Source organism: Sphaerobacter sp. (genome assembly GCF_019683595.1).
Lineage (GTDB): Bacteria > Chloroflexota > Chloroflexia > Thermomicrobiales > Thermomicrobiaceae > Sphaerobacter.
Genome location: NZ_JADGHZ010000001.1, coordinates 1 through 57169, shown reverse-complemented (window position 1 = coordinate 57169; position 57169 = coordinate 1). Strand labels below are relative to the sequence as shown.

At 67.5% G+C, this 57169-nt stretch carries 50 protein-coding genes, 1 other RNA gene and 1 pseudogene (1 of these 52 cut by a window edge); 31 read left to right on the top strand and 21 right to left on the bottom strand.

Going from position 1 to position 57169, the window contains the following annotated elements; all coding sequences use genetic code 11:
- From recR to IRZ30_RS00230, 6 genes are all read left to right on the top strand, one after another.
- A protein-coding gene (recR, locus tag IRZ30_RS00255; protein ID WP_294081707.1) for a recombination mediator RecR crosses the window boundary here: on the top strand, nucleotides 1–160 show its 3' portion. Its footprint begins 446 nt before the window's first position; 160 of the gene's 606 nt are visible here — the last part of the coding sequence; the start codon falls outside the window, past its left edge; it ends in the stop codon at nucleotides 158–160.
- Between the two features lie 62 nt (nucleotides 161–222).
- Nucleotides 223–1260, top strand: a complete 1038-nt coding sequence (locus IRZ30_RS00250; protein ID WP_294081705.1) for a hypothetical protein — start codon at nucleotides 223–225, stop codon at nucleotides 1258–1260.
- Between the two features lie 18 nt (nucleotides 1261–1278).
- Nucleotides 1279–3012: a R3H domain-containing nucleic acid-binding protein gene (locus IRZ30_RS00245; protein ID WP_294081703.1), complete on the top strand. Its 1734-nt coding sequence runs from the start codon at nucleotides 1279–1281 to the stop codon at nucleotides 3010–3012.
- Complete coding sequence (gene tmk / locus IRZ30_RS00240; protein ID WP_294081701.1) at nucleotides 3009–3647, top strand: dTMP kinase; 639 nt, start codon at nucleotides 3009–3011, stop codon at nucleotides 3645–3647. The genes IRZ30_RS00245 and tmk overlap by 4 nt, the downstream gene beginning before the upstream one ends.
- A 9-nt stretch (nucleotides 3648–3656) precedes the next feature.
- Nucleotides 3657–3989 carry a cyclic-di-AMP receptor gene (locus tag IRZ30_RS00235; RefSeq protein WP_294081699.1) on the top strand — a complete coding sequence of 111 codons (333 nt, stop codon included), beginning with the start codon at nucleotides 3657–3659 and terminating at the stop codon, nucleotides 3987–3989.
- 71 nt (nucleotides 3990–4060) lie between these two features.
- The gene (locus tag IRZ30_RS00230) at nucleotides 4061–4846 is read left to right on the top strand and encodes a zinc ribbon domain-containing protein (protein ID WP_294081697.1); all 786 of its coding nucleotides are present in this window, start codon (nucleotides 4061–4063) and stop codon (nucleotides 4844–4846) included.
- A gap of 46 nt (nucleotides 4847–4892) precedes the next feature.
- Here IRZ30_RS00230 and IRZ30_RS00225 read toward each other — a convergent pair whose 3' ends face one another.
- Complete coding sequence (locus IRZ30_RS00225) at nucleotides 4893–5738, bottom strand: NAD(+)/NADH kinase (RefSeq protein WP_294081695.1); 846 nt, start codon at nucleotides 5736–5738, stop codon at nucleotides 4893–4895.
- Between the two features lie 159 nt (nucleotides 5739–5897).
- Here IRZ30_RS00225 and IRZ30_RS00220 point away from each other — a divergent pair, with 159 nt between their 5' ends.
- The 4 genes from IRZ30_RS00220 (at nucleotide 5898) to IRZ30_RS00205 (ending at nucleotide 8908) form a co-directional block, all read left to right on the top strand.
- Entirely contained in the window at nucleotides 5898–6542 is a 645-nt protein-coding gene (locus tag IRZ30_RS00220) for a bifunctional 4-hydroxy-2-oxoglutarate aldolase/2-dehydro-3-deoxy-phosphogluconate aldolase (protein ID WP_294081693.1), read from the top strand.
- A complete protein-coding gene (gene recO / locus IRZ30_RS00215) occupies nucleotides 6532–7362 on the top strand; it encodes a DNA repair protein RecO (RefSeq protein WP_294081692.1) in 831 nt (276 codons plus the stop codon). The genes IRZ30_RS00220 and recO overlap by 11 nt, the downstream gene beginning before the upstream one ends.
- A 94-nt stretch (nucleotides 7363–7456) precedes the next feature.
- Nucleotides 7457–8080, top strand: coding sequence for a PH domain-containing protein (locus IRZ30_RS00210; RefSeq protein WP_294081690.1), 624 nt, complete (start codon nucleotides 7457–7459; stop codon nucleotides 8078–8080).
- Nucleotides 8081–8092: 12 nt separating this feature from the next.
- Nucleotides 8093–8908: a purine-nucleoside phosphorylase gene (locus IRZ30_RS00205; protein ID WP_294081686.1), complete on the top strand. Its 816-nt coding sequence runs from the start codon at nucleotides 8093–8095 to the stop codon at nucleotides 8906–8908.
- Between the two features lie 76 nt (nucleotides 8909–8984).
- Here the strand turns inward: IRZ30_RS00205 and ftsH are convergent, their stop codons facing one another.
- The gene (gene ftsH / locus IRZ30_RS00200; protein WP_294081684.1) at nucleotides 8985–10943 is read right to left on the bottom strand and encodes an ATP-dependent zinc metalloprotease FtsH; all 1959 of its coding nucleotides are present in this window, start codon (nucleotides 10941–10943) and stop codon (nucleotides 8985–8987) included.
- A gap of 412 nt (nucleotides 10944–11355) precedes the next feature.
- Complete coding sequence (locus IRZ30_RS00195; protein ID WP_294081682.1) at nucleotides 11356–11925, bottom strand: cupin domain-containing protein; 570 nt, start codon at nucleotides 11923–11925, stop codon at nucleotides 11356–11358.
- Between the two features lie 214 nt (nucleotides 11926–12139).
- On the opposite strand from IRZ30_RS00195, the gene IRZ30_RS00190 reads away from it, so the two are divergent.
- The 4 genes from IRZ30_RS00190 (at nucleotide 12140) to IRZ30_RS00175 (ending at nucleotide 16518) form a co-directional block, all read left to right on the top strand.
- Complete coding sequence (locus IRZ30_RS00190; RefSeq protein WP_294081680.1) at nucleotides 12140–13084, top strand: metallophosphoesterase; 945 nt, start codon at nucleotides 12140–12142, stop codon at nucleotides 13082–13084.
- 26 nt (nucleotides 13085–13110) lie between these two features.
- Nucleotides 13111–14688: an APC family permease gene (locus IRZ30_RS00185; RefSeq protein ID WP_294081677.1), complete on the top strand. Its 1578-nt coding sequence runs from the start codon at nucleotides 13111–13113 to the stop codon at nucleotides 14686–14688.
- A 354-nt stretch (nucleotides 14689–15042) separates the two neighbouring features.
- Entirely contained in the window at nucleotides 15043–15837 is a 795-nt protein-coding gene (locus tag IRZ30_RS00180) for a hypothetical protein (RefSeq protein WP_294081675.1), read from the top strand.
- 21 nt (nucleotides 15838–15858) lie between these two features.
- Entirely contained in the window at nucleotides 15859–16518 is a 660-nt protein-coding gene (locus IRZ30_RS00175) for a cyclase family protein (RefSeq protein ID WP_294081673.1), read from the top strand.
- A gap of 29 nt (nucleotides 16519–16547) precedes the next feature.
- Here IRZ30_RS00175 and IRZ30_RS00170 read toward each other — a convergent pair whose 3' ends face one another.
- Nucleotides 16548–17834, bottom strand: a complete 1287-nt coding sequence (locus tag IRZ30_RS00170; protein ID WP_294081671.1) for an ATP-binding protein — start codon at nucleotides 17832–17834, stop codon at nucleotides 16548–16550.
- 523 nt (nucleotides 17835–18357) lie between these two features.
- Here IRZ30_RS00170 and IRZ30_RS00165 point away from each other — a divergent pair.
- On the top strand, nucleotides 18358–19503 hold the full coding sequence (locus IRZ30_RS00165) for an epoxide hydrolase family protein (protein ID WP_294081670.1): 1146 nt from the start codon (nucleotides 18358–18360) through the stop codon (nucleotides 19501–19503).
- Nucleotides 19504–19673: 170 nt separating this feature from the next.
- Here IRZ30_RS00165 and IRZ30_RS00160 read toward each other — a convergent pair whose 3' ends face one another.
- From IRZ30_RS00160 to IRZ30_RS00140, 5 genes are all read right to left on the bottom strand, one after another.
- On the bottom strand, nucleotides 19674–20669 hold the full coding sequence (locus IRZ30_RS00160; RefSeq protein WP_294081669.1) for an efflux RND transporter periplasmic adaptor subunit: 996 nt from the start codon (nucleotides 20667–20669) through the stop codon (nucleotides 19674–19676).
- Complete coding sequence (locus IRZ30_RS00155) at nucleotides 20662–23004, bottom strand: ABC transporter permease (protein WP_294081667.1); 2343 nt, start codon at nucleotides 23002–23004, stop codon at nucleotides 20662–20664. Before IRZ30_RS00155 ends, IRZ30_RS00160 begins: the two co-directional genes overlap by 8 nt.
- Nucleotides 23005–23098: 94 nt before the next feature.
- A complete protein-coding gene (locus tag IRZ30_RS00150) occupies nucleotides 23099–23833 on the bottom strand; it encodes an ABC transporter ATP-binding protein (protein WP_294081666.1) in 735 nt (244 codons plus the stop codon).
- Between the two features lie 93 nt (nucleotides 23834–23926).
- Nucleotides 23927–24658: a tRNA (guanosine(37)-N1)-methyltransferase TrmD gene (gene trmD / locus IRZ30_RS00145; RefSeq protein ID WP_294081664.1), complete on the bottom strand. Its 732-nt coding sequence runs from the start codon at nucleotides 24656–24658 to the stop codon at nucleotides 23927–23929.
- A gap of 105 nt (nucleotides 24659–24763) precedes the next feature.
- The gene (locus IRZ30_RS00140) at nucleotides 24764–26062 is read right to left on the bottom strand and encodes an HD-GYP domain-containing protein (RefSeq protein WP_294081662.1); all 1299 of its coding nucleotides are present in this window, start codon (nucleotides 26060–26062) and stop codon (nucleotides 24764–24766) included.
- Nucleotides 26063–26921: 859 nt separating this feature from the next.
- Between IRZ30_RS00140 and rfbB the strand changes: the two genes are divergently transcribed.
- The 3 genes from rfbB (at nucleotide 26922) to IRZ30_RS00125 (ending at nucleotide 29075) form a co-directional block, all read left to right on the top strand.
- Nucleotides 26922–27959, top strand: coding sequence for a dTDP-glucose 4,6-dehydratase (gene rfbB, locus IRZ30_RS00135; RefSeq protein WP_294081661.1), 1038 nt, complete (start codon nucleotides 26922–26924; stop codon nucleotides 27957–27959).
- Nucleotides 27960–27964: 5 nt separating this feature from the next.
- A complete protein-coding gene (locus IRZ30_RS00130) occupies nucleotides 27965–28675 on the top strand; it encodes a SpoIIE family protein phosphatase (RefSeq protein ID WP_294081659.1) in 711 nt (236 codons plus the stop codon).
- Between the two features lie 61 nt (nucleotides 28676–28736).
- Complete coding sequence (locus IRZ30_RS00125) at nucleotides 28737–29075, top strand: hypothetical protein (protein WP_294081657.1); 339 nt, start codon at nucleotides 28737–28739, stop codon at nucleotides 29073–29075.
- 8 nt (nucleotides 29076–29083) lie between these two features.
- On the opposite strand, the gene IRZ30_RS00120 is transcribed toward IRZ30_RS00125, so the two are convergent.
- Both IRZ30_RS00120 and ggt read right to left on the bottom strand, forming a co-directional pair.
- Nucleotides 29084–30424, bottom strand: coding sequence for an Ig-like domain-containing protein (locus IRZ30_RS00120; RefSeq protein ID WP_294081655.1), 1341 nt, complete (start codon nucleotides 30422–30424; stop codon nucleotides 29084–29086).
- A gap of 139 nt (nucleotides 30425–30563) precedes the next feature.
- Nucleotides 30564–32156: a gamma-glutamyltransferase gene (gene ggt, locus IRZ30_RS00115; RefSeq protein WP_294081726.1), complete on the bottom strand. Its 1593-nt coding sequence runs from the start codon at nucleotides 32154–32156 to the stop codon at nucleotides 30564–30566.
- 127 nt (nucleotides 32157–32283) lie between these two features.
- Here ggt and IRZ30_RS00110 point away from each other — a divergent pair, with 127 nt between their 5' ends.
- The 3 genes from IRZ30_RS00110 to aroC are packed head-to-tail and all read left to right on the top strand — an operon-like array spanning nucleotide 32284 to nucleotide 36028.
- A complete protein-coding gene (locus tag IRZ30_RS00110) occupies nucleotides 32284–34023 on the top strand; it encodes an ABC transporter substrate-binding protein (protein WP_294081653.1) in 1740 nt (579 codons plus the stop codon).
- A gap of 19 nt (nucleotides 34024–34042) precedes the next feature.
- A complete protein-coding gene (locus IRZ30_RS00105) occupies nucleotides 34043–34936 on the top strand; it encodes a GNAT family N-acetyltransferase (RefSeq protein WP_294081651.1) in 894 nt (297 codons plus the stop codon).
- A 27-nt stretch (nucleotides 34937–34963) separates the two neighbouring features.
- Nucleotides 34964–36028, top strand: coding sequence for a chorismate synthase (gene aroC, locus IRZ30_RS00100; RefSeq protein WP_294081648.1), 1065 nt, complete (start codon nucleotides 34964–34966; stop codon nucleotides 36026–36028).
- A gap of 140 nt (nucleotides 36029–36168) precedes the next feature.
- Here aroC and aroA read toward each other — a convergent pair whose 3' ends face one another.
- The 3 genes from aroA to IRZ30_RS00085 form a co-directional block, all read right to left on the bottom strand.
- Nucleotides 36169–37476 carry a 3-phosphoshikimate 1-carboxyvinyltransferase gene (gene aroA, locus IRZ30_RS00095; protein ID WP_294081646.1) on the bottom strand — a complete coding sequence of 436 codons (1308 nt, stop codon included), beginning with the start codon at nucleotides 37474–37476 and terminating at the stop codon, nucleotides 36169–36171.
- Between the two features lie 14 nt (nucleotides 37477–37490).
- Complete coding sequence (locus IRZ30_RS00090; RefSeq protein WP_294081644.1) at nucleotides 37491–37946, bottom strand: dTDP-4-dehydrorhamnose 3,5-epimerase family protein; 456 nt, start codon at nucleotides 37944–37946, stop codon at nucleotides 37491–37493.
- Nucleotides 37947–38040: 94 nt separating this feature from the next.
- Nucleotides 38041–38808 carry a class I SAM-dependent methyltransferase gene (locus tag IRZ30_RS00085; protein ID WP_294081642.1) on the bottom strand — a complete coding sequence of 256 codons (768 nt, stop codon included), beginning with the start codon at nucleotides 38806–38808 and terminating at the stop codon, nucleotides 38041–38043.
- A gap of 88 nt (nucleotides 38809–38896) precedes the next feature.
- Here IRZ30_RS00085 and smpB point away from each other — a divergent pair, with 88 nt between their 5' ends.
- Entirely contained in the window at nucleotides 38897–39379 is a 483-nt protein-coding gene (smpB, locus tag IRZ30_RS00080; protein ID WP_294081640.1) for an SsrA-binding protein SmpB, read from the top strand.
- A 30-nt stretch (nucleotides 39380–39409) separates the two neighbouring features.
- Nucleotides 39410–39762, top strand: a transfer-messenger RNA (tmRNA) gene (gene ssrA, locus IRZ30_RS00075).
- Between the two features lie 216 nt (nucleotides 39763–39978).
- On the opposite strand, the gene IRZ30_RS00070 is transcribed toward ssrA, so the two are convergent.
- From IRZ30_RS00070 to IRZ30_RS00065, 3 genes and pseudogenes are all read right to left on the bottom strand, one after another.
- Nucleotides 39979–40194 carry a hypothetical protein gene (locus tag IRZ30_RS00070; RefSeq protein WP_294081638.1) on the bottom strand — a complete coding sequence of 72 codons (216 nt, stop codon included), beginning with the start codon at nucleotides 40192–40194 and terminating at the stop codon, nucleotides 39979–39981.
- A 51-nt stretch (nucleotides 40195–40245) separates the two neighbouring features.
- Nucleotides 40246–40403, bottom strand: a pseudogene (locus tag IRZ30_RS17125) (cyclase family protein); the annotation flags it as partial.
- A gap of 129 nt (nucleotides 40404–40532) precedes the next feature.
- Nucleotides 40533–41009 carry an EVE domain-containing protein gene (locus IRZ30_RS00065; protein WP_294081636.1) on the bottom strand — a complete coding sequence of 159 codons (477 nt, stop codon included), beginning with the start codon at nucleotides 41007–41009 and terminating at the stop codon, nucleotides 40533–40535.
- A 190-nt stretch (nucleotides 41010–41199) separates the two neighbouring features.
- Here IRZ30_RS00065 and IRZ30_RS00060 point away from each other — a divergent pair, with 190 nt between their 5' ends.
- From IRZ30_RS00060 to IRZ30_RS00040, 5 genes are all read left to right on the top strand, one after another.
- The gene (locus IRZ30_RS00060) at nucleotides 41200–42669 is read left to right on the top strand and encodes an FAD-linked oxidase C-terminal domain-containing protein (RefSeq protein ID WP_294081634.1); all 1470 of its coding nucleotides are present in this window, start codon (nucleotides 41200–41202) and stop codon (nucleotides 42667–42669) included.
- Nucleotides 42659–43960 (top strand): FAD-binding oxidoreductase, encoded by a 1302-nt coding sequence (locus tag IRZ30_RS00055; protein WP_294081632.1) that lies wholly within the window; start codon nucleotides 42659–42661, stop codon nucleotides 43958–43960. Before IRZ30_RS00060 ends, IRZ30_RS00055 begins: the two co-directional genes overlap by 11 nt.
- A gap of 55 nt (nucleotides 43961–44015) precedes the next feature.
- A complete protein-coding gene (locus IRZ30_RS00050; protein WP_294081630.1) occupies nucleotides 44016–45338 on the top strand; it encodes a heterodisulfide reductase-related iron-sulfur binding cluster in 1323 nt (440 codons plus the stop codon).
- A gap of 191 nt (nucleotides 45339–45529) precedes the next feature.
- On the top strand, nucleotides 45530–46807 hold the full coding sequence (locus IRZ30_RS00045) for a carboxypeptidase regulatory-like domain-containing protein (protein ID WP_294081626.1): 1278 nt from the start codon (nucleotides 45530–45532) through the stop codon (nucleotides 46805–46807).
- Nucleotides 46808–46928: 121 nt separating this feature from the next.
- Nucleotides 46929–48926, top strand: a complete 1998-nt coding sequence (locus IRZ30_RS00040) for a S9 family peptidase (RefSeq protein WP_294081624.1) — start codon at nucleotides 46929–46931, stop codon at nucleotides 48924–48926.
- Between the two features lie 123 nt (nucleotides 48927–49049).
- Here IRZ30_RS00040 and IRZ30_RS00035 read toward each other — a convergent pair whose 3' ends face one another.
- Nucleotides 49050–50291: an exonuclease SbcCD subunit D gene (locus tag IRZ30_RS00035; protein WP_294081623.1), complete on the bottom strand. Its 1242-nt coding sequence runs from the start codon at nucleotides 50289–50291 to the stop codon at nucleotides 49050–49052.
- Between the two features lie 6 nt (nucleotides 50292–50297).
- The gene (locus tag IRZ30_RS00030; protein WP_294081621.1) at nucleotides 50298–51908 is read right to left on the bottom strand and encodes an ATP-binding protein; all 1611 of its coding nucleotides are present in this window, start codon (nucleotides 51906–51908) and stop codon (nucleotides 50298–50300) included.
- A gap of 66 nt (nucleotides 51909–51974) precedes the next feature.
- Here IRZ30_RS00030 and IRZ30_RS00025 point away from each other — a divergent pair, with 66 nt between their 5' ends.
- Together IRZ30_RS00025 and IRZ30_RS00020 are read left to right on the top strand one after the other, a co-directional pair.
- A complete protein-coding gene (locus tag IRZ30_RS00025; RefSeq protein WP_294081620.1) occupies nucleotides 51975–53933 on the top strand; it encodes a GAF domain-containing protein in 1959 nt (652 codons plus the stop codon).
- 121 nt (nucleotides 53934–54054) lie between these two features.
- Nucleotides 54055–54852 (top strand): SDR family oxidoreductase, encoded by a 798-nt coding sequence (locus tag IRZ30_RS00020; RefSeq protein ID WP_294081618.1) that lies wholly within the window; start codon nucleotides 54055–54057, stop codon nucleotides 54850–54852.
- A 158-nt stretch (nucleotides 54853–55010) separates the two neighbouring features.
- Here IRZ30_RS00020 and IRZ30_RS00015 read toward each other — a convergent pair whose 3' ends face one another.
- Both IRZ30_RS00015 and IRZ30_RS00010 read right to left on the bottom strand, forming a co-directional pair.
- Nucleotides 55011–55877 carry a hypothetical protein gene (locus tag IRZ30_RS00015; protein WP_294081616.1) on the bottom strand — a complete coding sequence of 289 codons (867 nt, stop codon included), beginning with the start codon at nucleotides 55875–55877 and terminating at the stop codon, nucleotides 55011–55013.
- Between the two features lie 162 nt (nucleotides 55878–56039).
- Nucleotides 56040–56669: a hypothetical protein gene (locus IRZ30_RS00010; RefSeq protein ID WP_294081614.1), complete on the bottom strand. Its 630-nt coding sequence runs from the start codon at nucleotides 56667–56669 to the stop codon at nucleotides 56040–56042.
- A 55-nt stretch (nucleotides 56670–56724) separates the two neighbouring features.
- On the opposite strand from IRZ30_RS00010, the gene IRZ30_RS00005 reads away from it, so the two are divergent.
- Entirely contained in the window at nucleotides 56725–56931 is a 207-nt protein-coding gene (locus IRZ30_RS00005) for a hypothetical protein (RefSeq protein ID WP_294081612.1), read from the top strand.
- Nucleotides 56932–57169 lie beyond the last annotated feature (238 nt).

Below are 57169 nucleotides of genomic sequence, written 5' to 3'. Positions count from 1 at the left end.
TATTGAAGGGGATGCCACCGCCATGTACATTGCGCGGCAGTTGCTCCCGCTCGGCGTCACTGTCACCCGCCCGGCCAGTGGGCTGCCGGTAGGGGGCGACCTCGAGTACGCCGACGAAGTGACGCTCGGGCGAGCGCTTGCCGGGCGTCGCGCGCTCTGAGCCCTCCCGGCGCGGGGTGCCGGGCTCCGGCAGGAGCCGAACTGCACGGGGGTAGACGCATCATGGCCACGTTGACCGTTCGCCCCATCGGCATCCGCGATTTGACCGGTTTCCGTGCGCTACAGCGAATCCCGCTGGGTCTCGGCGACGGCGGTGCGCCGGTAGGCCCGATGGGGGCTGGGGTGCTGGCGAGCCTGCCCGTGACGCGCCGCTTCTGGCGCGGGTACATCGCCACGGCCAGCGAGGGCCTCCGCGCCGCGGTCGAGATTCAGCCGGAGCCGCGGGACTATCGCTGGGTGATCGCCGCGCTCGCGGCAGGGCCGGACTCCGTCCCGGAGCAGACCGAGTTGCTGGTCGACGTGTGGGAGGCGCTGCTGATCGCGGCGATACGCGCGGCCGGGGCATCCGGCGCCAAGCGGCTACACGCATGCGCGCCGTTGGATGGCCCGGCCCTGGAGGCGTTGCTGCGCGCGAACTTCACCATCTACGCGTACCAGACCACGCTGGTGGCACCGGGTGTCGGCCCAGGTGCGTTGAATGGGACGGCGATTCGAGAGCAGGAACCGAGTGATGCCTGGGCCCTGCAGCAGTTGTACCAGCGGGCGACCCCGCAGCCGGTCCAGTTCGCCGAGGCGTTTACGACCAACCATTGGGACGTGGGCCGGCGTGCGGCCTGGCGCGTGCGTGGCTTCCTGGTCGAACGCGATCACCAGGCGGTGGCGTACTGCCGGGTGACGTCTCGCGGGCACCAGCATGTTGTCGACGTGCTGGCGCAGCCGGGTGAGGCGGAGCTCTTGCGGGATCTGGTGCCGCGGGCGCTGGCGCGGTCCGGCGCCGGGGAACACGACGAGGTTTGGGTGGGCGTGCCCGACTATCATAGCGAGTACATTTCGCACTTGGAGGCGGTGGGATTCTCCGTCGACGGGCGCCAGGCGCGGATGGTGCGGTACACGGCGGTGCCGGTGCGCACGAGTCAGGCCCGGCCGCTGCATCTGGTGCCGGAAGTCGGGGAGCGGCTTTCGGCGCGGCTGCCTTCGTATTCCAGCACAGGCACGACGCCGCCGGCTGATGGCGTCACATCAGGGACGTTGATGGTATAGCGACGGAGTGGATTGCACTTGACAACCTGGAGGACCACATCCGCGACGAAATCGCCGGCGCCGTTCGGCGAGGAGATCACCGACAACCTGGAGGACTTGCTCGCGGTCTTACCGCCCCACGTGGTGGAGGCGCTCGAGGCGGAGAGTACGCCTGAGGAACGCAAGGAGCTCATCGAGATCGTCCTGGACCTCGGACGGCCCCCTGAGGCGCGTTATCCGGACCGTGAGGTGTACCTGTCGGACCGCGAGGTCACGCGCGAGGACATCGCCTACGTCGCGGAGCGCATCGGCCGCTTCGGCGACGACAACCGGGCCGGGATCGAGCGGACCCTGCATCGCATCTCCGCCATCCGGAGCCGCTCCGGGCAGATCGTCGGGCTGACCTGCCGGATCGGGCGGGCGGTCTACGGGACGATCGGGATCGTGCGCGATCTAGTGGAGTCGGGCGAGAGCCTGCTCCTGCTCGGTCGGCCCGGCGTCGGCAAGACGACGATGCTGCGCGAGACGGCTCGGGTGCTGGCCGACGACCTGGGCAAGCGGGTGATCATCGTCGACACGAGCAATGAGATCGCGGGCGATGGGGACATTCCCCACCCGTCGATCGGCCGCGCGCGCCGCATGCAGGTGCCGACGCCGGCCTTGCAGCACGCGGTGATGATCGAGGCCGTGGAGAACCACATGCCCGAGGTCATCGTCATCGACGAGATCGGCACCGAGCTGGAGGCGGCCGCGGCGCGGACGATCGCCGAGCGCGGTGTGCAGCTCGTCGGGACGGCGCACGGGAACACCCTCGAGAACTTGATGATGAACCCGACGCTGTCCGATCTGATCGGCGGGATCCAGTCGGTGACGCTGAGCGACGAGGAGGCGCGTCGCCGCGGGACGCAGAAGTCGATCCTGGAGCGCAAGGCGCCGCCGACCTTCACCATGATGGTCGAGATTCAGGCTCGGGACCGGGTGGCAGTGTACCGCGACGTGGCCAGCGCAGTCGACGCGATCCTGCGCGGACAGCCGCTGCGCGTCGAGGTTCGGCAGCGCGCGCCGGACGGCACGGTAACGGTCACCTACGAGCAGCCGTACCAGGCGGAACACGCCGCGGACACGGAACGGCGGCCGACCCGTCGGCGGGGACCGGAGCCGATACCTCAGGCGGGCGAAGAGCCCGCACCGGTGGTGCGCGACGTCCTGCGTGCGGGCCGGGGAACCCCGGACCGCCCCGCGCGCGTGTTTCCGTTCGGCGTGAGCCGCAACCGTCTGGAGCAGGCGATCCACCAGATGGCCGCGCCGGCGACGGTCGTTCGTGACCTGCGCGACGCGGACGTAGTGGTCACGCTCAAGAACTACTACCGGCGGCGGCCGCAGCCGCTGCGGGAGGCGGAAGCGCGAGGTATCCCGATCTACGTGCTGCGGAACAACACCATCGTCCAGATGGCGAATCTGCTCCGATCCCTCTTCGCCGAGCAACTGCAGAGCAGTGTGATGCGCCAGGACGCTGAGCGTGGCTCGGACCGGTGGGATGACGAGGAGGCGGAGGTGCCTGAGGATCGGCTGGCGGCAGCCATGTTCGAGGCCGAGTCCGCGATCCACGACGTGTTGAGCGGCGAGGTCTCCAGCGTCGACCTGCGGCCGCAGGCTTCCCACGTCCGACGGCTGCAGCACCAGCTTGCTGAACGCTACAACCTCGCCTCGCGCAGCCGCGGGCGCGAGCCCCAGCGCTACGTCGAGATCTTCCGCCGGGACGGTCTTCCGTGAGCCTGTTCGTGACGTTCGAGGGGCCGGAGGGGGCGGGCAAGTCGACCCAGATCCGACGGCTGGCGAGTGAACTGGAGGCGCGCGGCTATTCGGTCGTCACCACGCGCGAGCCTGGGGGGACCGCGATCGGCGAGGCCATCCGGCAGATTTTGCTCGCGCCCGAACACGCTGCTATGCTGCCGGAGACGGAAGCCTTGCTGAACACGGCCGCACGTGCTCAGCATGTCGCTGAAGTGATTCAGCCCGCCCTCGCGGCGGGCAAGGTCGTGCTCTGCGACCGCTTCGTCGACTCGACGCTGGTCTACCAGGGTGCGGGGCGCGGCCTGCCGGCGAATGAGTTGCTGTCACTGCAACGCTGGGCGACGCGCGGGCTGTGGCCCGACCTGACGCTGCTGTTGGATCTGCCGGTTGCGGTTGGGCAGGCCCGCCGGCGGGCCTCGGGCGAGCCCCTGAGCCGGCTCGACGCGGATGCGCTAGGATTTCACGAGCGGGTGCGCACGGGGTTCCTCGCGTTGGCGCGCGACGAGCCGGCGCGGTGGCGCATTATCGATGCGGCCCAGTCTGAGGAGGCGGTGGCGCGGGAGGTGCTGGCGGTTGTGCTTGAGCGATTGTCGCCGGCGCCGGGGCGCCAGTAGGGGATGCAGATGAAACTGATTTTCGCGGTGATTCAGGGGAAGGATGCCGACAACCTGCTGACGGCGCTCCGGGAAAACGGCTATCGCTCGACCCAGATCAACAGCGCGGGCGGATTCTTGCGAGAGAACAATGTGACGGTCCTGATCGGCGTGGAGGATCCGTACGTGCCCGATGTGTTGCGCCTTATTGAGCAGAACTGCTATACGCGGACGCAGTATGTGAACCCACTGCTGCCGATCATGGAGCCCGGAGAGTTCTACGTGCCGAACCCCGTCGAGGTGCAGGTGGGCGGCGCGACCGTCTTCGTGTTGGACGTCGAGCGCGTCGAGCGTATCCCCTAGGCGGGGAGCGACCGGCTGGTGCGGAGCCGGCCGCGCGTGACACTCCCGACCGACGGAGGGAGAGAGTTTCGATGGAAGCTATCATCGCCCGAGCTGTCCAGGTCATCGTCGCCCTCGGCGGTGCCTACCTGCTCGCGCTCTGGTTTGCCCTGGTGGTCTGGACGTTCCAGGACATCCAGCGCCGCAGCCGCAGCGTGATCGCGCAAATCTTTTCGACGCTGGTCGTCGTGCTCTTCTTCGTTCCCGGTATCCTCATCTACCTCATTCTGCGCCCGCGGGAGACGCTCGATGACACCTTCCAGCGTTCGCTGGAGGAGGAGTACCTGCTGCAGGATCTGGAGGAGCTACCGCTCTGCCCGTCCTGCCAGCGCTACGTCAACGAGGACTTCGTCTACTGCCCGTACTGCCGGACGGAACTCCGCCAGCCCTGCCCCGGTTGCGAGCGCTTGATCGATCTTCGCTGGGAAATCTGCCCCTATTGCGGCGTGGAGCAGTACCCAAGCGAGGAGCATGGCCAGGCCGCAGCGTGGGAGCGGCCGGAACCGGCCGGGGTGAACCGGCTCGTGCAGGGGGCGCGGGAGCGCTTCTCCGGCCGATGGTCGCGGCTGCCCGATGAGGCGACGATCGCGATCGATCCTCCAGTCGGTGGCACGGGCGAGCGCGCGCGGGCCACTTCGGAGATGGCGAACGTGCCGGAAGCGCCGGTCTGGCGAGGACAGAGCCGGTCGGCCGCGGACGATAACGGCAGCGACGCGTTCGACGCGCGCTGGGGTGAGCCTGAAGCCCCGGCGGTGGACCCTCTGGAGCAGACCGACGAGTTGCCGGCCGGGGTCTCCCAGCCTGGGCCGCGCAGCTAGGCCCGCAGACCGTCACCGGCACGGCGGGGTGAGAAGCGGACGGGGTTTATGCTCGCTCACGTCCCCGTCGTCCGAGGGTCGGGACGGCATCCGGCCGGATCATGAAGTTGAACTTGCTCCGGAACGCGTCGTAGAAGTTCATCCCCTCCAGGACTGCCAGCCGGAAACGGTGCGTCCCGTCGCGGACGGTCACGACATCGCCCTGCTGCAAGTCCAGTTCGGGCACACCGTCAAGGATGAGGTGCGCCTCGCGCTCGCTCGCCAGGACCAGTTCGATCAGGGTCGTCTTGGGGACGACCAGGGTCGTGCGGATCGGTGAGTGGGCGCAGATTGGCGTGACTGCGAAGCCGCCGACGCCGGCTGCCAGGACCGGGCCACCCGCGGCCATACAGTAGGCCGTGCTGCCCTGCGGCGTGGCGACGATCATGCCGTCACCGGGGTAGGTGTTCACGTAACGTTCGTCAATGTAGACCTCGACGTCGATCATCTGCATGCCGGAGCGGATAACCACGTCGTTGATGGCCCAGGCGTCGACGATGGCCTGCCCGTCTCGGTAGACCGTCGCCGCCAGCGTCGGCCCCTCCTGCACCTCGTAGCGACCGTCGACGACCTCCTGCAGGGCGGCCTGCCAGTTCTGCCGCTCGGTCATCGCCAGGAATCCCACCTTGCCGACGTTGATTCCAAGGATCGGGATGTCGGGCAGGTCGTGGGCGACGCGCATGATCAGACCGTCACCACCCAGGGCGACGATCACGTCCGGCCGGGTACCGCTCCGCAGTTCATCCTCGCTCAACACTTCGCACCCGCGCTGCTCCAGCCACGGGATCACCTCGGCGGCCAGACGCTCGGCCTCCGACTTTCCGTGCGCGGCGATCAGGCCGATCCGGGCCATGCGTCGCCCCTCTCTCATCAGTCAGTCATCCCGCGCGACCTCCACAGTGGGTCGCACTGCCCATGGTACCGCAAGAACCCGTGCCGCTTCACCGCGGCGCCGGGTACGACGCCGCGGTACACTTGGAGGGGAACTGGTGAGAACGAAGGGGTGCCGGGGATGCACTGGATCGAAGAGTCGGGCCTGATTGCAGTGATTCGGCTCGACGACCTGAGCCGCGCGGTTGAGCTGGCGACGGCGCTCGTCGAGGGCGGGATTCGGGTGTTGGAGTTCACCTACACCAACCGCCAGGCGGGGAGCGCGATCGAGCAGGTGCGTGCGGCGCTGGGAGATGTCTGCCGCGTCGGTGCGGGAAGCGTGCTCGATGCGGAGACGGCGCGCGCGGCCATGCTAGCGGGGGCCGAGTTCATCGTCACGCCGACCCTGCGTGCCGAAACCATCGAGATCTGCCGCCGCTACTCCATCCCCTCCGTCATCGGCGCCTTCACGGCGACGGAGATCCTGACGGCATGGGAGCAGGGCGCCGACTACATCAAGGTCAACCCTGCCCGCGCGGCCGGTCCCGAGTACTTCAAGGACATCCTCGGGCCGCTGCCCCAGGTGAAGCTGATCCCGTCGGGTGGGGTCACGCTGGAAACGGGGCCGCGCTTCCTGGCTAACGGCGCCGTGGCCCTGGCGGTAGGGGGCGAGCTGGTCGACAAGCGCGCGGTGGCCGCCGGTGACTGGGCGGCCGTGGCGGCGCGTGCGCGGCAGTGGGTGGAGATGGTGGCGCGTGCCCGAGCGGAGCACGGTCATGGAACCTAGCGAGGAGCGGGTGGCGGACGCGCCGGCGGGCCCGTCCAGCGCCGACCAATCCGAGACGGCGCCGCGCCGGGAGCGGGTCCGGCTCTACCGCACCGAGGCCGTGGTGCTGCGCCGCCGCGATCTCGGCGAGGCCGATCGCATCCTGACGCTCTTCACCGCACGTCATGGCAAGCTGCGGGTCGTCGCCAAAGGTGTGCGTCGCACGCAGAGTAAGCTGGCCGGCCATCTGGAGCCGTGCGCGCGAACCTCGCTGCTGCTGGCTCAGGGCCGCAACCTCGATATCATCACCCAGGCGCAGCTCGTGAAGCCCTACCGCGCGCTGCGCGAGAATGAGATCTCCATCGCCTACGCGGGATACTTCGCCGATCTCCTCGATGCGCTGACGGTCGAAGCACAGCCGAATCCGGCGGCCTACGATGCCCTGGTGTCGGCGTTCGAGATGCTGGACCGCGGCCTCGACCCGTTTGTGACTGCCCGGATCTTCGAATTGCGCCTCCTCACGGTGACCGGGTTCCGCCCGGAACTCTACCGCTGTGCCGGGTGCGGTGAAACGCTTCAGCCGGTCGTGAATGCCTTCAGCGCCGAGGCAGGCGGCGTGCTCTGCCCCGCGTGCCGGCAGGCGCAGCCGCAGGCGTTGCCGCTCTCGGTGAATGCGCTCAAGTTCCTCCGCCTGATCGACCGCGACCCGTCGGCAGCGTTCCGGCTGCGCCTGAGCGATTCCCTGCGAAGCGAGGTCGAGGATGCGCTTCGGGCGCAAATCCGTCAGGTGGTGGAGCGCGACCTCGGCTCACTCGCTGTCCTGCGCCTGCTCACCCATTGATCCCAGCCCGTGCTGCCCGCTACCATACCGGCACCGATCGCCCCGGAGGGCAATCCGACGCATCGGGAAAGGCTGTCAGCGCGAGGAGGGCACCGTGGCATACATTGACGGACTCCTGGGCGAGGGGGAACGCATCCTGATCGTCGAGCGACGGCATCCGATCTTCATCGCCGGGCGGCTGGCGCTCTTCATCCTGGCCGCGGCCGTGCTGGTCGCGCTCGGCGTCTGGCTTGGGAGCGCCGTATCGAACCTGGCCGGGATCATCGTCGGGGCGCTGGCGATCATCCCACTCGCCGTGGCGCTGTGGCGCTTCCTGGCCTGGCACCGCGAGCAGTACATCGTCACCACCGCCCGCATCGTCCAGGTGGAGGGCATCATCACGAAGCGGGTGATGGATTCCTCGTTGGACAAGGTGAACGACATCCTCCTGACCCAGAGCGCCATGGGGCGCGTGTTCAACTACGGCACGCTCGAGATCGTGACCGGGAGTGAGATCGGGGTCAACCGGCTCGACGCGCTCGCGGACCCGTTCCGCTTCAAGCGGGCGATCCTCGATGCGCGCAGCCGGATGGGGTGGGACGACGACCGCCGCGTTGCTCCGCCCGAGGATGTGACGCGCCTGCTCGTCGCGTTGAACGAGCTGCGCAACGCGGGCGTCTTGTCGGAGTCCGAGTACCTGGAGAAGCGCGCCGCCTTGCTCGGGCCGGGCGCGCGGTGAGCGGAGTGCGATGTGACCCACGCTGATCTGCATGCGCTGCTCGCTGCCAGTGGCCTTGCGCCGCGAGTGGCGCTGGTGATCGGGTCGGGGCTCGCGCCGGTGGTCGCGGAACTGGACGTGGCTGCCCGCGCGGGGATGGACGAGCTTTTCGGCCTCCGGGTGCCTGGCGTGGCCGGGCATGCGCGGGAGGTGGTCGTCGGGCGCTTCGCCGGGGTGCCGATCCTGGTCTACCTCGGCCGTTACCACCTCTACCAGGGGCTTACGGCCGCCGAGGTGGCGGCACCGATCCGCGCGCTGGAGGGAACGCCGGTGCGCTATCTGGTGCTGACCAACGCGGCGGGCGGGCTTGATCCCGCCTTCGCGGTCGGCGACCTGATGCTGATCCGCGACCACCTGTACCTCCCGGGATTGGCCGGGCAGAGCCCGCTGATTCCGCCGCGCGGCGCGGAGGTGGACTTTATCCCGATGCGGGATGCCTACGCTCCGGAGCTGCGCGAGCTGGCACACTCGGCGGCCCGCGCGGTTGGCGTCTCGTTTCGGGAGGGGGTCTACGCCATGGTCGCCGGGCCGAGCTACGAGACGGCCGCGGAACTCCGCTTCTTGCGGGCCATCGGGGCAGACGCGGTCGGGATGTCGACGGTGCCGGAGGTCGTCATGGCACGCGCGATCGCGCTGGACGTCCTGGCGATCTCGACGATCACCAACCGCGCCGTCGCCGACGAGCCGGCCACGCCGAGCCACGAGGAGGTCGTGCGCGAGGGTGCGCGCGCGGCAGAGCGCCTGAGCGCGGTCCTGGGTGCGCTGTTGCCCCGCCTCGGCGGCGAGTAGCGGCGGATACGCCGAACATGAAAACCGGGCCTCGAACGAGGCCCGGTTGTGCGTGTCGTGAACATGGTGGGGCGGATCAGGTGCGGTCGATCTGCGGCTTGGCCGCCCGCAGGGATTCGACCGCGTCGCGCGTGATGGTCGCGACGAGCCCGATCGCCCGGCCGACGCGACGCGCCGGTCCCTTGCGCCGGCCTTCGCGGACCGACGGCCGGTGCAGCGGGGTCGGCAGTGCCTGCTCCGGGGTCGGGCGCACCGGAAGCTGGCGTGGCGGGCTGATGAGAGACTCCAGCTCCTCCCCGTCGATCGTCTCGACTTCCAGCAGCCGCTGCGCGACGCGCTCCAGGTCGTCGGCGTGGGCGCGCAGTACTTCGAGCGCAACCTGGTGCGCCTGCTGCACCAGCTCCAGCGCTTCCTGCTCGGCGGTGTAGGCCGACTGCGGCGAAAGCTGCTGCAAGTCGCTGGCGGCACCGGTCGAGAGCAGGCCGAAGCGCTTGCCCATGCCGTACCGCTGGACCATCGACGTCGCGATTGTCGTCGTCTGCTCCAGGTCGTTGGACGACCCGGTGGTGATGTCGCCGAAGATCAGCTCCTCGGCTGCCAGCCCGCCCAGCAGCGCCGCCAACCGGTCGCTGAGCTGAGCGCGGGTCCAGAGGCCGCGATCCTCGTCCGGCACGATCATGGTGTAGCCCCCGGCGCGGCCGCGCGAGACGATCGAGACCTTGCGCACCGGGTCGGCGTGCGGCAGCAGGTGAGCCACCACCGCGTGGCCGGCTTCGTGGTAGGCAACCACACGCCGCTCGCGCTCGCTGAAGCGACGCGCGTTGCGCGCGGGACCGGCCAGCGTGCGGTCGAGCGCTTCGAGCAGGTCTTCCTTGGTGATCGTCTCACGGTGGTCGCGGGCAGCCAGGATCGCCGCCTCGTTGATGACGTTCGCGAGGTCGGCCCCGGTCATGCCGGTGGTTCGTGCCGCGAGCTCGTCCAGATTGACATCTTCGGCCAGCGGCTTGCCGCGCGCATGGACTTCAAGGATGGCGCGGCGGGCCTTCCGGTCGGGCAGGTCCACGACCACCTTGCGGTCGAACCGCCCGGGACGGAGCAGCGCCGGGTCGAGGATATCGACGCGGTTGGTCGCGGCGACGACGACGACCGTGGTCCGCTCCTCGAAGCCGTCCATTTCGACCAAGATCTGGTTCAGCGTCTGGTCGTATTCCGAGCTCTGTTCCATGCGGCCGCGGCGGCGACCGATGGCGTCGATCTCGTCGATGAAGATGATCGCCGGGGCGTTCTCCTTCGCCTTGCGGAACAGCTCACGCACCCGCGAGGCGCCGACACCGACGTACAACTCGACGAACTCCGAGCCGCTGACCGAGAAGAAGGAGGCCCGCGCCTCGCCCGCCAGCGCACGGGTCAAGAGCGTCTTACCGGTGCCTGGCGGTCCGGTGAGCAGGACGCCGCGCGGGATGCGGGCACCGAGCCGGCGGAAACGCTCCGGATCGCGGAGGTAGTCGACGATATCCGCGACTTCTTCCTTGACCTCCTCCGCGCCGGCGACGTCGTCGAAGGTGATAACCCGCTCACCCGGCCGAATCGGCTCGAAGCTGCCGCGGCGGGTCGTGGTGCTGCCGATGCTGCTCGGCCCGAAGCGGCGGAACAGGAAGAAGATCACCACACCCGCGGCGATCAGAGTCAGTATGCGGAGCAGGATCATGAGATCGGCGGAGATGAGGCTGTTCCCCGCCGGATAGATCTCCGGCCAGCGCTCCACCGGGATCCCCGCATTCGTGAGGAGCGTCGTCAGGGACTCCCCCGCTGGCAGTGCCACGCGGGTCTTGCTGTCGTCTGCGTAGGTAACCTCGGCCTGTTGGCCGTCGTTGGTGAGGTGGATCTCCGTAACGCGACCGTTGCGGATGTCCGTCAAGACCTGCGTGAGGTTCACCGGCTGCGGCGTGGTGCGCATGCTGATGCCCACGCCGATGAAAACGAGCACGACCAGCGCCAGGGCGCCAAGTGCCAACCCCCGTCGATACTTGTTCACGCCTATCTGTCCCTCAGGCTTCCTGCCTCAGCTTGGCGAAAGTGGTCAGGAGTGGCGGTGGAAATCGCGCTTGCCCCGTTCTGGCGAAATCCGGCCCAATCCCTGCCCACGGCCGTTCCGGCCCCCATAGTACACAGATTCACAATCGAATGCCAACCGAGTTTCTGACCGTCTCGATTCACGCGATGTGCGGCGAGAGAGTGGATGAGCTTACGCATCACGTAAGTGCGCGTGATTTACCGGCACGCGACGGGCCGCTCGTTCGCTGCCGTCTGCGCCGCTCCAAGGCAACATAAGTATCGCCCGGGTGAACCGCGATGTGTCAACCGGTTGGGACCGGGAAAAAGGGGAGGGGGCTTCCCGATATGACGCGCCGTGGCGCGTCGTTCGCCGGCACGTCACCGGGATCCGGCTACCACGGTGAGGGAACCAATACCCAGATGACATGCGCAACTTCGTGGGGGGATGGATTGCGCCAACAGTGAGGCGCGCGGGCGGAGAATGTAAGGGAGTCGCCCGCCGTGAGCCGGTAATGGGTTCCATCGACCTCGATTTCGAGGCGACCGGCGAGGACGTGCACGAATTCGGCATCCGCCGGCAGCGAATACAACCCGTCGCCGCTCCCGCCACCCGGTTCGATATGCGATTCGATCACCTGGAGCCGTCGCTCGCCGCTCGGGGTGAGCAGGAACTCGGTGACGCGGTCGCCTCCGAAGTTGATCGGCGCCCGGTTCTCTGCAGTGACGAGGTCGGTCTGTGCCGGCTGGAACAGGGCTCCGATCGGGAGGCCCACGGCGTCGCAGATGGCGAGCAAAGAGGCGACCGAAGGGGAAGCCAGATCCCGCTCGACCTGGCTGAGGAAGCCCTTGGTCAGCCCGGTGAGGCGAGCCACCTGTTCCAGCGAGAGGGATCGCTGCTGACGGGCTGCCCGCAGCCGCTGTCCGATGCGGATCCCTCCTCCGTTCGGACCTGCGGCTCTCACTTCCCGTGGAGACCCTTCGCCTGCGCTACGGTTTGGCGCCGGCCTGTCGACTCCCGAGTCGCGCTTCATCGTCGCCCCTTGACAATCACTACCGGTGTTTTATGATCGTAAACAACGTTTACCAGGACCGTCAACAGAGTGCTCCGCGATGTCGCGCTGACACGCGGCCAGTGCCGAGAGCGCGCACCCGTGCGGCCCCAGAGGAGGGTGACTCGTGCGCCTCTTCTACGCGAGTGACGTGCACGGATCCGAGCGGTTATGGCGCAAGTTCCTCAACGCCGCAGCCTTCTACGGCGCCGACGTCCTGATCATGGGCGGCGACCTGACGGGGAAGGTCATGGTCCCGTTCGTCGAGCGCAAACCGGGCGAGTGGGTCGCCCGCGTGTTCGGCAAGGACGAGAAGGCGAAGGGCGAGGCGAAGCTGGAGGAGCTGGAGCGGCGCGTGCGGCTCAACGGCTTTTACCCGCTGCGCTGCACCTTCGACGAGTACGAGCGGCTGCGCGTCGACGACGGCTACCGCGACGAGGTCTTCCGATGCCTCATGCGGGAGGAATTGCGGCGCTGGCTCGCCCTGGCCCACGAGAAGCTCGCCGGGACCGGCGTCCGCTGCTACGTGATGCCTGGCAATGATGACGAGTGGGACATCGACGATGTGCTCGGTGAGGCCGCACCGCCGGTCGTGAGCTGCGGGGAGCGCGTGGTTCACGACGATGGGTTTCAGATCCTCTCCTGTGCCTGGACGAATCCGACACCGTGGGACTCGCCGCGAGAGTTGCCCGAGCCGGACCTGCTCCAGAAGCTGGAGGATCTGGCTACGGAACTGGAGCCGGGAAAGCCGGCCATCTTCAACCTCCACTGCCCGCCGTACGACTCCGGGCTGGACCTCGCGCCGCAACTCACCGACGACCTGCGTGTCGTGACCGAGGGGGGTGAGCCGAAGCTGGTGCCGGTTGGGTCGCAGGCGGTGCGGACGTTTATCGAGCGTCATCAACCGCTCGTGAGCTTGCATGGTCACATCCATGAGTCGCGTGCCGCGGCTCGGATCGGCAGCACGCTCTGCATCAACCCGGGGAGCGCGTACAGCGAGGGCGTGCTCGACGGCGTCGTGATCGACATCGAGGGCGGTCGGGTCACCGCCTATCAACTGGTGAGTGGGTAGCCTCGACCGGGGAAAGGGGTGCGGACATGCAGGGGCAGAGCGACTTTGTCATGGGCGGTCCCGGAATCTTCCAGCGGAAGGCGACCGGCCTGGTACGAGAGGCCGGCACGCTCGACGTCCTGATTTACAACATCAACTTCGTCTCGCTTGGCCTGATGACGATGCTGGTGTTTCTGTTCTCGACCGCGTTCTATCCGGGTGCCAACCTCTACCTCACGGCGCTGCTGATGTTCCTCCTCGTTATCCCAACCAGTCTGGTCTTCGCGTTCTTCGCCAGTGCGATGCCCCGCTCCGGGGGAGACTACGTCTATGTGAGCCGGGTTCTGCACCCGGCGCTGGGCATGATGTCGAGCTGGAACAACACCGTCTGGTGGTTCCTCTACGGCGGGGTGCCGTCGGCGTTCTTCGCGCAGTTCGGCCTCGCGCCGTGCTTCTCGACGCTGGGGCAGATGGCCGGGATTGCCTGGATGCAGGATCTCGGCGCGTGGTTCGCGTCCGACTGGGGCACGTTCCTCACCGGCGCGGTCTTGATCGCGGCACTGGTGGCCGTCTTCTCCCGCAGCCTCCGGCTCTACTTCCGGATCCAGAATACGCTCTTCATCATCTCGCTCGTATCGCTTGTGCTCGTGGCGATCGTCTGGCTGACAACCTCCAGCGCCACGATCATCGACCGCCTCGGCCAGGGGCTGGGGGAGGCGACCCTCCGCGGGCTTGGCCAGGCAGCGGTCGAAGCCGGGTACGCCACCGGACCCTTCAGCATCAAGTGGACACTGCTGGCGGGCACCTGGGTCTACATCAATCTCGTCTTCAACCAGTCGTCGGCCTACATCGGCGGGGAGGTGAAGCGTGCATCGCGGCTACAACTCTGGTCGATGCCGACCGCCGCTGCCTTGACCGTGGCGGTGCTGCTGGTGCTGCTGGTGCTCGGTGATCGCGCGGTTGGGCTGGACACGATCGGGCAGCTCGCTGCGTCGCAGGGACTCACCTATACCCAGATTGCGGCCTTTGGCTCGGGCAGCACGCTCGTCGCATTCTTCATCCTCGTGCCGTTCATCTTCCAGTCGTACACCTGGCTGCCGGGCCAGATCACCAATGCGTCGCGCAACCTCCTCGCCTATGCGCTGGACGGTCTGATGCCGTCAGCGCTGGGCCGGGTGCATCCGCGGTACCACACCCCGGTGCCCGCGCTCGTCTTGGTCGGGGCCGGCTCGATCCTGGCGCTGGCGGGCTACGTCTGGATCCCGGTCTTTGCGACCCTGGTCGGCATCTTCGGCTTCATCCTCGGGTTCATGATCGTCTCCATCGCCGCGATCGCCTTTCCCTACCGGCTCCCCGACGTGTTCGAATCGTCCCCGGTCAACACCCGGGTGGCCGGGATCCCGGTGATGAGCGTGGTCGGCGCGCTGTCGCTCGTGGCACTCGCGATCATGGCCTGGGCGTTCCTGACCGACCCCAGTGCGGGGTTGAACGGGCATCCGGGGCTGATTCTGATGAACGTGCTGATCCTGCTCAGTGGCCTGGTGATCTACGCCGTGGCGCGTGGGCTGCAGCGCCGGCGCGGGGTCGATATCGCCAAGCGCTTCGCCGAGATTCCGGTGGAGTAGCACGGCGTTTGACGAATGACCGTGACCCACCGGAGCCGACTCCGGCGCCGGTTCGCTGTCATCCTCAGCGGAGCCGAGGGCGGCGGCCAGCCGCCCCCGGCGCAGCGAAGGATCTCTCCGGCACGTGGCCGCTCCGACGCGAGATCCGTCGCTCCGCCGCCCGGCTCCGTTCAAGATGACATGCGCGCGGAGCGAGCTGCAGGCGGGAATACCAGGTCAATTCGTCAAAGCTCATGCTGGGCGCAGGCGTCCCGGCTGCTGCCCCGAGCGGGCGGGATTGACACCGGCTCGCAACGCTACCTAGACTGGCGCCGCGTGGACAGTCAGGAGATGCCGCGCTCCGGAGCGTGGGGGATGCGTGATCAAGCGACCGCAGGCGTGGAAGGTTCGACCGGCGTGGTGCAGCAGCCACTCGAGGATGTGCGGCAGGAAGCTGAGCGCATTCTGGTGTCTGCCGAGGAACGGGGCATCGTCCTGCGCATCCTCGGGGGTGTGGCCGTCCTGATGCACAGCCCGAGTGCCGAGCACCGCGCGCTCCAGCGCGCCTATGGCGACCTGGACTTCATCACCCTCGGGAGTGATCGCGCGGAGCTGCCCTCGCTCTTCGTCGAACTCGGATACACGCCGGACGCCGAGTTCAACACGCTGCACGGGCACCAGCGGCTGTACTTCTGGGATAGCGCGAACCAGCGACAGGTCGATGTCTTCGTCGACACCCTGCGGATGAGCCATACGCTCGACCTGCGGCAGCGGCTGCACCTGGAGCGCCGGACGATCCCGCTGGCCGACCTGCTGCTCACGAAGCTCCAGATCTACGAGATCAATGACAAGGATGTCCGGGACATCATCGCACTGCTACGGGATCATCCGCTCGGGTCCGGCGACGAGGAGATGTTCAACCTCGATCGACTCCTGGCCATTCTGACGGCCGACTGGGGCTTCTACCGCACCACGGTCAAGAACATCGCGGTCGTGCGTGAGGCGCTCAGCGCGAACGGCCTTGCGGATGATGCGGACATCGCGAGTCGGCTGGACGAGCTGGAGCGAGCCATCGAAGCCGCTCCGAAGACGCGCGCGTGGAAGCTCCGTGCGCTGATTGGCGACCGCAAGCCGTGGTACGAGTTGCCCGAAGAGGTGCGGCGCGACTGACACCGGAGGGAGGAGTCGAGGGTGGCACTCTACGATCTGAGCCACCGGATCGTATCGGGCATGCCGCACTTCCCGGGTGACCCGGTACCGCAAGTCGCGCCCGCGACGATGGAGCCGCCTTGGCGGGTCAGTTCGCTCGCGATCGGGAGCCACACCGGCACGCACGTGGATGCGCCGAGCCACTTTCTCCCTGACGGGCGTCCCATCGGCGAGTACCCACTCGAGCGATTCATCTTGCCGGGGATGGTGGTCGATGCGACGGGCTTCGGGATGAATGAGGCGATCCCGGAGGACGTCCTGGCACCCTACCGGGAGGCGTTCAAGCCCGGCTGGTGTCTGATCCTGCGCACGGGATGGGACCGGCACTGGGATGACGAGTCGTATTATCGACACCCGTACCTCAGCGACGCGCTGGCCGCCGCGGTCGTCGCGATGGGGGCGTCGCTCTTCGGAATCGACGCGTTGAATGTCGATTCGACCGCCGACAGTGGGAACACGGTCCACGACACGCTGCTGCGGGGCGACGTGCTCATCGTCGAGAACCTCCGCGGACTGGATGCGTTGGAAGCCGGCCGCACGTACGGTTTCGGCTTCGTTCCCCTGGCGCTGGGTGATGTGGACGGCGCTCCGGTCCGCGCCCTCGCGTGGGATCTGGATCAGGCTCTCCTACCGGCGGGGTGAGGGACTGGTTCTCCGAGAAGCGATCCCGGTTAGAAGTCGACGAAGTAGGTGTTGCATGCCCGGTCGATCAGTTCCTGGCTCAGGGTCGGGGGCTGATCCAGGTATCGGGCGATGCCGACGAGCGTGCGCAAGATGTCGCGGGGGTGGCAGGAGCGCAACGGTCGCTTCGGCTTGACGTAGTACTCACGGAGCAGGTAGACGAGCCCCTGCTGATCGAACGGCACCCCGAGGTCCTCGCACTGCCGGCGGAAGATTTCGCGGAACTGGTTTACCGTCGGGTTGCCGATCCGGACCTTGTTCTGGATGCGGCGCAGAAACGCCTCGTCCACCAGGTCCTTTGGCTCCAGGTTCGTCGAGAAAACGATCAACTCGTCGAACGGGATCTCGATCTTCTTGCCGGTGTGTAGCGTCAAGAAGTCGACGCTCTTCTCCAGCGGCACGATCCAGCGGTTCAAGAGGTCCGCCGGGCGGATCTGCTGGCGGCCGAAGTCGTCGATGAGGAACATCCCATTGATCGCCTTCATCTGCAGCGGCGCCTCGTAGATTTTGGAGACCGGGTCGTAGACCAGGTCGAGGCTGGCCAGGGTCAGCTCGCCGCCGACCATGACCGTTGGGCGCTTGCAGAGGACCCAGCGGCGGTCGTAGTCGGTGCGGCCGTTGGCGGCCGGGATCGGCTCGTGGTGCTGCAGGTCGAGCATTTTGATGATGTGACCGTCCACGAGGATGGCGTGGGGGATGAGCACGTGGCCGCCCAGCATCTGCGCCACGCGCTCGGCCAACGCCGTCTTCCCGTTCCCGGACTCGCCGAAGAGGAACATCGACCGCCCGGTGTTGATCGCCTGCCCGATGGCATCGAGCACGGCGTCATCGAAGATGAGATCGGCCGTGGCGCGACGCACCTGTGCCGGTGTCACCCGTGTCGTGCGGATCGACTGCCGCTCGACCATCTCCTTGAAGGCCTGCAGCGGCACCGGCGCCGGGCCGACATACGAGTTGCGCTCTACCAGTTCCTGCGCACGGGCGCTGCCCTTCGGTGTCGTTTGGAACTGGTAGGCGAGTTCCCCAAACCCTTGAGAGCCCGTGACTTCGATCATCTCGTCGCGCTTGAGCTGCGCGAGAGCTCGCTCCACCACGTTGAAGTAGGGGAGGCACAAGAGGTCGCTCAGGGCCTGCGCGGTGATGGCGTTCTGGTAGTAGATGGCCTTGAGTGCGAGATCGCTGATGAACGAGAGGTCCAGCCCGGTCTGCTCGATGGCCGACGGCTCGCGCGTACTAAGGATTCGGGTTGTGGGACCTGGCGACGTCAGCGTCTGCATGTGGCCTGCTACCACTCCCTATCGCTGTGCCCCATGCGGGGGCGCTCCCCGCCTGTAGGGTACGGACGGCGTGGCGCGGAGGCACTAGGGCAATGGTCACGTTGGCTAGTGCCCGTCCGTCTCGCACTCGGTACGCCCGTACCTGCTCCGTCTGGCCGTTTGGCCCGAACAAGCGCACGCATACGCGATCGTCCGGACGGCACGCGGGCTCGTTCGGTCCAGTGGGGTGACCTGCGTGGTGCACGGGCTGTGCCTGATGGCGCCGGCTCACGGTTGCGTCCCCGACATCAGGCTGCTATCCTTGCGCGTCTCTAAATTGAGAGGCTGTCTAATGTCCGAGTATGGCAGGGTACCTGCTGAGCATCGTCATTGTCGGCCAACCGTGGAATGACCGCGAATTCGCGCGGTCGCGTCCAATGCGGGACCGCAATCCACCGCTGGTCGCTCGGTGTCCGTGATCGAGTGGATCGGCATCATCCAGCCGGTGCGGAGGGCGCGTGCCGGGTGGCGGAAGGAGACTCCGATGGCTCGCGCGACCGACGACACCGCTCTCCGGCCCTTCACGATCGCGATTCCCGAGGAAGATCTGGACGACCTCAAGACACGCCTGAGGCGTTCCCGTTGGACCGACGAGCTGCCTGGTGTGGGGTGGGGGTATGGCGTGCCTCGCAGCCACGTGCAACGGCTGGTTGAGTACTGGTTGGACGGGTACGACTGGCGGGCGTGGGAGGAGCGACTCAACCGGTATCCGCAGTTTGTGACGGAGATCGACGGGCAGCGTATTCACTTCCTGCACGTTCGCTCGCCCGAGCCGGACGCGTTCCCGTTGATCCTCACGCACGGCTGGCCCGGCTCTGTGGTGGAGTTCATCCGAATCATCGACCCGCTCATCAATCCCCGCGCGCACGGCGGTGACCCGCGCGACGCGTTCGACGTGGTCATCCCATCGCTGCCCGGTTTCGGCTTCTCGGGTCCGACCAGGGACACGGGATGGACCTCGGTGCGCATCTCCAGGGCCTGGGCGGAGCTGATGAAGCGCCTCGGCTATACCCGCTACGGCGCCCATGGCAACGACGCCGGCTCCATCATCTCGCCCGAGCTGGGGCGGGTCGACGGGGACCTCGTCGCCGGTGTTCACGTGACGCAGATCTTCGCGCTCCCGATGGGCGAACCGGCCGAGTTCGAGGATCTGTCGGAGGAGGACGTGGCCGCGATGCAGGTCCTCCAGTGGTTCTTCGAGAACAAGTTCGCGTTCAACCAGTTGCACTCGCAGCAGCCGCAGACGCTCGCGCACGCGCTGGCGGATTCGCCGACCGGGTTGCTGGGCTGGAACGGGCAACTGCTGGGCACGGACGTGTTGCAGAACCTCGACGACGACTTCGTCCTCACGAACGTTGCCATCTACTGGTTCACGAACACCGGCGGGTCGTCGATCCGCCTGTACTACGAGGACGCCAAAGGCAGGTCCGCGAGCGGGCCGACCACCGTGCCGATCGGCCTGGCAGCCTTCGAGGGCGACTTCAAGTCGATCCGGCGGTTCGCCGAGCGCGACCACGCCAATCTGGTGCAGTGGCACACCTACGACGTACCCGGCGGCCACTACGCCGCGTATCTGGCACCCGATCTAATGGTCGAGGACATCCGTGGCTTTTTCCGCGGGTTACGGTGATTGATCGCGGACAGAGGCGGGCGGCGGTTCGAGAGCGAGATGCTTCGACTCCGCCGTCCGCGGCGGGAGTCGAAGGATGACACCGTCGCGAGGGTTCAGGACACCGGTCATCACCGGGGACGCGGTGGGCGCTCCCGGTTGTCGCCTGACGCGGGTGCGTCAGGCCGCTGCTAGGGAATGACCACCCGCTCGCCCTCGGTCAACCCGGACGCGACCTCGACCATGCCGCCGCTTCGGAGGCCGATCCGGATCTCTCGCTCCTGCTCCTGGCCGTCCACGAGGACGGTCACGAAGGTGCGGCGTCCCACGGTGCGAAGCGCGCTCTCGGGGATCAGGAGCACGTCGGAGCGGACGGCGGTCTTGATCGAGACATCAGCGTTCATGCCCGGACGGGCTACCAGCCCCTCGGGGAGGGTGAAGCGCACGGTAGCGCGGAACGTCGTAGTTCCGCCGCTCGTCTCGGCCGTGGGCGAGATCCGTTCCAGGCGTCCCTCGATCTCGTCGCTGGGGTAGGCGTCCAGAGTGAAGGTCACCGGCGCGTCGGGTGGGACGTGCGGCAGGTCGATTTCGTCGAGGTCGACCTGGAGTTCGAGGTCGTTCAGGTCGGCGATCTGGGCCACTTCGGCGCCTGTCCCCAACGGGGCACCTTCGGCCGTCTGCACCTGGAGCACCGTCCCGGCGCGTGGGGCCAGGATCATCGCTGCGTCGCGCGCCGCGCGGGCGTCGTCGAGGGCACGCTGAGCGTCGCGAAGCTGCTGCTCGGCCGTGAGCCGGGCCGCGAGCTGCTCGGGGGACGGGTTGTCGCCGGCTCGCTGCTCGGCGAGGTTCAGCGCGGCCTCGGCGGCGTCCACCTGTTCCTCGGCGCGGCGGATCGCCTCCTCGAACGGCTTGGGGTCGAGCTGGACGAGAACGTCGCCTTCTTCCACCGCGTCGCCGGGGGAGACGGCAACGATTTGGACCTTGCCGCTGACCGGGCTGCGGACCGTGATCGAATTGCGCGGCACGAGGCGGCCGACGGTCTCAATCGTCGCCTCCAGGCTGCCTCGCTCGACGACGGCGGTTTGTGGCTCGGGGCGGGTTGCCAGCAGGAACCCGGCGACCACCGCGGCAACCACCAGCACCCCCACCACAACGAGGATGAGCCGTCGAACCGGTCGTCTATTCATAGCGCAGCACCTGTATCGGTCGAATGCGAGAAGCCAACAACCCGGGCGCGGTGCTCACCGCGGCCGTGGCGATGAGCGCGACCAGGATGGTGGCGGCGATGGTGACCGGGCCCAGGTGGAACTCCAGCCCGAAGAGCTGGGTACCGGTCAGATGCACCAGATAGCGCGCCAGCGGGTATCCCACCGCAACGCCGACCGCGCAGCCGGCAGCCGTCAGCCCGAGCGCCTCCGACATGACCAGACGCACGAGGTGACGCCCGGTGGCGCCGATCGCGCGGAGGATGCCGTACTCCCGGCGCCGCTCGGTGAGGTTGATGAGCAGGGTGTTGACAATCCCCGCCAGCCCGACCGCGCTGACGATGATCACCATGGCGTTCAGCATCACCGTCAGGATGTCAATGGCCCGCCGCGAGCTAGCCTGATCTTGATACATCGCCAGCGTCACTGGGGCGTACTGGCGGAACCTCTCCTCCAGCCGGGTCAGGCTCGCATCGACGGCGGCGGGTTGGGAGGACTGGAGTGTGAGGGCGAAGACCGTGGCCCGGCCGCCTGAGCCGATGATGCGCTGAGCATCCGCGACGTCGAGGAAGACTTTCCCGGTCGTCGCCGCTCCCAGGTAGGTGCTCTCGTCGTCCACGATACCGAGCACCTGAACGAGGCTGGATCGATCCCCGATATCCAGGGTGAGGACGTCGCCGACTGATGCGCCGATGGCGCGGGCGAGGTTGCTCGTCAGCACCGCGCCGGTTGGGTTGGCCGGGCGCAGCCAGGTTCCCGCGATGACACGCGGGGTGTAGATGTCGGTGTTGCGCGGCATGCCCCAGACGTCGGTTCGTACCGACCCAATGGACGCGGTGGCGTTCGCCCAGGGCTCGGCTTGCCGCACGTCCGGGTGTTGCTCAAGGGTGGTCGCGAACTCCGGGCGCACCGGGCGGTTGAAGAAGATCCAGCCGTCGGCGCCGTAGAGGTCGTAGAGGTGGTCGACCGTCAGGGTCACGGAGCGGCTCACTGCCTGGGTGCCGAGGAAGGCGGCCACGGCCACCGCCACGACGGTGAGGGTCACCCAGGCCCGCGCCGGTCGGCGTGCGAGGTTGCGCAGGCCCATGGTCGCCACGATGCCGACGCGGGCGAGGGAGCCGGTCAGACTCTGGGTGATGCCGCGGTGGAAGTCGGCGACGACGCCGCGCTGCGCCAGGAGTTCCGCGACCGCCTGACGAGTCGCCAGGGCGGCCGGGAGGACGGCTGCGCCGAGCGTGACGCCGATCCCGACCAGGAGCGCCAGGACCAGCTCGCGCAACGCCGGGCTGAAGCCTGGCAACACCAGGCCCGCCAGCCCGGCGAGATAGCCCGTCAATAACTGCCCACCGACCAAGCCGATGACCCAGCCGAGAACGGCGCCCGTGATGCCGATGGTGAGGGCGAAGAAGAGGTACGGGCGCATCGCCGCCCAGCGTGTGCCGCCGAGCGCTTTGATGATGCCGACCTGCCGGGTCTCCTCGACCATGATGGCGGCGATGGTGTTGGCCACCAGGAACGTGCTGAGCAGGGCCCCGACGACCGAGAACACTTCCAGCAGGAGGAGCAGCGTGCCCAGCTCGCGACTTCCGGTGAACACGTTCGGGTCGCGAACGGTGAAATTGCTCGACGTGACGCCACGCTTGTCGAGAAAGGCGCGGATCTGGTCGGCGGTCTCCGAGGCGCGCTGGGGTTCGGCCACGCGGACCAGCAGGTAGTTGTCGTAACGTCGCCCCAGGATCTGGCGCACGTCGCGAGCCGGCATGTAGGCCGTGGCCTGGTTGAGAATCGAGGCGTCGATGGTGGCCGGGGCGCGCACGAAGCCGCTGACGCGGGCGTAGTTGATCGGGGAGGCCGGCGTCGGCTGGAGCGCGACGAGGTCACCGACCTCCACATCGATCAGCTTGGTGGCGCTGGCGTCGAAGGCGATCTCGCCGGGACCGGGGAAGCGGCCGGAGACGAGTTGCACCGCGTCGAGCCGCATGTTGGTGAAATCTGCCACCCCGACCAGGCGGGTGTTGACCCAGCGGTCGCCGGTGCTGGCGCGGGTGATCTGGACCGCCTGCGTATCAACGGCGACGACGTTGTCCCGGCGCCCGATTAGGTCGACCAGCGTCGGTGAGAGCTGCGCCGCGAAGGCGGTGATGTCCGGCTGGCGGGTGTTGGCGTACGTCTCACGCTGGGCGTCGGCCAGGCTGCGCCCGGTGTAGGAGATGGCGACGACCCCGGCGACGCCCAGGAGCACGCCGAGCGTCGTCAGGAGCGTCCGGAGGGGACGCCGCTGGATATCGCGGAGTGCCTTGGTCAACAGGAGTCGCATCGACTCGCTTCCCGAGGCCACCATCACCACCGGCGGCGCGCGGCCGCGCCGACGGTAGCTTACCAGGGTTCCGGCCGGATCGCTGCGGTGGTGGTTAAGCGTCCCCGCTGGCCGCAACGTCGGGCGCCGCGGCGTGGGGAACCGTCTCGGCGACGCGGCGGTCGGCCACGATGCGACCGTCCCGCATCTCAATCACGCGCGAGCCGCAGGAGGCGATGCTGCGGTCATGGGTGACGAGCACCAGCGTCTTCCCTGACTTCCACATCTCGGCCAGCAGGGAGAGCACCCGAGCGCCCGACGCGCTGTCGAGGTTGCCGGTGGGCTCGTCGGCCAGGAGTAACGGCGGGTCGTTGGCGAGCGCGCGGGCGATCGCCACGCGCTGCTGCTCGCCGCCTGAGAGCTCGTTGGGGAGGTGGTCGGCGAGATGGCCGACGCCGACACGTTCCAGGAGCTCACGGGCGAGGTCGCGCTGTGGCCGCTGACCGACCAGCTCCATAGGCAGAAGGACATTCTCGAGCGCGGTCAGCGTGGGCATCAGTTGGAAGAACTGGAAGATGATCCCGACGTGCCGACCGCGCCAGCGCGCCAACTCCTCCTCGCTCAGGCTGCGCAGGTCCACCCCGGCCACTTCGACCGACCCGCCGCTGGCGCGGTCGATCCCGGAGAGGATGTTGAGCAGTGTGGACTTGCCGCAGCCGGAGGGGCCGAGGATCGTCACCCACTCGCCGGGCTCGACGATCAGGTCCACACCGCGGAGGGCCTGGATGGCACGTCGTCCTGCTTGATACTCCTTGGTCACACCGGTCAGGTGAATGATGGGCGCCGTCATGCCTGCAATTGTGCCCGCTCGTGCGGCAGCAGGCTAGAGCAGCGGGTTTGGCTCAGCCGTTGGGGCGCGGAGTCCGTGAGGGTGCCCGATCCGCTAGCTCTCGTCCGGGCACTGTTCGAGCAGGCGCAGGTCGGCCGGGGTGAGGTTGGCCCGTTCCAGAAGATCAGGGCGCAGCGCGCGGGTCCGGCAGAGGGACTGCTGGCGGCGCCATTCCGCGATGCGCGCGTGATGCCCGCTCAGGAGGATCTCCGGGACGGTGAGCCCGCGGTATTCGGGCGGTCTGGTGTATTGCGGGTACTCGAGCAAGCCGCTGGTGAAGGACTCCTCCTGCAGCGACTCCGGGTCGATCACGCCGGGGACGAGCCGGGCGATGACGTCGATCATGACCGCAGCGGCGAGCTCGCCGCCGGTCAGCACGTAGTCGCCGATCGAGAGCTGGCGCGTTCGGAGGATGAGATGGACACGTTCGTCAATCCCCTCGTACCGACCGCAGATGAGGGCGAGGCGCGGGTGCTGCGCCAGCTCCGCGGCGACAGCCTGGTTGAAGGGCTCGCCGGACGCTGAGAGCGCGATGATCGGGGTCGTGTCGATCTCGTCGCCGAGCACGGTCTCGACGGCGCTCACGATGGGAGGTGCCATCATGACCATCCCCGGGCCTCCGCCGTAGGGGTAGTCGTCGACCGAGCGGTGGCGATCGGTGGCCCAGTCCCGGATGTCGTGGAGGTGGACGGAGATCAGCCCGCGCTCGCGCGCACGCTTCAGGATGCTCTCGTCGAGCGGGCCATCAAAGATCCCGGGAAAGATGGTGAAGACGTCGAAGCGCACCCTGCGTCCTTCGTGCCGATGAGGCGAGTACCGTCGTCGCCGGCCGCGGCCGTGCCGTCCTTGATTATGCCGGAAGGCGGGTGAGTTGTGCCGCTCCGGGCACCGTCAGTGGTTCGCTTCGGGCGCCAGCGTCGGGCACTGGCGGACAGCAGGCGCGGCGCTCATGGCGCGCTCGAAGGCGCGGACCACCTCAGGGTCGAACTGGGTCCCGGCGCAGCGACGTAGCTCGGCCATCGCGACATGGTGAGGAAGCGCGCGGCGGTACGTTCGATCTGAGGTCATGGCGTCGTAGGTGTCGGCCACGGCGATGACCCGCGAGCCGAAGGGGATTTCCTCTCCTGCCAGGCCGTCGGGGTACCCCGTGCCGTCCCAGCGCTCGTGGTGGTGCCGGACGATGTGGGCGACCGTGCGGTACATGGTCAGGTTGCTCAGGATCGCCGCGCCTTCGGCGGCGTGCTTCTCGATCGCCCGGCGTTCCTCCGGGGTGAGCTTGTCCGGCTTCATCAAGGTCGCGTCCGGCGTGCTGACCTTGCCCAGGTCGTGAATCCGGGCGGCGGCGATGATGCGCTCGGCCTCTTCGAGGGGGACGTTATCCATGTGCTCCAGGATCGCTTCGACGTAGGCGGCGACCCGCTTGGAGTGCTCGGAGGTATAGGGATCGCGCCGATCCAGCGTATCGGCCAGCATCTCGATCGTCTTCTGCGTCTCCTCGTGGATCTGCCGATAGCTGCGGAAGGCCAGGTACGGCCCGACGAGGGGAACGGCGGCGACGATGAGGGCGAGCGGGCTCTCGCGCTCGAGGACCGGGATCAAGCTGCCGAGCGTCGGCAGCGTGATCCACTCCAGGATGACCCCGTAGGCGCTGGCGCGCCACATCTGCCAGGGTGAAGTGCCGACGGCGCGCGAGAGGATGACCGCCATGACCCCGGACTCGATCGTCGTGTAGACGGCGGCCGCGCCGATCGTCACGGTCACATTGCTCCAGGTGCCGATCGGTGAGCGGGTGGGGTCGGCCAGCGCGCTGTAGGCCCAACCGGCGACGAAGGTGGCGAGTGTGTAGTTGCTGACGTTGGTGAGCAGCTTGATGGTCGGCCGCCGGTCCACCAGCTCCACGAAGAGCCCCGCCCCGCCAGCGATCAGCGCGCCGACGATGGGGCCGAGCGACAGCGCGGCCGCGAAGCAGAGGGCAGATGAAACCGAGACGGTGATGCGAACGGACGAGAGCGGCAGTTCGATGTCGAAGAAGTCAGCGAAGATGATGAGGCCGACGAGGACGACAGCGACGAAGAACGTCTCCAAGGTCAGCGGTGGCCGCTGGGCGAGCGGGCCCAGGACGAGGAGCACCGTCACGGTGACGGCGACGAGCCCGATGACAGCGTTGCGAACCCGATCGACTGGTTGCACGGTCCCGAAGCCCGATCCCTCTCGGCCGCCCGCTGGTGGCGCACGTTCACTCCCCACGCGCCAAACCGGGCGGTTCCCTCCACGGTCTCTGGCATTATAACAGTCGATTCTCGCTGTCTCGGGCACCGAGAGGGTCACATGTCGGCGCAAGAGTACCGACCCTGCGGGGTCTGAAAGTACTGTGTTCGTACTGATTCGTTGCTACCGGTTGTCGGGCGGGGAGGGCCAGCCTGCGGGATAGCCAGTGAGGCCCCGTCGCACTGTCTCGCTGCTGGGTCACCTGGTCACCACCGGCATTCCTGTGTCGAAAAAGACGCGCGGGCAACCAGACTCGAATCGGTCGTCCGACCAGCCTTGGCTGCCCGCGCGGCAGACCCCGCGAAACGGTGTCTCGACTTCCAGCGAGAGTTCTTCCACTCCATGAGTGCGTCGGTCTTCCTTGGACGCCCTCACAGATGTGGAGTCCTTGATTGCTACTTCCAGCGGAAATTCTTCATGGCCCTTGTCTCCTTCTTCGCTGATGACGGCACACCTGGAGAGTTCGCGACTACTACTTCCAGCGGAAGTTCTTCCACTTCACGGGTGAGCTCCTTCCGTGACTCGGGCCTCCACCCGCCGGCGCCGATGACTAGAGTTGACATCCAGTCATTCCGTTCCGTTTCTGAACGCTGGCGCCTACAGGTATTACTTTCGTCCTGGTCCGAGTATAGGACTCTCGCACTCCCCTGTCAATACTTGTCTCCCGACACTCCGGTACCAATGGACTATGCCGTACCGGTGCGTTGCCCGCGGGCGGCGGGTTTGCTAGGCTCTCGCGCAGCGACACGCTCCAGCTATGTATTGGGTGGGGAGAAGGAACGTGCGACACGATCTGCGGCATGTGCTCGTCACCGGCGGCGCGGGGTTCATCGGCAGCAACTTTGTCCGCTACCTCCTGGAGCGCGGCGTGCCGCGGGTCACGGTGTACGACAAGTTGACCTACGCCGGGAACCGGGCGAACCTGGCCGACGTCGAGGGACATCCCGGTTTCCGCTTCGTTCACGCCGATATCTGCGACCGTGCCGATGTCGCGGCGGCGATGCGCGACTGCGACGCCGTGGTGAACTTCGCCGCGGAGACCCACGTCGACCGCTCGCTGCTGGATGCAGACGACTTCCTACGCACGAACGTGGTCGGGACGCATGTCCTGCTTGAGGCGGCGCGCGAACACGGGGTGCGCCACTTCGTCCACGTCAGCACGGACGAGGTCTACGGGGACGTCCCGGTCGGGGAGTCCCGCGAGGAGGATCCGCTCCGGCCGCGGAGCCCCTACTCGGCGAGCAAGGCCGGGGGGGAGATGATGGTTCTCGCGGCCGTGGCGACTCACGGGGTTCCGGCGACCATCACCCGCGGGTCGAACACGTATGGACCCTACCAGTACCCTGAAAAGTTCATCCCCCTGATGATCACCAACGCGATGGAGGGCCGGCCATTGCCGATTTACGGCGACGGACTCCAGGTGCGCGACTGGATCCACGTCCTTGACCACTGCGCGGGGATCGAGACGGTGCTGCTCCGCGGGAAGCCAGGCGAGGCGTACAACATCGGAGGGGGCAATCCTCGACGGAACCTCGACGTCGCGCGGCAGATCCTCGATCTCCTCGGGCAGCCGCACGACTTGATCCAGCACGTCGAGGATCGCCTGGGCCATGACCGGCGCTACGCCCTGGCAACCGGGAAGTTGCGCGCGCTCGGCTGGCGGCCGCAGGTGCCCTTCGAGCAGGGCCTGCGCGACACTGTCGAGTGGTACCGGCAGCGCCGGGATTGGTGGGAGCCGCTACGCGACGCGGCCTTCGCCGAGTACTACGGGCGGAACTACGGCTCACGCGCCGTCCTCAAGACGCCAGACAACCGGTGACGCCCATGCCGGTCGCGATCGAGCTGGCAGTTGCCAAGACGCACAAGTTCGGCACCCGTGAGAGCGGCGACACCGTTGAGCTGGTCGAGCGACCGGGCGGCGGATTCTCAGCCGTGCTGGTCGATGGGCAGGGGAGCGGCGCCGGTGCCAAGCGGCTGAGCCTGCTCGTCGCCGGGGCGGCGGTGCGGCTGCTCAATGAGGGCGTGCGGGACGGTGCGGCTGCTCGGGCTGCGCATGACTTCCTCTATGCGATGCGAGACGGCAAGGTGTCGGCTGCGCTGGACATCCTTTCGGTCGACCTCGCCTCGCGCTCGGTGCTAGTCACCCGCAACAGTGAGGTGCCGATGCTGCTCGGGCGGAACGGCGAGTTCGCGCAGATCTCGGAGTCCGGCGGCCGGATCGGGATCTACCGGCACACCCGTCCCCGCGTACTTGAGTATCCGGCGGAGCCGGGCCTGACGGTGATCGTGGTCAGTGATGGCATCATCGGCGCCGGTGGGCGGCGGGGCCAGCCGCTGGATTTCCTTGCGACCGGCGTCCGGGTGGTCGGTCCGGAGACGCCTGCTCAGGTAGTCGCCGACCAGTTCCTCGAAGCTGCATTGGGGGCAGACCAGGGCCGGGCCGGGGACGACATGACCGTGGTGGTATTGCGACTACGCCAGGTCGAGCGGGCTGAACCGATCCGCCGCATGGCCTTGACGGTGCCGCTTGGCTGAGCCGCTACCGCTCGTCGCCGTGGCCCGGTGCCCGGCGGCCACGATGGATCGAGGGATCGCGATGCGGATTGCGGTGGTCGGCGTCTGCGCATCGGGAAAGACAACGATCGTCGATGCATTGCGCCAGGCGGGGTACGACGCGTACGTCGTCGCGCAGGAGCACTCGATTATTCCGGACCTGTGGAGACGGTCGCGCCCTGACCATCTGGTGGTGCTGGAGGCGGACCTGGAGACGATACGCCGGCGCCGTGGTCCGGCGTGGCCCGAGTGGCTGTACCGCACGCAGCGCGATCGGCTGGCGGATGCCCGTGCCCACGCCACTGTGACGGTCGACACGGGAGCGCTCACGGTAGACGACACCGTGCGCACCATCCTTGCGGCGATTCAGTCGCGAGCGTGACCCCTCACTCACTGGCCACCGCGTCGCTGTCGCCACATTTGCTCACCCAGTGGGGTGATCTTGACCTCCATGCCGGTGCCGTCGCTGTTCGGGCGCAACTCCAACCGCGCCCGCTCGAAGTACTGCACCCGAACACCGGCCTCGTCCATCTCCTCCGTGATCGGGAATCCGAAGATCGGGATCCCTCCGTGCTGCTCCCAGAACTCTCGGAACTTTCCAGCAAGCGTGTGGCCGGTCTCAGGAAAATAGCGGACGGCGGGGTTGTTTGGGGCCTCGACCGGCTCGGTGTCGGCCGGCAGTGCCTCCCGGCCGAGCAGTCCCAAGATGACCGTGCCATCGGGTGCCTGCTCGAGGCGCGCGCGCTCGTAATACTGAACGGTGATGCCGCGATCGTCGACGAACTCCGGACTGAGAGGGCGGCCGAAAATGGTGGCGCCGTCGTGCGCTTCCCAGAAGGCTTTGAACGGGTTGCGCATGTACTGCCCCGTCTCGGCGACGAAGCGCGCCGACGCCTCGGCCGGATCGTCCACCACGGCGAACTTCATGACCTCTTCTGTGGTGGAGCCGTAGACGTCTTCCACGATGATGCGCGCTGTATACGAGCCGGGCGCGAGCGTCGGCTCGGCGAAGAGCGTCCAGGTCTTTGCGGCGCGTGCTCCCTGGGCACGCGTCGCTGATTCTGGGTCCGGCGTCAGGAACGTGGGAATGGTTTCGTCGTTGAGGCGCAGCTCGGCGCGCACAACGTCACCCTCGCTGATGACTTCGGCTGCGATGCGGATGAGGCCGTCGGGAAGGCTGTCTCCGGGGGCTGGACCGGCGAAGGTCACGGTTGGTGCGAGCCGTGGGCCTGCCGCGGTAAAGGACCAGGCGTGGCCGTTGCGCTTGCCGGCCTCGTCGATCATCTCGACCCGCACCTCGTGCTTCCCGCGCCGCAGCACGGCGGTGAAGGTGACGACCCAGACGTGGTCGTTCTGGACGATGACGGCCGGCTCCACGAGGGAGCCGTCGATCGTCATGACCACCCTTTGGATCGGCTGGGCGTTGGAATTGACCGTTGCCTTGATCGTGACCGGGCCCGGGGGTGTCTCCGAGTTGGGCCGCGGGGCGAGGTTGGAGATGACGGGCCGTGACGACAGGCTGAGGAGGTAGACCAGGAGAACCAGGACGAAGGTGACGACCAGCGCGACGATGGCGCGCGCCGCCGCGGAACCCTCCCAGCCGGTCGTGGCAGCCCGAGCGTAGCGGGGTGGACGCAGGAAGCGGGGATGGGCCGGCGTGCGCTCCGGCTCGGGGCGCACCAACGACGGAGCAGCGAGATTGCCGGGATCATCCCGCCAGGGCCGACGCATCCTGCGTACTCCCCCGTCTTGGGGTCAGAGCGGTTGGATGGTGTGGGTTGGCAGTGGGTGTGGTTGATCGCGCGTGCCAACCCACTGAGCACCGCAAGAGTACGCAAGATGGCTGCCAGGGCGCGGAAACGACCACCTCTCAGGCGCTCATCGCCGCCCCACCGAGTCGTGGATCGGCGCCGCCCTGGAGCGCGCCGGTCACCGGGTCGCGGGTTACGGCCTGGACCAGCGGGAAGGTCCAGTACGCTGCCGGGTTCGGCACGATCTGGAACCCGCGTCGGCCCAACTCCTCCTTGACCCAGGACGGAATGCGCGTCTCACAGTCGAGCCGGTGGCTCTGGGCGTCGAACCGCGGGGCGGAAACCGCCTCCACCGGTCCGAGCCCGTGGTCGATCACGTTGAGCAGCACCTGAAGCACGCCGGTGATGATTCGCGTCCCGCCTGGGGCGCCGAGGACGAGCACGGGCTCGTCTCCTTGGAGGACGATGGTGGGGCACATCCCGGTGAGCCGCGCCTTCCCCGGCGCGATCGAGTTCGGCCGGCCGGGGATGGGGTTCGCCGCGTTCATGATGTTGTTGTACGTGAAGCCCAGGCCGGGCGTCACGACGCCGCTGGAGTTCCCGAGGGAATGGGTGATCGCCGCGCAGTTGCCGTCGGCGTCGACCACCGTGATGTGCGTTGTCGACGCTGGCTCCGGATAGAGCGGGACGGTGATCGGCTCCCGGTCACGGATGCGGGCGAACCACTCCGCCGCGCGCTCCCGGGACAGGAGCCAGTCGACCGGCACGTCGACGAACCGGGGATCGGCGCCGTAGGTGTACCAGTCGTGGAATCCGGCCTGCATCGCCCGCGCGACGAAGTCGATGTACTCCACACTGTTTAGACCCAGTGACACGATGTCGCGGTGCTCCAGGATGTGGAGGATCTGCACCAGACACAGGCCGCCGCCGGCCAGGTTGTTGGTGTGGACCGTGTAGCCGCGGTAGGTCGTGGTCAGCGGCGCCTGAACCTGCACCCGGTAGCTGGCAAGATCGTCGGCCGTGACGAACGCGCCGTTCCGCTCAAGATCTTCGGCCATGCGAGCGGCGATCTCGCCGGTGTAGAAGTCCTCCGGCCCGGCCTCCGCCAGGCGGCGCAGTACCTGGGCGTAGTCCGGGTTGCGCAGCAACTCACCGGGTCGCAGCGTCTCGGTGTCGTCGCGGAAGTAGATCCTCCGGCTCGCCTCGGTCGCTTTGAGGCGCTCCCGCATCGCGATCCGACCTGGAGGTGCCGGCTGGTTCCAGAGCCGCCACAGTTCGGGGGTGACGGGGAACCCCTCCTCAGCGATGCGGATCGCCGGTGCCAGCGCATCGGCCCAGGAGATCGTGCCGAAGCGGCGCAACGTCTCGGCCATGCCCGCGACCGTGCCAGGCGTCATGATCGAGCCGTAGCCGACATCGTTGACCGCTCCCTGGACGTGGTAGCCGTAGCCCGTCCAGTCCTGCTCGATGACGATGTCCTTCCACATCTCGGGCGTGACCCGTGAGCCGGCGGTGCCGTTGAAGTCGATCACCTCGTGTCGCCCGTCCGCCGCGCGGAGGTTGGCGACGCCGAACCCGGCCACGCCACACATCTGCGGATCGATCACCATCTGGACGAATGCCGCCGTCACGGCGGCATCGAAGGCGTTGCCCCCACGCCGAAGGACCTTGACACCCTCTTCCACCGCGAGCGGTTGCGGTGCGACGACCATGCCCTTCAATGGACCGTCTCCTCTCAGCGCGTCCCGTGTGCCGTCGGATGGGCGCGATGGTAGCACGATTCGATGTTCCGCGGTGTGGCCGCTTGCTACACTGTCGCTGATGTAGCGAGGAGCGTGGATGCCGTCCGACGACACGACAACCCTCAGCCATGTGCGAGTGAGCCGGCGAGCCCTGCTGCTGGGGCTCTCGGTGCTGCTCGCGAGTTGTCGCGCATCGATCCTCGGGAGGGACAAGGCGACGCCTACGGTGCGGCCGACTGAGCCGGGTTCGGCTGGGGCGGGGACGGAATCACCGGGCACCGGTGGCGGCGAGGTGGGAACCGTCCTGGAGGCGCCACCGCCCGCGACGGTCGCCGACCCGAGCGGGGAACAGACCCTGACAATGATCGGATCGCCGGACGGGCCAGCAACGCTCGACCCGGCTCTCGTCCGGGACACCGAGTCGGCCTTCGTGACGCGGCAGATCTTTCGGGGGCTGGTTCGGCTGGATGAACAATTGCAGCCGGTCCCGGACCTCGCGCGGCGGATCGAAATCAGCCCGGATGGGCTCACCTACACGTTCTTCCTCTGGGAGGACATCACGTTCGCAAACGGCCGGCGGATCACTGCCGAGGACGTGCGCTACTCGTTGGAACGGGCGACGGATCCCGCGCTGGCAGGGGGGCACGGGGAGACGCTGCCCGCGGGGACGTACCTGGCAGACATCGCGGGCGCGGCCGACCGGCTGGCCGGACGCGCTGACTCGCTCCGCGGCGTGGAGGTGCTGGACCAGGGGACGGTGCGCATCACGCTGGAGCACCCGACCACGAACTTCCTGCTGAAGCTGGCGGCGACACCGGGCTACGTTGTGGACCGCGAGAACGCCCGCAACGATGGTAACTGGTGGAAGAAGCCGAACGGGAGCGGGCCGTTCAACCTAGCCGAGTGGCGGGAGCAGGAGCGCATCGTGCTGGAGGCGCACCCTGGCTACACGCCGAACCCGCCCACGCTGGAGCGGGTGGTCATCCTGATCGGGACCGAGGCGCTGCAACCGGTCGCGATGTACGAGCAGGGCGAGGTCGATGTGGCCGACGTTGGCCTGTTCGAGATCGATCGCTTGCAGGCGCCGAACAGCCCGCTCCGTGAGGAGTTGCACGTCCAGCCCCTTTTTGCGGTGAGCTACGTGTTGTTCAACCCGAATGTGCCACCGTTGGACAACCCGGACTTGCGGCGGGCGCTGCTCCAGGGATTCGACCGCCACAAGATCGCCACCGTCACCTACGACGGGCACGTGACACCGGTGGACGGCATCCTGCCGCCCGGGCTGCTCGGGCGTGACTGGCCCGCGGAGGTCCCGGCGTACGACCCGGAGGCGGCGCGGGCGCTGCTTGATCGCGCCGTCGGTAGCGAGCGGCCGACGGTGTCGATCTACACTACGGGAGCCCAGGCGCCGGTCGCGATGAAACAGGTGTACCAGCGGGATCTTGGGCTCCCGGTGGAGGTGCTCCAGTTGGACTTCACGGACTACATCAACGAACTGGGGACTCGCGAGATGCCGGCGACGTCGCTCACCTGGGTCGCTGACTTTCCGGACCCTGACACGTTCTTGCGGGCGCTGTTTTACTCGACCAGTCCCGACAATCCGATTGGCTACCGCAACCCGGAGGTGGACCGGCTGCTCGATGAAGCGCGCGGCGAGACCGATCCGGAGCGACGCGCTGCGCTCTTCCAGCAGGTGCAGCAGACGATCATTGACGACGCGGTGGTAGTGCCGTTGTATGCCGAGGCGTCTCTTACCCTGATCAAGCCGTACGTCCATGGCATGACGCTTACCCCACTGGGTATCCTTGGCCTGGAAACCGTCTGGATGACGTTGTAGTGCGGGGCGCGAGACGTCAATGACCGAATCGTGGCAAGCGGACGCGCGGCGAGGCCGCATCGAGGCGCCGCGCATCGTCCCGCTCAGTAGCGACGAGTCGCGCCGGCTCCGGCTCGGGTGGTCGAGCCGATTCCAGGTGCACGACCTTGAGGAGCACCTGCGGGAGTATCCGGGACTGAGCCTCTGGATCCCCAGCACGGGCGAGTACATCATCGGCGGGCCGTGGCGTCACCGGCCCGAGATCGTCGGCGTCCTTGAGCTAGCGGGCGGGGCAAACTCGGTGCCCCTCCTGGAGTCGCTGGTGCAGGTGGCGACGGAGACCGGCAAACGGCTGGTGCTGATGAGCGAGCATCTCGAGACGCGCCACCGGGCGTTCTACGACTCCGCCGGGTTCGAGCTGCTGGAAGAGATCCTCGTCTACGAGCTGTCACCGGTGCGCCGCATTGAGCCCGCGCTGGGGGACTTGCGGTTCGAGCGGGTCTTGCCGGAGGATCGAGCGCGGCGTGACGCCTTGCTGGAGCTCGACCACGCTGCGTTCCCCTGGCTATGGTGGAACAGCGAAGGTGAGTTCGAGAACTACCTGCACTCAGCAGGGGTCGAGATTTACCTGGGCCGGGACGCCAGCGGCGCGGTCGTCAGCTATGTCGGGGTGACCCGGTTCCGCGGCGGGAACTGGGGGCATTTGGACCGGATCGCCGTCGCGCCGGACCGGCAGGGCCGGGGATACGGGTGGCGCTCGCTCGACTTTGCCGTTGCGGTGCTGGCGGGGAAGGGCGCGCGCCGCATCGGCCTGAGCACCCAGGCACGAAACTCAGTGAGCCGACGGCTCTACGAGCGCTACGGGTTCCGGCGTACGATGAGTCATGACTACCGCCTGTGGGGCCGGTGGACCGGCCCACGCGGTGACATGTGACGGCACCGGTGCGGGGGAGAGAGCAGAATGGCGAGCACATATGGCCGCATGTTCCGGGTCACAACCTGGGGTGAGTCGCACGGACCGGCGCTCGGCGCGGTGATCGACGGCTGCCCGGCGGGGTTGGAGATCAGCGAGGAGCTCATCCAGCGCGATCTCGATCGCCGCCGAGTGGGGCAGAGCCAGGTCACCTCGCCGCGGCAGGAGAAGGATCGGGTGCAGATCCTCTCCGGTGTCTTCGAGGGCCGCACGACCGGGGCCCCGATCTCGCTCATCACCTACAACGCCGACGTCGACTCCAGCAAGTACGAGGCGATTCGGGATCTCTTCCGACCGGGGCACGCCGACTACACCTATTGGGCCAAGTACGGCCACCGTGACCACCGTGGCGGCGGGCGGTCGAGCGCGCGGGAGACGTGGGGCCGCGTCGCTGCCGGTGCCGTGGCGCGGGCACTGCTGCGCACCATCGGGGTCGAGGTGTACGGCTTCGTGCGGCAACTGCACACGATCAAGATGGAGACGTTCGACCGGGATGAGATCGACCGAAACCCGGTGCGCTGCCCCGACCCGGTCGCCGCGGAGAAGATGGTGCAGGCCATCCTCGAGGCGAAAGAGGCGAAAGACAGCCTCGGCGGGCTCGTAGAGGTGCGCGCGGATAACGTGCCGCCGGGACTGGGCGAGCCGACGGCTGACAAGCTCGACGCGCTGCTCGGGCAGGCGATGTTCAGTATCCCGGCCGTCAAGGGCGTCGAGATCGGCGAGGGGTTCGGCGCCTTCCTCATGACCGGCAAGCAGCACAACGATGAGTTCTACATCGAGAACGGCCGGGTGCGCACCTACTCGAACCACGCTGGCGGCATGCTCGGTGGGATCTCTAACGGTGAGCAGATCGTCGTGCGCCTCGCAGTCAAGCCGACTTCCTCGGTGTCTCAGCCGCAGCGCACGGTCGACATCCACGGCAACGAGCGCGAGATCCTGGTCGAGGGGCGGCACGATCCGTCGATCTGCCCGCGTGTCGTGCCGGTGGCCGAGGCGATGATGTGCCTGGTCTTGGCGGACCTGTATCTGTGGAATCGAATGGCGCGGGTGTGAGGCGTCATGCGTCATGCGTCATGCGTCATCCGTCCCCCTCACCCCCGGCCCCTCTCTCACCAGGGGAGAGGGGAGCAGCACGGATCACGGAACACGCAACACGCAAGTCGCATGACGGATGACATATGACGTGTGACTGCCTACCGCGCCCCCGCGGTAGCGGCGGCGAGCGTGTCCCAGAATTCGGGGAAGGTCTTGGCGACGCAGCCGGGGTCGGCGATGCGGATGCCCGGGGTGGCGCAGCCCAGGATGGCGAAGCTCATCGCCATGCGGTGGTCGTCGTACGTCTCCACCCGGCCGGGCCGGACGGCGCCGGGGTAGACCACGAGACCGTCCGGCATCTCCTCGACGCGCACGCCGAGGCGGCGCAACTCCGCGACGACGGCGGCGATCCGGTCCGTCTCCTTGGCACGGATGTGAGCCACGTTGCGGATGGCGACCGGCCCCGACGCGAGCGGCGCGATCGCGGCGAGCGTCTGCGCCGTGTCCGAGATGGCGTTCATGTCCACCTCGATGCCCGCGAGGCGCTTCGGGCCGCGCACCTCGGTGGCGTCGGCGGTCATCTCGACCGTGCAGCCCATTCGCTCTAAGACCCCGACGAAGCGCAGGTCACCCTGCTGTGACCGGCTCCCGAGGCCGGGCACGCGCACGCGTCCTCCCGTGACCGCCGCGAGGGCGAAGAAGTAGGAGGCTGCCGAAGCGTCCGGTTCGACCTGGTACTCGATGGCCCGGTAACCCTGTCCGCCGGGCACGACAAAGCGGCGGTAGCCCTCATTGGTCAACGTCGCGCCGAAGGCGGCCATCGTCGACGCGGTGAGGTCGACATAGGGTTTCGACACGAGATCACCCTCAATGTCGATGGTCAGGCCGTCCCTCGTGCAGGGACCGACCATGAGCAGCGCGCTGAGGAACTGGCTGCTCTCGCGGCCATCGAGCCGCGTGTGCCCGCCGCGGAGTCCATCCGCGCGGACCCGGACCGGCGGGCAGCCGGTTCCGTGGATCGACACGGCGTCGACGCCGAGCTGCCGAAGCGCGTCGAGGAGCGGCTGGATGGGGCGCTGGCGCATCCGTTCGACGCCGTCGAGGACGTACTCTCCGCGGCCGAGCGCGAGGAGCGCGGTCAGGAAGCGGGCGGTCGTCCCCGAGTTGCCGATGAAGAGCGATGCCGACGGCGCGGGGATCGTGCCACCGGCGCCGGCCACCGTGAAGGTGCGGTCCTCCGGCGAGGCGGAGACCCGGATCCCAAGCGCGTTGAGCGCCTCGGCCATGTAGTGCGTGTCGTCGCTGAAGAGCGCACCGCGGATGACCGAGGTGCCGTCCGCGAGGGCAGCGATCGGAAGCGCACGGTTGGTGTCGCTCTTCGACCCGGGCACCGCGACCTCGGCGTCGACCGGTGCGCGCACCGGTTGGATCTCGATCTCGTCGGGGTACCGGGGCGACTGCGCCACGCTCGCGGTCCGATCTACTTGAACTGGATATCCCAGTTGTACGGGATGTCGGGCGAGTTCCAGGGAATCCGGTATTCGTCGGGATCGTCCGGGTTGTAGGGCTCGGTCGGGAAGTTGAGTAGATAGCACGGCTCGTGACCGATGTTCTTGAAGCCGTGGAGCACCCCGGCGGGGATCTTCACGACGATGCGGTTGTCGTCGCCGATGAAGAACTCGTTCAGCTCACCGTAGGTCGGCGAGTCCTCCCGGATGTCGTAGAGCGGGACCTTGATCATTCCCTTGACGCAGGTGAAGTAGTCGGTCTGCTTCTTGTGGTAGTGCCAGCCGCGGATCACACCCGGGTAGCTCACCGAGACGTAGCACTGTCCGAACTGCTCGAAGAACGGGTCGTCGCGGCGGATCAGCTCGGTCAACGCCCCGCGCTCGTCCGCGTGCGTGATGAGCCGCTTGACCTCGACGCCGTGGATCACGACCGGTCCTCCCTCTCCTCAGGTATCGCAAGCGATGCCGCGCGGGGATTACTCGCAGCGGCGCGCGGCGCGCCGATTATAGCAAAGGGTGGCCTTACGGCCGCCGGTGGGCGACGAAGAGCATGATGGCGGAGTCGTCGTCGAAAGGGTCGAGCTCGTACGAGCCGTAGACCCCTTCCAGCACGAAGCCGGCCTGATCGAGCAGTCCCTCCATCTCAAAGCGGTGGATGTAGCGCATCGTGTAGCTGGTGACCGTCCGGCGGACCGCGCCACCGGGCTCGGTGTGGTCGTAGTAGAGGGTCGTCTCGATCCGCTGCTCGGCGGGGTAGACGCGGCGCGTGCTGAACCGGTCGACTCGCCCACCGCCGGGGAGCGGCCACTGGCCGTCCACCCGCAGGCCGTCCTCCATGGCGTGGAGGAGGGCGGGGGTGGGATGGAAAAGGTCGAGGATGAGGATGCCGTCCGGGTGAAGCACCCGGTGCACCTCCGCGAGCGCGGTCAACTGTCGCTCGCGGGTTTCGAGGTGGAGGAACGAGTTGATCGCGGCGAAGACCATGCGGAAGTGGTCGGCGGGGTAGGCGCTCAAGTCGGTCATGTCGTCGATGCGCAGCTCGACGCCGGAGATCCCGGCCTCCTCCAGCCGCGCTCGGGCACGGGCGATCATCGCGGGGGAATTGTCGATGCCGTGAACCTGGAGACCGGCTTTGGCGAGCGGCAAGAGGAGCCGACCGGTGCCGCAGCCGAGTTCGAGCACGGGGGAGCCGACGTAGTCGGCGTAGCCCAGGTAGAGTTCGACGTCGGCGTCGAACTCGTCGAACTCGAGGTCATAGAAGGGCGCGATAAGCGCGTACGCGTCTTCCATGCCCGAGATTGTACGGAGCACTCAACGCGGGCGGCAAACCGGCTTCAAACCTGGGAGAATCGGCGCCGCGATGGTAGACTGAGACGCTATGGCGAAGGCGAAGGCGCCGGCGGCGAGTGGGGGCGAGAAGGTCGTCGCCACGAACCGGAAGGCGTACCACGACTACCACATCGAAGAGGAGCTCGAGGCGGGCATCGCCCTGACCGGGACGGAGATCAAGTCAATCCGTGCCGGGCGGGTGAACCTGCGCGACGCCTACGCGCGAATCGAGAACGGCGAGCTGTGGCTGATCGGGATGCACATCTCGCCGTACGAGCATGCGGGCGGGTACTTCCAGCACGACCCGGACCGCCCGCGCAAGCTGCTGGTGCACCGCAACGAGCTCAACTACCTGAGGAACCGCGTCGAGGCGAAGGGGTACACGCTGGTGCCGCTGCGGCTGGTGCTGCGCAAGGGTCTGGCGAAGGTGGACATCGGCGTGGCACGCGGCAAGAAGACGTACGACAAGCGCGAGGCGATGGCCGAGCGGGATGCCCGTCGCGAGATGGAGCGCGCGTTGCGGCAGCGTTAGCTCGCATGGTATACTTTTCTGCGCACTGACGGGGATGTCTGGTTTCGACAGGGCCGTAGGCGCGAGGATTGCAAGCCGAGGTCGCCCCGGGACTCGTAAAAAGGGGCAAAGCCATAAACGGCAACGAGTCTTACGCTCTCGCCGCGTAATTAACTAGCGGCGACGTCCACCCCGACCCCACCCCGGCGGGTTGGGAGTGGGCGCCACAAGGCCGGGGTGCTGCTGGTCCGAGTGTCGGATAGGATCAGCCTAAGACCATCCGACTACCGCGACGAAACCCTGTCGGTGGGGGTTCGGCGCGGGATCCAAAACACCGACTAAGCTTGTAGTAGATCTTCGGCTGAAGGTTCTGGACGGGGGTTCGATTCCCCCCATCTCCACCGAGGAAAGGCCGGGCGTCGCGCCCGGCCTTCGTCATATTCAGCTCTCGGTGAGCCGCGCGAATCCACCGCCCCCACGCTGCCACTGTCGCGTCGCCCGGAGCGGCAACGGACCGCTCGCTGGTGGTTGCCCCAACGATCGGTCGGCACTCCTTGTCGGGGCGCGTCGATGTCCGCGCGGCTTACCGCTTCGCGAGCCGGAGCGATCGGCGGCAGTCGCTACTCCGCGATCTCCATGAGGTAGTCGTTGCCTTCGCGGCGGACGCGGAAGCGGCTGCCGCCGTATTGAATGACCTGGCCGTCCTGCACGTCGGACGGCAGGTTGACGATGCGCGAGCCGGCCGGGATCCGCAGCGCCCTGGGGCGCAGGTCGCGCTTCCCCGGTTCCGAAGCCCCGAAGGCCGAGTTCTCGCCGCAACGCGGGCAGTACCCCATGGAATCTCCTCTCGCTCCGGTCGTTGCTCTCCGTTCCTCATCCCGCCCTGGGAAAATGGCGAAGACACGGGTGGGGCCGCCGGAGGCACCGACATGCTGGGCGCGCCAACGACGATCGTCGCGCCCTTCGGCGGGATTGTACCCAGGTTGGCCAGGTTCTCAACGCCGTACTTCCCGGCGCCGAGCACGGTGACGTGGGTGGCGAAGTCGGCGCAGGGTACGTAGAGCCGAGACTGACGAGGTGGGATAGTTCCCAGGTGAGGAAGGATCGGGTCGATGAAGACAGGGCGCGGTTTCTCCCGACCGCGCCCTGTGTTTACGTGCATTGCGGGGATGCGTCAGTCCGCCGGGGCCGCGGCGGTGGCGGCCTCAGCCAGCGCGGCGCGGACCAGTTCGTAGTCGTGCTGGTTGATCTTGTGGACGTTGCCCTGGAAGGCGAGCGTCCAATTCTCGGCCGGCCACTTCTGGACATGCTCCATGCCGCGGGCAATCTCCTCGGCGGGGAGATACTGATCCTCGGGGAGGACGATGTCCGGCTCGATTTTGACGCGATACGGGTAGTCCTCGTCCTTCTTCTTCGGGTTGCTGCTCTTCCAGATGATGGTGTGGTCCTCGAAGTATTCCGAGGTCACGGTGGCGATCGCGGCGAACGCCTTTACGCCGGTAACGTAGTAGATGAACTTGTCGCCCGGGCGCATTTGCTCGGCCTTCTTGCGGTGGCGGCTCTTGATTCCCTGGATGGTGAACCCGTGCGCCCTAGTTGTGGCGAAGTTTTCGGGGGAACCGACGATGATCCAGTAGTTCGGTTCGGCCATGACGAATCTCTCCTCTCGTTGCGTCCTGCCCCGGATTATGCCATAGCTGTCCATGAATGGGTGCGTACGAATGCGGTGAGCCGCGGCAGCGTCCAGTGCGGGCAGGGCCGTTTCGCTACGGCGGTTGCGGTGCCTCCCGGTGTCCTGCATACTGACACTAGCGAGTGTCATCACCAGAGGAGTGTGGGCTATGGATAGGGCGGCTCTGCGCGAACGACTGGAAGCGGTCGTCGGCGCGAGTGGTGTGATCGCCGATCCGACCGACCTGCTCGTCTACGAATACGATGCGTCGGATGAGGCCATCGCCGGACGTCACCGCCCGGACTTCGTGGTGCTTCCGCAGTCGACGGCGCAGGTTGCGGAAGTCGTCCGCCTGGCGCGGGAGTATGGGCTCCCGGTCACGCCGCGCGGGGCCGGAACCGGCCTGGCGGGTGGAGCTATCGCCGCGCGCGGCGGGATCATGGTGGTCATGACCCGGATGAACCGGATCATCGAGATCAATGAACGCGACCGCTACGCCATCGTCGAGCCGGGCGTCATCAACCTCGAGCTCTCGAACACGACGACGCCGCGCGGCTACTTCTTCGCACCCGACCCCTCATCGCAGCGCGCCTGCACCATCGGTGGCAACGTCGCCAACAACTCGGGCGGACCGCATTGCCTGAAGTACGGAGTGACCTCGAACCACATCCTGGGCCTGGAGGTTGTGCTGCCGAGCGGAGAGGTGATCTGGACCGGTGGCCCGGCGCCGGAGTGGCCGGGGATTGACCTGACCGGGACGCTCGTCGGCTCGGAAGGGACGCTGGGAATCGTCACCAAGGTGATGGTGCGCCTGACCCGCAACCCGGAGGCGGTCAGCGTGCTCCTGGCGCCGTTCCCGACCATCGACACGGCATCGAATGCGGTCTCGGCCATCGTCGCGGCGGGCGTCCTGCCCGCGGCGCTGGAGATGATGGACCAGCTTTCGATTCAGGCGGTGGAGGCGGCGTTCCACGCCGGCTACCCGACCGATGCTGGTGCGGTCTTGCTCGTTGAGATCGACGGCCTCTCCGAGGCGGTCGCCGAGAGCGCCGATGCCATTGCCGACATCTGTCGCCAGCACGACGCGATGGAGGTGCGGGTGGCGGAGTCGGCCGAGGAGCGCGAGGCACTGTGGTTCGCGCGCAAGGCCGCCTTCGGCGCGATGGGCCGGCTCACCCCCAACTACTACCTCCAGGACGCGACCGTTCCCCGGACCAAGCTGCCCGAGACGCTGAGCTTCGTCGGTGAACTGAGCCGTGAGTACCGGCTGCGGATTGCTAACGTGTTCCATGCGGGGGACGGCAACCTGCACCCGCTCATCTTGTTCGACCGCTACGAAAAGGGTGCGATCGAGCGGGTACTCAACGCCGGGACGGATCTTTTGCAGTACTGTGTCGAGCGCGGCGGCACCGTCTCCGGCGAGCACGGAATCGGGCTGGAGAAGAAGGATTACCTGACGCTGATCTTCTCTCCGGATGACCTGGCAGCGATGGCAGGGCTGAAGCGCAGCTTCGATCCGCTTATGTACTTCAACCCGGAGAAGGTCTTCCCGACCTCCTTCTCCTGCGGCGAGGTGGCGGCAATCAAGGAGTCCGGCGTCCCGGTAGCCGGTGGACTGGGGCTGGAAGATGTCGTCTGAGCAGGAGCGTGACGTGCCGAACCTCGACGCGCTTCCCGCGGGGGTAGCGCGCCGTGACCCTCAGGACTATGCGGTCGATGGCGTGGTCCCGGCAGCAGCGCTTGCCCCGGCGACGGTCGAGGAGGTGAGCGCCTGCCTGGCGGCCGCCAACGACGCGGGGCTGGCGGTGATCCCCTGGGGCGGCGGCTCGCACATGGGGCTGGGCAACCTGCCGGCCGGCTACGACGTGGCCCTCGACCTGCGTGCCCTGGACGGGGTGGCGCACCACGAGCCGGACGACCTGACCATCTCGGTGCGGGCGGGCTGCACGATCGCCGAGCTTGACCGGCACCTGGCCGAGCACGGGCAGGTGCTGCCGATTGACGTCGCACGACCGGATCGAGCGACCATCGGCGGCGTTGTGGCTGCCGGGCTCGCCGGACCGCGCCGCTTTGGCTACGGCTCGCTTCGCGACCTCCTGATCGGCATCACCGTCGTGCTGCCGGCCGGCCGGATCGCCAAGGGCGGCGGCATGGTGGTGAAGAACGTGTCCGGCTTCGACATGATGCGCCTCTACTACGGTTCGCTCGGATCGCTGGCCGTGATCACCCAGGTGAACATGAAGGTGATCCCCAGGCCGCGTGCGCAGCGAAGCGTCGTCGCCCGCTTCCCCACGCTGGCGGCTGCGGTTGAGGCGGCTGAGGCGGTGCGCACATCGCAGCTCGCCCCGACGGCGATCGTGGTACTCGACGAAGGGGCCACGCGTCGCGCGGAATTGCCGGATGCGCGCTGGTCGCTCTGCCTGCGCTGCGAGGCGCCGCCGGTGGCGGTCGCCCGCCAGGCCGAGCGGATCGCGGCCGCGGTCCGCCATGGTGCGGAAGCGGCCGACATCGTGGAGAACGACGAGACCACCAGCCTCTGGCAGCGGATCGCGCTGGCGCTCGACGCGGCGCCCGCCGCGGACACGATCGGCGTGCGGGTGGGCGTGGCTCCGTCCCAGGTATCGGTCGTTGCCGAGGCTGCGATGAACGAGCTGGCGGCGCTCGACCTCGCCACGGAGATGACGCTGGACATGGGGAGCGGGCTCTGCTACATGCGGGCCTCCGGCGAGCCTGCGGTGCTGCGGCGTGCCTGGGAGGAACTGGCGCCCTTGGGCCTGCACGCGACGCTGCTGACCGCTCCGCACGGGGTCAAGACGGACACCGACGTGTTCGGCCGGCGGCCGGCCGGGTTCGACACGATGCGTGCCCTCAAGGCCGAATTTGACCCGCGCGGCACGCTAAATCGGGGGCGGTTCATCGGCCACCTCTAACACGTAGCACGAGCGACACCAGCCGAACGGGCGTACGGGACGAAGGAACGGAACGATGGCGACCACTGCACCAGCGAGCGAGTTGCGCGGATTCGCGGGGCACGATGTCCCCAGTACGGAGGTTATTCGCTCGTGCGTCCACTGCGGCCTCTGCCTCCCCTCGTGCCCGACCTATGTGATCACCCGGCGCGAGCGCTCGTCCCCACGGGGCCGAATCTGGCTGATGAAGGAGGTCAGCGAAGGCCGGCTGGACCTGCTCGACCCGCTCTTCGAGGAAGAGATGTATCTCTGCCTCAACTGCCGGGCCTGTGAGGCGGTTTGTCCCTCCGGCGTGAAGTACGGTGAGATCCTGGAGGCGTCGCGGGCGCAGATCGAGCAGGCGCGCAAGAGCACTCCCAAGGCACGGGTGCTCCGCAAAGTCGTCTTCGGCGGGGTCTTCACCGACATGCGCCGCTTCCGCGCCCTCAGCACCGGGCTGCGGCTGTACCAGCGCTCGCCGCTCCCCCGCATCGCCAAGCGCAGCGGTGTGCTCAAGCTGCTCGGCCTCGATCAGGCCCACGAGCTGATGCCGCGAGTGAGCGACCGCTTCGTCGTGCCCAAGGGGGAGACGATCCCCGCGCAAGGCCAGTGGCGCGGGCGCGTCGGCCTGTTCACCGGCTGCATTATGAGCACGGCATACGCCGAGATCCACGAGGCGACGATCCGTGTGCTGACCCGCAACGGCTTCGAGGTGACGCTGATCGACGGGCAGGGCTGCTGCGGGGCTCTGCACGTCCACCAAGGCGATCCCGACGGCGGTCGCGCACTGGCGCGGAAGAACATCGACGCGTTCGACAGCCCGTATCTCGACGCGATCATCGTCAACGCCGCCGGTTGCGGCGCGGCAATGAAGGAGTATGGGCACCTCCTCAAGGACGACCCGGAATACGCCGAGCGCGCGGCGCGCTTCGCCGAACGCGTGCAAGACGTCACCGAGTTCCTGGCGGCGAAGGGGCTGAGCGCGGAGCCCGGGCCGCTCCCGATGACCGTCACCTACCAGGAGCCGTGTCACCTGGCCCACGCGCAGCGGATCGCCAAGCAGCCGCGGCAGTTGTTGAAGGCGATCCCGGAGCTGAAAGTCGTCGAGATGCCGGAGTCGTCCCTCTGCTGCGGCAGCGCCGGGATCTACAACTTGCTCCAGCCGGACATGTCGAGCAAGCTGCTCGCGCGGAAACTCGACAACGCCCTCTCGACCGGAGCTGAGGCGATCGTGTCGGCCAACCCCGGCTGCATGCTCCAGCTCACCAGTGGGCTCCGCGCCCGCGGCGACAATCGGCCGGTGTTGCACCTGGTCGAAGTCCTCGACCGGGCCTACGCCGCGGCCGAGGCGCGCGCCTGATTTGGCGGCACCAGCTTCGAACGGTGGAACGTGCGAACCGGTTATTGGCTCGCCCAGTCGCCCCTGGGAGCGGGGTGGCTGAGCCACGCCCATCGATGCGTGCGGTCGGACGGTCCCGAAATCACCTGCTACACTTCGGCGCGGAGTCGGTCGGGGCGGGATGCCCCACGTGGAGGAGGAGTCCCACGTCCATGACGCTGCGCCGGTCACTTGTGGCTCTGCTCGTCGCCCTCGCCTTGATGATCCCGTTCACAGCACTCGCTGAAGACGCCACGCCAGGTGTATCCGAAGGGGCGGCCACGCCCGCCGCCACGCCTGGCGCCACGCCCCCCGCGACGGGGGACGGGGTCATCTCCGGCACGGTGAAGAACGGTACGCCCGGCGGCGGCAGCGTGGCCGGCCTGGAAGTGAAGCTCACCCGGTACCAGGAGATGCAGCCCACCGACGAGTACACCACGACGACCGGTGAGGACGGCTCCTACCGCTTCGAGAACCTACCGGTGAACGAGGGCGAGGGCTATATCGCGACCGTCAGGTACCAGGGCTATGACTACTACAGTTCGCTGCTGCTGCTGAGCGACCAGCCGCAGACGACTGCCGACCTGACCGTCTACGAGCCGACGGATGACCCGAGCGTCATCGAAATCGCCTCACGCGGCGTGATCATCGCCGGGGCTAACACGGAAGTGGGGGCCCTCGAAATATTCGAGATCGTCTCGCTCGACAACAGCAGCGACCGCGCGTACGTGGGACAGAACGGCACGGTGCTCCGCATCCCGCTGCCGCCCGGTGCGACGCAGATCATCCAGCAGCCGCAGTCCGGCTTCAACTTCGGCCAGCTCCGATACGAGGATGGCTACCTGATCACCACCGGCCTCATCACCCCCGGCAGCCACGATGCCATGTTCTCCTACCTCGTACCTTACCAGGGGACGAAGGCGACGCTGGAGATCGGGACCGCCCAGCCGACCGACGCGCTCAGCGTGCTGATTGAGGATGGCACCTATAACATCTCCTCGCCATCGATGCAGGATGCCGGGACGGCCAACATCGCCGGGACCGTGTACCACGTGATCTCAGCCCAGCAGCCGGTGGTCGGGGACGTCATCGCCGTCACCGTGGACGGCCTGCCGAAGCCCGGCTCTACGGACACCGACCGCGGTCCGTTGTACGCGGGCATCGCCGCGGTGGTGGGTCTGGCGGTTGCAGGCGTGCTCACGTTCCAGGCGGTTCGGGCTCGTCGCCAACCGGCCGAGGCGGCGAGCGACGCCGCACACGATCTGCCCGACGACCCCGAGAGCCTGGAAGCCGAGCGGCTGGCGCTCGCGGCGGAACTGAACAAGCTCGACGAGGAGCGGGCGAGAGGCGAGATCGACGAGGAAACGTACCAGGAGGAGCGAGCCGAGATCGTCGAGGAGCTGCGCGCCATCTCCCTCCGCATGCGCGGCCTGAAGGATTCCGGCGCCTGAGATCCTCAATGGGACGAGGAACGGAATTCGCCGTATCGTGTGAGCTCGGCAGCCGAGCACTGGGAAACCGCCTGTGCTACTATGCGCAGGCGGTTGTTTGTCGAGAGGGAGGAGGACGATTGTGGGTGCGTCGACGGGTGCGAAGCGTCGCCTGACCCCGGAGGATATCTACAACATCACGCTGGTTAGCGACGCACAGATCTCCCCCGATGGCCGATACGTCGCCTACACACAGACGATCCTCGACAAGGAGAAGAACGACTACCGATCGTCGATTTTCGTGGTGCCAGTCGATGGTGGCACGCCGCGCCGGTTCACGTCCGCCGACGCGCGGGATAGTTTCCCGCGCTGGTCGCCCGATGGGTCGCGGATCGCGTTCCTCTCGAACCGATCCGGCAAGTCTCAGGTCTGGACCATCTCGGTCGATGGTGGCGAGGCGACGCAGGTCACGGATCTTCCCGAGGGCGTGACCTTTTTTGCCTGGTCGCCGGACGGCTCGACCCTGGCCCTGGTGAGCAAGACCGAGGCAGCCCAACTCGAGAAGCGTGACGAGGATGAGGGCGAGGAGGAGAAAAGCGACGTAGTGCGGATCACCCGCATCCGCTTCCGCGCCGACGGCGTCTCGGGCTTCCTCGACGACAAGCACACGCACATCTGGTGCGTCCCGGCGGCGGGCGGCGACCCGTGGCAGGTGACGTCAGGTGATTTCAACGACGCCTGGCCCGTGTGGTCCCCCGGTGGGCACGAGATCGCCTTCGTCTCCAACCGCACGGAGGACCGCGAGTTCAACACGGTGAGCGAGATCTGGGCGGTCCCAGCCCGTGGAGGCGAGGCGCGGCCGATCGCGACGGGTAACGATGCCGACTTCGGCCGGCCCGTGTGGTCGGTCGACGGCGCGGCGATCGCCTTTGCGGGGCATCGTCAGCCGGAGTCGGGCGGCGCCATCGACTCCCAGGTGTGGGTCGCTGACGGTGGAACGATCCGGTGCCTCACCGAGGGGCTCGGGCGCACGGTTGGCGACGCCGGCATCAACGACACGTGCGCTCCGGCGAACCCCGGCCTCGCCTGGACTCCCGATGGTTGGATCTACTTCCAGGTGAGCGACAGCGGGAACACGCACGTGTACCGCGTGCCGGCTGCGGGCGGCGATCCGTCCCTCGTGGTCGGCGGCCAGCGGCGGGTGCTCGACTTCAGCGTGAGCCCGGACGGTAGCCGTATCGCCTTTGTGGCGGGCGACCCGCTCAACCCGTGCGACGTGTACGTCTGCCGCGCGAACGGCTCCGACGAGCGGCGGCTGACGGCGGTCAATGAGGAGTTCTTCAGCTCGGTCGCGCTCAGCGAGCCGGAGGAGTTCCGGGTTCCGAGCCACGCGGAAGACCGGGCGGAGATTCACGGCTGGGTGATGAAGCCGATCGGCTTCGAGCCGGGCCGGAAATACCCGATGGTGCTGGAGATCCATGGCGGGCCGCACGGGATGTACGCCAACCACTACTTCCATGAGTTCCAGCTCCTTGCGGCTCAGGGGTACGTCGTGGTGTACACCAACCCGCGGGGCAGCCAGGGATACGGCACGGAGTACGCCTCCTACACCCGCGCCGCCTGGGGTGAGAAGGACATGCCGGACCTCATGGCGGCCGTCGACTACGTCATCGAGCAGGGCTACGTCGATCCCAACCGTTTGGGCGTCACCGGCGGCTCGTACGGCGGCTACATGACCAACTGGGTGATCGGTCACACTGACCGCTTCAAGGCGGCCGTCACACAGCGCTGCGTGTCTGACCTCTACAGCTTCTTCGGCACCAGCGACATCGGGTTCCACTTCGGCGCGTACGAGTGGGGCGGGGTGCCGTGGGAGGCGCGGGAGACCTACGTGCGCCTGTCACCGATCACCTACGTCGAGAACATGAAGACGCCGCTGCTCATCATCCACAGCGAGGAGGACTACCGCTGCCCGATCGCGCAGGCCGAGCAGTTGTTCATTTCCCTGAAGAAGCTGGGGCGGGAGGTGGAGTTCGTCCGCTTCCCGAACGAGAACCACAACCTCTCGCGCAGCGGCAAACCCAAGCACCGGGTGGAGCGCCTTCAGTACATCCTGGGGTGGTTCCAGCGGTATCTGTGACGTAATACGTCATGCGTCATGCGTCAAACGTCTTCAGCGTTCGGTATTCAGCCCTTCTCCCCTCTTCCCTCGTGAGAAGGGGTCGGGGGTGAGGGGGACGTATGACGCATGACGAATCACGCCTCACTCCCCATCCCGCTCGGCCTGGATGAGGGCCTTGCCGGCTTCGAGGATGCGGCGGCGCTGGTTCTCGGTGAGGTCGCGGAGGGAGAGCCACTTTTCGAGCGCGGCCACGGGGTCGAGGGTCTCGTGGTCGCGCAACTCGATGCGAGGACGGACCTGGAGGTCGACGTCACGCACGACCTTTGCGACGTAGGCGGCGCCGCTCTGGAGGAGCATCCGGCGCACCTCGTCGATGCGCAGCAGCTCCTCCCGCTCGGGCGGCACCGCGATGAAGGCGCGGACGATCGCCCCGTCTAGATCGGCGGCGCGCTGCTCGATCTCGCGCTCGACATCGACCATCGGATCCTCATGCACCGCCTTGATCCGTAGGGTCACGAAGGGGCGTGACCGGACCGGCTGGAACGTCCATTCGACACGTCGTTCCCCGGCGGGGCCGGGCTGGATGTCGACCAGGACGAACCCCTTGTCCTCGCGTTCTTCCCCGAAGTCGATGCGCTCCAGGCTTCCGGCGTAGACGGTTGGCGGGCGCGCCGTGATCAACTGGTGCTGGTGGATATGGCCCAGCGCCACGTAGTCGAAGGCGCGCACGCGCAGCTCGTCCGTGTCGAGCACCAGATCCTCACCGAGCATGATCGACTGCTCCGACCCCAGGCGCGCACCCTCGATACTCAGGTGCGCGAGGAGCACGGCCGGTATCTCGGGATCGAGCTGGTCGACCAGGGCGCTGAGGATCAACGAGGTGGCTTCGGCCGCGGCGCGGCTCACGGCACCTGGGTCGGGGTTGCGCCGCTGCTCGGGGTCGAGCAATCGGTTACGCGAGAGCCAGGGGAGCGTGACCACCTGAAGCGGTCCGCCGCGGGTCTCCAGTCGGAGTACGTCCGGATCGCGCGCGACGTAGATGAAGGGGATGTCGAGCGTGGCATAGATGTCCATCGGCGTGGCGCGGGCGTCGATGCTGGGCAGGTCGTGGTTGCCGACGAGCAGCACGGTCGGGATCTCGGCCGCGGCCAGGCGGCGGATGCGCTTGGCGAACTCCCGCTGGATCGTCGGGCTGGGGTCGCGATGCTTGAAGGCGTCGCCAGCGAAGAGCACAGCATCGACCTGGTGCTCGATCGCGTGGTCGATGACCTGATCGAAAGCCGCGAGGTAGTCACGTACGCGGGTGGAGTACCCCAGCTTCGTGTCCAGGGTGCCGTAGTTCTCCATGCCGAGATGGAGGTCGGCGAAATGCAGGAGTCGCATGTGGCGCTATTCGTCCTCGTCAAAGCTGCGGTAGCGAGCCAGCAACTCGTGGCCGTCGATGGGCCGGATTTTGGAGGAGGCGCGTAGCTCGGCCATCAGGCTCGCGCGGTCGTACTGGCGGGTGCGGAGGAGCATCGGCATCGGGATGGCGTGGCCGACGATGAGGCACTGCTGGCGCGGCTCAAGGCTGGCAAGCATCCCACGGAGCTGGTTGCGGTCACCTACGCCGGTCAGGACGGCGTCGATGTCGCGCTGGTCGGCCAGGAGGCCGGTGATGCGCGTGCCGAGCTGGGAGAGCACGTCGGGGTCGATGCTGGACGGTCGCTGGTCGACGACCAGGAGCGTCACCGAGTACTTGCGCATCTCCCGGGCGATGGTGCCGAAGATCGACTGGCGGGCGGCCTCCGGGGTCAGGAACTTGTGCGCCTCCTCCAGCACGATCACCAGATGCCGCGGCTCCTGGCCGAACGCGCCGTCGGCCTGCGCGGCCAGGGCTTTCTCGGTGTAGCGCTGGTGGATGCGCCGGGTGACGATGTTGGCCACCAGCATGTAGTCGAGCAGCGAGTCGTGGCGGCCGAACTGGAGGATGATGTGGTTGCCCCGCTCGATGTGGTGGAGCATATCGTCCACCCAGGAGAACCCGGCTTCCTCGACGACGTAATCCCGCTTGCGGATCAGGGCCAGCTTCTGGCGCAGGGCGTCGACCGCGCCGGGGTGCGCCCCAGTTTGCTGGCAGAACTCGGCGACGTCCTCGGAATCCATCGCGAGCAGCCGCTGCATCCAGCGGCTCTTGAACGCCTGCTGGAGTTGGTGGGCGACGGCCGGGAAAGTCTCGCGGAGGTTCAACTCGTCGGCCAGGAGCTCGATATCTTCCGGCTCGATCTGATTCAGCCCGATGACGACGTCCCGGCTGCCGCCGGTCCGCTTGTCGAGCGTGTAGACCTTGACGCGCGACTCGCCGAAGAGCTCCACCAGCCCGGCGATCTCCGGGTCGCGCTTCGCGTAGGCATACTCGTCATGCATGTCGAAGATCAGCGCCGATGCGACATCGCTCTTGATTAGGCCGAAGAGCAGGAGGCGGGTCAGCACGCTCTTTCCGGTGCCGCTCTGGCCGAATATCCCGTTGCTCCGCTCGATGAACGCTTTCAGGTCGATCGGGATCGGGATGTCCATGGTGAGCGGGGTGCCGAGCGCGAAGCGCGTGTCGCCCTCCGATCCGAACACGAGGTCGAAGTCCTCCGGCCGGGCTTCGCGGAGGACCGCAAAGTGCATCGGAATGTTGCGTACGGGCCCGGGCGGGGCGCCGGTGAGCTTCGATGCGTTCTCGAGCATGAGGCTGGGGCGCACCTCGACCGTCGCATAGGTGTGCGTTCCGGCCAGGGCCTGGCGCACGAAGGGTGATCCGCCCGCGGGCGGGTGAGCCGTGAGCGATGGGTCGGTCACACGCAGCCGCATGTCGGCGATCAGGCTAAAATAACGGTTGTCGTTCCCTTCGAGGACGACGAAGCTGCCGACGCGCAGCGCCTCGGTGGGGCAATCCGGAGCCAGGCGAACCGTGAGGCCGCCGGTGAAGCTCCCCTCCGTCACGACGCCGAGTGGTTGCGACCGGACACCCATTTCATCTCCCTCGCGGTCGAGCCACGCGTACGTATAGAACGATTGTACCACCTGAGCGGGGATCAGATGCAGCACGAAACTGCCGGGCCAAGCGAGGCGGCTGAGGGCACGGTGTCGCGCCGTCATGACGCGCTGCACGCGCTGCTGGAGGCGATGCAGGAGCAGGGGGCACCCGGAGGGCAGACGCGCCTGCTCCTCGCCGCGATCGACTTCGGTGAGGCGGTGGCGGCCGACCACTGTCGCATGGAAGACGCCTTCGCCTTGTTGCTCGACGCCTGGCGGGAGGCGGACGTGCCGGCCGACCCGGCCGTGCTGGGCGCCACGGTGCGCGGCTACACCGACTATATGGTGCGCCTGCGTGGTTTGGTGCGGCGCGGCGGAACCGGGCCGCTGTCCAGCCACGTTGCGCGACTGGCCGGCCTGCACCGCATCAACCAGGCGGCGACCGCCAGCCTCGATCTGGAGGCGATGCTGCGGACCGTGGTCGATGTCGTGAAGCAGACGGTTGCGGCCGATTCCTGCTCGATCTTCCTCTACGACCAGACGAGCGGCACGCTCGTGCTTCGGGCCACGGTCGGCCTCAACCAGGAGGAGGTCGGCCAGCTCCGGCTGCCGCTTGGGGTAGGGATCACCGGTGAGGCGGCGGCAACGCGCCGCATCCTGGCCGTGGCCGAGGCTCGCTCCCATCCGGCGTACCTGGACCACCCGCGGATCGGCGATCAGATCTATACGTCGCAGGTGTCGGTGCCGCTGGCGCTCGGTGCTCCCGACCGGCTGGTCGGGGTGCTGAACATTCTCTCGGCAGCCCGGCGCGAGTTCGACGCCGACGAGCTGGCGTTCCTGGAGACGGCGGCCGGCGAGATCGCCATCGCCATTGAGAACGCGCGGCTGTACAGCGAGACCGACGCCCAACTCCGCCGCCGGATCAGCCAGCTCGCCACGCTGCAACAGATGTCGCGCATGGTGGCGTCGACGCTCGACCTGTCGGAGGTGTTGCGGCTGATCAGCCGCCAGACGGCGGAGTTGAGCCAGGCGACGGCGGCGGAGATCTACCGCCGGCCGCGGCACGACCCGACGCGGCTCGAACTGATGGCGCGTCACCCGTCGGATGACGCGGCGCCGGTGGCCGACCGGGCGGTCGTCGTGCCGGTGGTTGAGGAGGCGATGCAGACCGGGGCGGCCATCTGGCGCCGGCTGCCGGCGGAGGAACCGAGCACGTTCCTCTACGTCGTCCCGATGGTGACGGCACGCCGGGCGGTGGGGGCGATCTGCGTCTACCTTGGCGAACGCCCGCAGGACGCTCAGGACATGCAAGGGCTGCTCGATGCGTTCTCCGACTCGGCGGCGATCGCGATCGAGAACGCCGAGCTGTACGAGGAGGCGCTGCGGGGCTTCACGCGTGCCTCGACCCTGCTGCAGGAGATGCACCACCGGGTGCGCAACAACCTGCAGATGGTCGCGGCGCTGCTCTCGATGCAGGCGCGGCATGCCGCCGATGAGGGGTGGACCCAGCCGCTGCAAGAGGCCGTCAGCCGGATCCGGAGCATCGCTGCGATCCACGACCTGCTCTCGAGCGGGAACCTGCGCGAGACGACGGTGGAGCGCATCGCCAAGCACGTGGTGGACGAGGCGATCATCAATGTCGTGCCGCCGGGAACACAGGTGAACTTCGTCATCGAGCCGTCGCCGGTGCACGTCCCGTCCCGGCAGGCGACGGTGCTCGCTCTCCTCATCAATGAGTTCCTGGCTAACGCGGTGGTGCACGGTGTGGCTCGGCGCGAGCGCGGTGAGGTCATCATTGGCGTACGGTGCGACGGCGACGAGGCGGTGCTGGAGGTGTGCGACGACGGCGTCGGGCTGCCGGAGGGCTTCGACCCGGTCCGCAGCGCCGGGCTGGGCCTCCAGATCGCCCGGACGCTCGTCGAGGTGGACCTGCACGGCTCGCTCCATCTGCGTGCCCGCGAGGGTGGCGGCACCGTGGCCTGCGTGCGTTTCCCCCTGCCCACCGGCGGTGAATCCGCGTGAGCGCGCGGGGGATGCGTCGGCTTGACCTCGGTTGCTACCGGCTCTCATAATCTGCGGAGTGACAAAGCTGTGACCTGGCCGTCCGTAGCGGACGGCGATTGCCGGGAAGGGAGGCGGAGGGTTGGCCGGAACGGAGACAGCGACTGGTGCGCCCTGGGCGGTGATCCTCGGCGCGTCGAGCGGCTTTGGCGCGGCGACCAGCCGTGAGCTGGCCGCGGCTGGATTCAACATCTGCGGAGTGCACCTGGATCGGCGGAGCACCTTGCCCCAGGCTGAAGCGGTGATCGCCGATGTCCAGGCGGCCGGGCGCGAAGCCGCCTTCTTCAACGTGAACGCGGCCGATCCCGAGAAGCGCGCCGAGGTGATTCAGGCGCTCAAGGATCGTGGGGCGCGCGTCCGCGTGCTGATGCATTCGCTGGCGTTCGGCACCCTGCGCCGCTACATCGAGCCCGATCCCGCTCAGCAACTGACCCAGAAGCAGCTCGAGATGACGCTGGACGTCATGGCCAACTCCCTCGTCTATTGGACGCAGGACATCTTCCACGCCGGGCTGTTCGACCAGGACGCCCGCATCTTCGCCATGACTAGCGAGGGGTCCACCCGCGTCTGGGCCGGTTACGGGGCGGTGTCGGCGGCCAAGGCGGCATTGGAGGCACACATCCGCCAGCTCGCGGTGGAGCTTGCGCCGCACGGCATCGCGGCCAACAGCATCCAGGCCGGCGTGACGCCGACGCCCGCGCAGTCGAAGATCCCCGGTGCGGAGGAGATGCTGGAGGGTGCCAAGGCGCGCAACCCTGGTGGCCGCGTGACGACGCCGGAGGACGTGGCGCGGGCCATCCGCGTGCTCAGCACGCCCGGTATCGGCTGGATCACTGGAAACGTGATTCGCGTCGACGGCGGCGAGGCGATCGTCCCGTAGATCCGCGAGGGTAGTTCCTCCACGGTATCAAGAGTTCTCACTCGAATATCCGGCAGGGCGGCGGCCATGCTGCGGCCGCCGCTCGGCCTTCCGGTAACCCTCGCACGGCTGCCAGATGCGACGGAGGCTGCCCGCGGGCGATTGTGACGGGTAATCCGCTACGACAACCCGACCGTGAATCGCAGCGCGCTGTCCGGCACCTGGAGAACGGCGCCGGAGCCCCACTGCAATGTCTCGATCTCCAGCGTCAGGTGCCGGGCCTCGGGATCAAGCTGCGGGGTGAACGGGCAGATGAGACGCCAGGAGAAGAGCTCGGGTGGCTTGCCACCGCCGCTCCCAGCAGCGGGCCACGCATCGTAGACCCCACCTCGATCGTCCACTGCGCGCCAGGTAAGGCGGGGAAATCCTCCCCGGCCTTCCCAATCCAACCTGGCGACGGCCTGGAATCGATCCCGGTACAACTCGATTGAATAGACGGTGACGCCGATGTCGTGGAACTGCCGGTGCTGTCCAACCGGGATGACGCGCACGACACTGGAGTCAGGATCGCCCATCGCGGTAGCGCCCTGATCAAGCGGGAACGTGAAACGCCACGGACCCCCGAGGACCCCGTCCGCTGACCATTCGGTGGCATCCGCCGCCCACGAAACCGCTCTGGCAAGGAGCATCTCGATCGTGAGGGACTGTGCCGCGAAGTCGAGTCCCGGCGCGACGGTAGCGACCAAATGCATGCTTGCGCCCCCGGGGCCGCCACTCCCGCTCGCGGCACGGAGCATGGCCGGGTGGCGCGTCCCTGCGTCGTCAATCGCCGAGAGGGCAGGTATCCCATTGACGATCGTCACTGTTGCGGTGGGGTCTTGCTCCAGGAGCATGACGATGTTGGTCCCGCGATCGTAGTACTCGATCGACAAGAGGGTAGCACGCAAGCCCTCGGTCGCCTGTGTCCGGCAAACCGGGCGCACCTCGCGCAGGTGTGGATGGCGGAGATGTTCATAGTCGAGGGCCGGGTCTGGTGCTGCAGGCATGGCTCACTCTCCGCAAGATGTCAGTTGGCTTTCGTGCATTGCGATACTATGGACGATCCTAGCGTATGAACAAACGAGCGGGAATCCTATCCGGTGGCGGATTGCGCATCGCAGCTCCGGTGACGGTTGCCCGACTCGGAGCACGACGCTCCGACCTCGGACCTAACTACTAACTTCACCGAGGCGGCGCTCGAGCAGCTCCCAGTCGATCAAGCTGATGATCAGATCGCGGTGCACCTTCGGGCCGAGCACGCCGACGACGATGCTTCCATTGGGGGTGTTCTCCACGGCGATGCTGGTGTCGGTTGTCTCAATCAGCGAGCGGGCCGCAGTCTGCGGCTGCGACGAAGCGGTCGACGGCAGTACCGCTGGTCGCGGGGTCAGGACGACGACAACGATGGTGTCGTTGGAGGCATAGAGCTTGTAACTCGACTGGTCCGGACTGCGAGCGACCGATGCGGCCGCGTAGGGGCCGCCGGGTAGCGCCGCGAGGAATCCGTCGCGAGGGCGGTCGAACGCGGCACGGGGTGGGGCGGAAACGCCGACGGTCAGCACCTGCAATGCCGTGTAGCCGCCGCCGGCCGTCACCGGAACGAGCGGGACCAACCCAACCGTCGACGGCGGCGCGGTGTAGACGACAAGGGCGTAGTTCCCGAAGTTGGCGACGAGCCGGTAGGTAACGTCCGTAGGGGAAGCATCCACGGTTCGAACTCGCTCGTCGACGACGTGATGCAGCGTCGGATCGAGGTTCACGCTCACGAGGTGCTGCCACATCGGTTCTGCGGATATCACGGCCCGCCTGTCGTCCCGGATCGGATCGGCACATGCGGCGAGCATGAGTGTCGCAGTGCAGACGAGCGCGAGTCCGGCGCTCCACCATCGCTGCATCATCGTCACCACTGATACGGTGCGGGCCGTTGGGGCACGCTGCGAGGCGTACCTCAGGTGTAGCGCGTTCTACGTCATGTCGAACCGGGCGCAGTCGACCATAACCGACGTGCGAGCGACACTCGATCCCATCCAGCGCTCGGTTCCTGTTGCTGAATTGTCTTAGACGTCGAAGACGAGCACATTGTACATCAGGTTCGCGATGATGCGAAGGATCTTGCCCAAGGGCACGTAGATCCCGGACGTTGATGTAATCTTGAGACGCCTGATTTCCGATGACAGCGAATCCAACGCCTCTGTGGTCGGTGCCGTGGAGGCGTCATGTGCCGATCCCTCCTCCCGAGGTTGTCCGTACCCTTGCCGGGAGGGGTGGGGGCGGGTATGATAAAGTCCTGGTCGTGCTT

Bases quoted from the DNA above. Each gene is read 5' to 3' on its own strand.
- IRZ30_RS00220 (WP_294081693.1), top strand. From the start codon at position 5,898: ATGCACTGGATCGAAGAGTCGGGCCTGATTGCAGTGATTCGGCTCGAC.
- IRZ30_RS00155 (WP_294081667.1), bottom strand. From the start codon at position 23,004: ATGCGACTCCTGTTGACCAAGGCACTCCGCGATATCCAGCGGCGTCCC.
- IRZ30_RS00065 (WP_294081636.1), bottom strand. From the start codon at position 41,009: ATGGCCGAACCGAACTACTGGATCATCGTCGGTTCCCCCGAAAACTTC.
- smpB (WP_294081640.1), top strand. From the start codon at position 38,897: ATGGCGAAGGCGAAGGCGCCGGCGGCGAGTGGGGGCGAGAAGGTCGTC.
- IRZ30_RS00070 (WP_294081638.1), bottom strand. From the start codon at position 40,194: ATGGGGTACTGCCCGCGTTGCGGCGAGAACTCGGCCTTCGGGGCTTCG.
- IRZ30_RS00230 (WP_294081697.1), top strand. From the start codon at position 4,061: ATGGAAGCTATCATCGCCCGAGCTGTCCAGGTCATCGTCGCCCTCGGC.
- recO (WP_294081692.1), top strand. From the start codon at position 6,532: ATGGAACCTAGCGAGGAGCGGGTGGCGGACGCGCCGGCGGGCCCGTCC.
- IRZ30_RS00015 (WP_294081616.1), bottom strand. From the start codon at position 55,877: ATGCCTGCAGCACCAGACCCGGCCCTCGACTATGAACATCTCCGCCAT.
- IRZ30_RS00045 (WP_294081626.1), top strand. From the start codon at position 45,530: ATGACGCTGCGCCGGTCACTTGTGGCTCTGCTCGTCGCCCTCGCCTTG.
- IRZ30_RS00105 (WP_294081651.1), top strand. From the start codon at position 34,043: ATGACCGAATCGTGGCAAGCGGACGCGCGGCGAGGCCGCATCGAGGCG.
- IRZ30_RS00085 (WP_294081642.1), bottom strand. From the start codon at position 38,808: ATGGAAGACGCGTACGCGCTTATCGCGCCCTTCTATGACCTCGAGTTC.
- IRZ30_RS00170 (WP_294081671.1), bottom strand. From the start codon at position 17,834: ATGCAGACGCTGACGTCGCCAGGTCCCACAACCCGAATCCTTAGTACG.
- IRZ30_RS00185 (WP_294081677.1), top strand. From the start codon at position 13,111: ATGCAGGGGCAGAGCGACTTTGTCATGGGCGGTCCCGGAATCTTCCAG.
- IRZ30_RS00030 (WP_294081621.1), bottom strand. From the start codon at position 51,908: ATGGGTGTCCGGTCGCAACCACTCGGCGTCGTGACGGAGGGGAGCTTC.
- IRZ30_RS00250 (WP_294081705.1), top strand. From the start codon at position 223: ATGGCCACGTTGACCGTTCGCCCCATCGGCATCCGCGATTTGACCGGT.
- IRZ30_RS00035 (WP_294081623.1), bottom strand. From the start codon at position 50,291: ATGCGACTCCTGCATTTCGCCGACCTCCATCTCGGCATGGAGAACTAC.
- IRZ30_RS00120 (WP_294081655.1), bottom strand. From the start codon at position 30,424: ATGCGTCGGCCCTGGCGGGATGATCCCGGCAATCTCGCTGCTCCGTCG.
- IRZ30_RS00110 (WP_294081653.1), top strand. From the start codon at position 32,284: ATGCCGTCCGACGACACGACAACCCTCAGCCATGTGCGAGTGAGCCGG.
- IRZ30_RS00235 (WP_294081699.1), top strand. From the start codon at position 3,657: ATGAAACTGATTTTCGCGGTGATTCAGGGGAAGGATGCCGACAACCTG.
- IRZ30_RS00160 (WP_294081669.1), bottom strand. From the start codon at position 20,669: ATGAATAGACGACCGGTTCGACGGCTCATCCTCGTTGTGGTGGGGGTG.
- aroC (WP_294081648.1), top strand. From the start codon at position 34,964: ATGGCGAGCACATATGGCCGCATGTTCCGGGTCACAACCTGGGGTGAG.
- IRZ30_RS00225 (WP_294081695.1), bottom strand. From the start codon at position 5,738: ATGGCCCGGATCGGCCTGATCGCCGCGCACGGAAAGTCGGAGGCCGAG.
- IRZ30_RS00130 (WP_294081659.1), top strand. From the start codon at position 27,965: ATGCCGGTCGCGATCGAGCTGGCAGTTGCCAAGACGCACAAGTTCGGC.
- IRZ30_RS00165 (WP_294081670.1), top strand. From the start codon at position 18,358: ATGGCTCGCGCGACCGACGACACCGCTCTCCGGCCCTTCACGATCGCG.
- IRZ30_RS00060 (WP_294081634.1), top strand. From the start codon at position 41,200: ATGGATAGGGCGGCTCTGCGCGAACGACTGGAAGCGGTCGTCGGCGCG.
- IRZ30_RS00050 (WP_294081630.1), top strand. From the start codon at position 44,016: ATGGCGACCACTGCACCAGCGAGCGAGTTGCGCGGATTCGCGGGGCAC.
- IRZ30_RS00150 (WP_294081666.1), bottom strand. From the start codon at position 23,833: ATGACGGCGCCCATCATTCACCTGACCGGTGTGACCAAGGAGTATCAA.
- IRZ30_RS00125 (WP_294081657.1), top strand. From the start codon at position 28,737: ATGCGGATTGCGGTGGTCGGCGTCTGCGCATCGGGAAAGACAACGATC.
- IRZ30_RS00025 (WP_294081620.1), top strand. From the start codon at position 51,975: ATGCAGCACGAAACTGCCGGGCCAAGCGAGGCGGCTGAGGGCACGGTG.
- ggt (WP_294081726.1), bottom strand. From the start codon at position 32,156: ATGGTCGTCGCACCGCAACCGCTCGCGGTGGAAGAGGGTGTCAAGGTC.
- IRZ30_RS00180 (WP_294081675.1), top strand. From the start codon at position 15,043: ATGCGTGATCAAGCGACCGCAGGCGTGGAAGGTTCGACCGGCGTGGTG.
- IRZ30_RS00055 (WP_294081632.1), top strand. From the start codon at position 42,659: ATGTCGTCTGAGCAGGAGCGTGACGTGCCGAACCTCGACGCGCTTCCC.